Annotated in this window: 47 protein-coding genes (2 of these 47 cut by a window edge); 36 read left to right on the plus strand and 11 right to left on the minus strand. The window is 50.3% G+C overall.

Going from position 1 to position 57671, the window contains the following annotated elements; translation table 11 throughout:
* From AC0YNX_RS00215 to AC0YNX_RS00240, 6 genes are all read left to right on the plus strand, one after another.
* Nucleotides 1–682, plus strand: partial view of a rhamnulokinase gene (locus AC0YNX_RS00215; RefSeq protein WP_475813649.1) — the 3' end only. Its footprint begins 791 nt before the window's first position; the window shows 682 of its 1473 coding nt (coding positions 792–1473); its start codon lies off the left edge, out of view; it ends in the stop codon at nt 680–682.
* A 27-nt stretch (nt 683–709) separates the two neighbouring features.
* A complete protein-coding gene (locus AC0YNX_RS00220) occupies nt 710–1477 on the plus strand; it encodes a DeoR/GlpR family DNA-binding transcription regulator (RefSeq protein WP_475815140.1) in 768 nt (255 codons plus the stop codon).
* 159 nt (nt 1478–1636) lie between these two features.
* The gene (locus tag AC0YNX_RS00225) at nt 1637–2365 is read left to right on the plus strand and encodes a (Fe-S)-binding protein (protein ID WP_475813650.1); all 729 of its coding nucleotides are present in this window, start codon (nt 1637–1639) and stop codon (nt 2363–2365) included.
* Entirely contained in the window at nt 2362–3903 is a 1542-nt protein-coding gene (locus AC0YNX_RS00230) for a LutB/LldF family L-lactate oxidation iron-sulfur protein (protein WP_475813651.1), read from the plus strand. Before AC0YNX_RS00225 ends, AC0YNX_RS00230 begins: the two co-directional genes overlap by 4 nt.
* Nucleotides 3896–4627: a LutC/YkgG family protein gene (locus AC0YNX_RS00235; RefSeq protein WP_475815141.1), complete on the plus strand. Its 732-nt coding sequence runs from the start codon at nt 3896–3898 to the stop codon at nt 4625–4627. Before AC0YNX_RS00230 ends, AC0YNX_RS00235 begins: the two co-directional genes overlap by 8 nt.
* A 246-nt stretch (nt 4628–4873) precedes the next feature.
* On the plus strand, nt 4874–5581 hold the full coding sequence (locus tag AC0YNX_RS00240) for a FadR/GntR family transcriptional regulator (RefSeq protein WP_475813652.1): 708 nt from the start codon (nt 4874–4876) through the stop codon (nt 5579–5581).
* A gap of 87 nt (nt 5582–5668) precedes the next feature.
* Here the strand turns inward: AC0YNX_RS00240 and AC0YNX_RS00245 are convergent, their stop codons facing one another.
* Nucleotides 5669–5944: a DUF2277 domain-containing protein gene (locus AC0YNX_RS00245; protein ID WP_475813653.1), complete on the minus strand. Its 276-nt coding sequence runs from the start codon at nt 5942–5944 to the stop codon at nt 5669–5671.
* 327 nt (nt 5945–6271) lie between these two features.
* Here AC0YNX_RS00245 and AC0YNX_RS00250 point away from each other — a divergent pair, with 327 nt between their 5' ends.
* From AC0YNX_RS00250 to AC0YNX_RS00285, 8 genes are all read left to right on the plus strand, one after another.
* Nucleotides 6272–6946: a DNA-binding response regulator gene (locus AC0YNX_RS00250; protein WP_475813654.1), complete on the plus strand. Its 675-nt coding sequence runs from the start codon at nt 6272–6274 to the stop codon at nt 6944–6946.
* A gap of 953 nt (nt 6947–7899) precedes the next feature.
* Nucleotides 7900–9348: a cardiolipin synthase gene (gene cls, locus AC0YNX_RS00255; RefSeq protein ID WP_475813655.1), complete on the plus strand. Its 1449-nt coding sequence runs from the start codon at nt 7900–7902 to the stop codon at nt 9346–9348.
* 26 nt (nt 9349–9374) lie between these two features.
* Entirely contained in the window at nt 9375–10085 is a 711-nt protein-coding gene (locus AC0YNX_RS00260; RefSeq protein WP_475813656.1) for a GTP pyrophosphokinase, read from the plus strand.
* A 280-nt stretch (nt 10086–10365) separates the two neighbouring features.
* A complete protein-coding gene (locus AC0YNX_RS00265; protein ID WP_475813657.1) occupies nt 10366–12156 on the plus strand; it encodes a sensor histidine kinase in 1791 nt (596 codons plus the stop codon).
* A complete protein-coding gene (locus AC0YNX_RS00270; protein ID WP_475813658.1) occupies nt 12149–13705 on the plus strand; it encodes a response regulator in 1557 nt (518 codons plus the stop codon). The genes AC0YNX_RS00265 and AC0YNX_RS00270 overlap by 8 nt, the downstream gene beginning before the upstream one ends.
* A 126-nt stretch (nt 13706–13831) precedes the next feature.
* Nucleotides 13832–14797 (plus strand): ABC transporter permease, encoded by a 966-nt coding sequence (locus AC0YNX_RS00275; protein WP_475813659.1) that lies wholly within the window; start codon nt 13832–13834, stop codon nt 14795–14797.
* A gap of 11 nt (nt 14798–14808) precedes the next feature.
* Complete coding sequence (locus AC0YNX_RS00280) at nt 14809–15717, plus strand: carbohydrate ABC transporter permease (protein WP_475813660.1); 909 nt, start codon at nt 14809–14811, stop codon at nt 15715–15717.
* Nucleotides 15718–15804: 87 nt separating this feature from the next.
* Nucleotides 15805–17559: an ABC transporter substrate-binding protein gene (locus AC0YNX_RS00285; protein WP_475813661.1), complete on the plus strand. Its 1755-nt coding sequence runs from the start codon at nt 15805–15807 to the stop codon at nt 17557–17559.
* 87 nt (nt 17560–17646) lie between these two features.
* Here AC0YNX_RS00285 and AC0YNX_RS00290 read toward each other — a convergent pair whose 3' ends face one another.
* From AC0YNX_RS00290 to AC0YNX_RS00310, 5 genes are all read right to left on the minus strand, one after another.
* Nucleotides 17647–19359, minus strand: a complete 1713-nt coding sequence (locus AC0YNX_RS00290; RefSeq protein ID WP_475813662.1) for a PP2C family protein-serine/threonine phosphatase — start codon at nt 19357–19359, stop codon at nt 17647–17649.
* 288 nt (nt 19360–19647) lie between these two features.
* Entirely contained in the window at nt 19648–19947 is a 300-nt protein-coding gene (locus AC0YNX_RS00295; RefSeq protein WP_475813663.1) for an STAS domain-containing protein, read from the minus strand.
* A gap of 22 nt (nt 19948–19969) precedes the next feature.
* Nucleotides 19970–21694, minus strand: coding sequence for a methyl-accepting chemotaxis protein (locus AC0YNX_RS00300; RefSeq protein ID WP_475815142.1), 1725 nt, complete (start codon nt 21692–21694; stop codon nt 19970–19972).
* A gap of 40 nt (nt 21695–21734) precedes the next feature.
* Entirely contained in the window at nt 21735–22148 is a 414-nt protein-coding gene (locus tag AC0YNX_RS00305; protein WP_475813664.1) for an ATP-binding protein, read from the minus strand.
* Nucleotides 22149–22442: 294 nt separating this feature from the next.
* Nucleotides 22443–23306 carry a helix-turn-helix domain-containing protein gene (locus AC0YNX_RS00310; protein ID WP_475813665.1) on the minus strand — a complete coding sequence of 288 codons (864 nt, stop codon included), beginning with the start codon at nt 23304–23306 and terminating at the stop codon, nt 22443–22445.
* A 119-nt stretch (nt 23307–23425) separates the two neighbouring features.
* On the opposite strand from AC0YNX_RS00310, the gene AC0YNX_RS00315 reads away from it, so the two are divergent.
* On the plus strand, nt 23426–24205 hold the full coding sequence (locus AC0YNX_RS00315; RefSeq protein WP_475813666.1) for an arylamine N-acetyltransferase family protein: 780 nt from the start codon (nt 23426–23428) through the stop codon (nt 24203–24205).
* A gap of 3 nt (nt 24206–24208) precedes the next feature.
* On the opposite strand, the gene AC0YNX_RS00320 is transcribed toward AC0YNX_RS00315, so the two are convergent.
* Nucleotides 24209–24814 carry a DedA family protein gene (locus tag AC0YNX_RS00320; protein WP_475813667.1) on the minus strand — a complete coding sequence of 202 codons (606 nt, stop codon included), beginning with the start codon at nt 24812–24814 and terminating at the stop codon, nt 24209–24211.
* Between the two features lie 124 nt (nt 24815–24938).
* On the opposite strand from AC0YNX_RS00320, the gene AC0YNX_RS00325 reads away from it, so the two are divergent.
* Genes AC0YNX_RS00325 through AC0YNX_RS00340 form a run of 4 tightly spaced genes read left to right on the plus strand, consistent with a single transcriptional unit; the run spans nt 24939 to nt 28740 of the window.
* On the plus strand, nt 24939–25925 hold the full coding sequence (locus AC0YNX_RS00325) for a Gfo/Idh/MocA family protein (protein ID WP_475813668.1): 987 nt from the start codon (nt 24939–24941) through the stop codon (nt 25923–25925).
* 48 nt (nt 25926–25973) lie between these two features.
* Nucleotides 25974–26906: an aldo/keto reductase gene (locus AC0YNX_RS00330; protein WP_475813669.1), complete on the plus strand. Its 933-nt coding sequence runs from the start codon at nt 25974–25976 to the stop codon at nt 26904–26906.
* Nucleotides 26882–27700, plus strand: a complete 819-nt coding sequence (locus AC0YNX_RS00335; RefSeq protein ID WP_475813670.1) for an alpha/beta hydrolase — start codon at nt 26882–26884, stop codon at nt 27698–27700. Before AC0YNX_RS00330 ends, AC0YNX_RS00335 begins: the two co-directional genes overlap by 25 nt.
* Nucleotides 27701–27747: 47 nt before the next feature.
* Nucleotides 27748–28740 carry an aldose epimerase family protein gene (locus tag AC0YNX_RS00340; protein WP_475813671.1) on the plus strand — a complete coding sequence of 331 codons (993 nt, stop codon included), beginning with the start codon at nt 27748–27750 and terminating at the stop codon, nt 28738–28740.
* A gap of 294 nt (nt 28741–29034) precedes the next feature.
* Here the strand turns inward: AC0YNX_RS00340 and AC0YNX_RS00345 are convergent, their stop codons facing one another.
* Nucleotides 29035–29568 (minus strand): GNAT family N-acetyltransferase, encoded by a 534-nt coding sequence (locus AC0YNX_RS00345; RefSeq protein WP_475813672.1) that lies wholly within the window; start codon nt 29566–29568, stop codon nt 29035–29037.
* 17 nt (nt 29569–29585) lie between these two features.
* On the minus strand, nt 29586–30452 hold the full coding sequence (locus AC0YNX_RS00350) for a helix-turn-helix domain-containing protein (protein ID WP_475813673.1): 867 nt from the start codon (nt 30450–30452) through the stop codon (nt 29586–29588).
* 195 nt (nt 30453–30647) lie between these two features.
* Here AC0YNX_RS00350 and AC0YNX_RS00355 point away from each other — a divergent pair, with 195 nt between their 5' ends.
* From AC0YNX_RS00355 to AC0YNX_RS00370, 4 genes are all read left to right on the plus strand, one after another.
* Nucleotides 30648–31664 carry a Gfo/Idh/MocA family protein gene (locus AC0YNX_RS00355; protein WP_475813674.1) on the plus strand — a complete coding sequence of 339 codons (1017 nt, stop codon included), beginning with the start codon at nt 30648–30650 and terminating at the stop codon, nt 31662–31664.
* Between the two features lie 150 nt (nt 31665–31814).
* Entirely contained in the window at nt 31815–33242 is a 1428-nt protein-coding gene (locus tag AC0YNX_RS00360) for a spore germination protein (RefSeq protein WP_475813675.1), read from the plus strand.
* A gap of 8 nt (nt 33243–33250) precedes the next feature.
* Nucleotides 33251–34333: an endospore germination permease gene (locus AC0YNX_RS00365; protein WP_475813676.1), complete on the plus strand. Its 1083-nt coding sequence runs from the start codon at nt 33251–33253 to the stop codon at nt 34331–34333.
* A complete protein-coding gene (locus AC0YNX_RS00370) occupies nt 34330–35451 on the plus strand; it encodes a Ger(x)C family spore germination protein (protein ID WP_475813677.1) in 1122 nt (373 codons plus the stop codon). Before AC0YNX_RS00365 ends, AC0YNX_RS00370 begins: the two co-directional genes overlap by 4 nt.
* 59 nt (nt 35452–35510) lie before the next feature.
* Here AC0YNX_RS00370 and AC0YNX_RS00375 read toward each other — a convergent pair whose 3' ends face one another.
* Complete coding sequence (locus AC0YNX_RS00375) at nt 35511–36989, minus strand: DHA2 family efflux MFS transporter permease subunit (RefSeq protein ID WP_475813678.1); 1479 nt, start codon at nt 36987–36989, stop codon at nt 35511–35513.
* A 2-nt stretch (nt 36990–36991) separates the two neighbouring features.
* Entirely contained in the window at nt 36992–37441 is a 450-nt protein-coding gene (locus AC0YNX_RS00380; RefSeq protein ID WP_475813679.1) for a MarR family winged helix-turn-helix transcriptional regulator, read from the minus strand.
* Between the two features lie 313 nt (nt 37442–37754).
* Here AC0YNX_RS00380 and AC0YNX_RS00385 point away from each other — a divergent pair, with 313 nt between their 5' ends.
* From AC0YNX_RS00385 to uvrA, 13 genes are all read left to right on the plus strand, one after another.
* Nucleotides 37755–39419, plus strand: coding sequence for a response regulator transcription factor (locus AC0YNX_RS00385; RefSeq protein WP_475813680.1), 1665 nt, complete (start codon nt 37755–37757; stop codon nt 39417–39419).
* 87 nt (nt 39420–39506) lie between these two features.
* A complete protein-coding gene (locus AC0YNX_RS00390; protein WP_475813681.1) occupies nt 39507–41213 on the plus strand; it encodes a sensor histidine kinase in 1707 nt (568 codons plus the stop codon).
* Between the two features lie 30 nt (nt 41214–41243).
* Complete coding sequence (locus AC0YNX_RS00395) at nt 41244–42662, plus strand: ABC transporter substrate-binding protein (RefSeq protein ID WP_475813682.1); 1419 nt, start codon at nt 41244–41246, stop codon at nt 42660–42662.
* A 301-nt stretch (nt 42663–42963) separates the two neighbouring features.
* On the plus strand, nt 42964–45912 hold the full coding sequence (locus AC0YNX_RS00400; protein WP_475813683.1) for an extracellular solute-binding protein: 2949 nt from the start codon (nt 42964–42966) through the stop codon (nt 45910–45912).
* 12 nt (nt 45913–45924) lie between these two features.
* Nucleotides 45925–46875, plus strand: coding sequence for a carbohydrate ABC transporter permease (locus AC0YNX_RS00405; RefSeq protein ID WP_475813684.1), 951 nt, complete (start codon nt 45925–45927; stop codon nt 46873–46875).
* Between the two features lie 13 nt (nt 46876–46888).
* Entirely contained in the window at nt 46889–47752 is an 864-nt protein-coding gene (locus tag AC0YNX_RS00410; RefSeq protein WP_475813685.1) for a carbohydrate ABC transporter permease, read from the plus strand.
* Nucleotides 47753–47765: 13 nt separating this feature from the next.
* Entirely contained in the window at nt 47766–49187 is a 1422-nt protein-coding gene (locus tag AC0YNX_RS00415) for a hypothetical protein (RefSeq protein WP_475813686.1), read from the plus strand.
* Nucleotides 49184–49831 (plus strand): Yip1 family protein, encoded by a 648-nt coding sequence (locus AC0YNX_RS00420; RefSeq protein WP_475813687.1) that lies wholly within the window; start codon nt 49184–49186, stop codon nt 49829–49831. The genes AC0YNX_RS00415 and AC0YNX_RS00420 overlap by 4 nt, the downstream gene beginning before the upstream one ends.
* Nucleotides 49832–49840: 9 nt before the next feature.
* On the plus strand, nt 49841–52078 hold the full coding sequence (locus tag AC0YNX_RS00425; RefSeq protein WP_475813688.1) for a DUF5696 domain-containing protein: 2238 nt from the start codon (nt 49841–49843) through the stop codon (nt 52076–52078).
* Nucleotides 52079–52080: 2 nt separating this feature from the next.
* Nucleotides 52081–52950, plus strand: coding sequence for a carbohydrate ABC transporter permease (locus AC0YNX_RS00430; RefSeq protein ID WP_475813689.1), 870 nt, complete (start codon nt 52081–52083; stop codon nt 52948–52950).
* 30 nt (nt 52951–52980) lie between these two features.
* Complete coding sequence (locus AC0YNX_RS00435) at nt 52981–53970, plus strand: carbohydrate ABC transporter permease (protein WP_475813690.1); 990 nt, start codon at nt 52981–52983, stop codon at nt 53968–53970.
* A gap of 20 nt (nt 53971–53990) precedes the next feature.
* Nucleotides 53991–54923: a hypothetical protein gene (locus AC0YNX_RS00440; protein WP_475813691.1), complete on the plus strand. Its 933-nt coding sequence runs from the start codon at nt 53991–53993 to the stop codon at nt 54921–54923.
* 27 nt (nt 54924–54950) lie between these two features.
* Nucleotides 54951–57671 carry the 5' portion of an excinuclease ABC subunit UvrA gene (uvrA, locus tag AC0YNX_RS00445; RefSeq protein WP_475813692.1) on the plus strand. 198 nt of this gene lie beyond the right edge of the window, so only the first 2721 of its 2919 coding nucleotides appear in the window; it begins with the start codon at nt 54951–54953; its stop codon lies off the right edge, out of view.

Raw genomic sequence — 57671 nt, forward strand, 5'->3', positions numbered from 1 at the left:
GGGCACTGAGGTGGAGCGTCCGATCATTAATGATCTGGCGCAGGAGCTGAACTTCACGAATGAAGGCGGCGCGTACGGTACATACCGGCTGCTCAAGAACATCATGGGATTGTGGATTCTCCAAGAATGCCGCCGCGCTTGGGAACGGGCTGGCGAGTACTATAGCTTCCCTGAGCTGGTGAGCATGGCGGAGAAGGCTGATGCATTCAAGTCGTTCATTGATCCGGACGCTTCAATGTTCATCCATCCGGGCGATATGCCTTCGCGCGTGCGCAAGTTCTGCGCGGCAAGCAATCAGCCGGTACCTGAATCGCCGGGCGAGATCGTCCGCTGTATTCTCGAAAGCCTTGCACTCAAATACCGTTATGTGCTTGAATTAACTGAGCGGTTATCAGTCAAGTCGTTTAGCGGACTGCATATGGTTGGAGGCGGCATTCAGAATGTGCTGCTGTGCCAGTGGTCGGCGAATGCGATCGGCAAGCCGGTATGGGCTGGACCTGTTGAAGGCAGTGCGCTTGGCAATCTTGCTGTCCAATGGATTGCGCAAGGGGAGCTGTCCGATATTTGGGAAGCTCGCCAGGTCATTCGCGATTCGTTCCCGGTTACGGTCTATGAGCCGAAGGAGCAGGCGGAGTGGCAAGAGGCGTACGGAAAGTTCTGTGAACTCGCGGGACTCGCATAGATTATGGATTGAAAGTAGAGGATGACAATGCTTGTTGCAGAGCGCTATGAGAAGATTGTGGGACTTGTCAATGAACGCGGGAGCATACGTGTGACGGAGCTGAGCGAGCTGTGCCAAGTGACGGAGGAGACGATCCGCCGCGACTTGGATAGGCTCGAGCAGGCTGGCCGCTTGCGCCGTTCCCACGGGGGAGCGGTCAGCGTGAAGGAGCATCCGCAGCATCCGGAGATACCTTATGCGGAGCGGGAAATTACGCATGCCGAAGAGAAGCGGCGCATCGCGCAGGAAGCGGTGAAGCTGATCAAGCCGAAGGATCGGATTCTGCTCGATGCGAGCACGACGGCGTGGTATATGGCATCGTATTTGCCGGACTTTCCGCTGACGGTGCTGACCAACTCGATTAAAGTGGCGACGGAGCTGAGCAGCAAGGAGAAGATCGAGGTGATCTCGACCGGCGGCCTGCTGGCGCAGCGTTCGCTGTCCTATGTTGGCCCGCTCGCGGAGCGGTCACTTGACCTGTACCATGTCGACAAAGTGTTCTTCTCCTGCAAAGGAGTCCATCTGGACCGCGGCATCAGCGAGTCCAATGAGCTTCAAGCGCGCATCAAGCAGAAAATGATCGGCATGGCCGACAGTGTCATCCTGCTCGCCGATGCCAGCAAATTCGGCATCCAGGCGTTCACGCATGTAGCAGAGCTTAGCGAGATCGGCTCGATCATTACCGATCGGGGCATCCCGCAAGAGACGCTGCAGGCGCTGTCCGAACGGACGTCGATTGCGGTATCGACGGTTTAATCTATGGAAGAGAGGCAGTTCAGGACGGGGAAGTCGTCTTGGGCTGCTTTTTTAATATGAGGAAGATGACGAGCTAGACGTTTTTCTTATTGTCAACATGTCTGACAACCTGATAAAATGATAACTATAAAACGAGTTCAAGCGAGGTGCTCAGTGGGCGTGAAAGTGTCATTATTTATCACTTGTTTAAGTGATGCGTTATATCCGCGAGTCGGTGAAGCAATGGTTCGGCTATTGGCTAGGTATGGCGTGCAGGTGGAGTTCCCGAAGGTTCAAACCTGCTGCGGGCAGCCGGCGTTCAACAGCGGCTATTGGAAGGAAGCAAGAGAGACAGCGGGCACGATTCTGGAAGCGTTTGAGGATTGCGACTTTGTCATTTCCCCATCGGGCTCCTGCACAGGCATGATTCATCATTATCCGAAGCTGTTTGAGCATGATCCGGTCATGCTTGAGAAGGCTGTAAAGCTACAACAGAAGTCGTATGAGTTCACGCAATTCCTTGTGCAGGTGCTTGGCGTAACGGACGTCGGCGCAGCGTTCCCGCATAAAGTGACATACCACCCATCCTGCCACGGAAGCCGTCTGCTTGGCGTGAAGGAGGAGCCGCTTCTGTTGATGGAGCAGGTGAAGGGGATGGAGCTTGTGCCGCTTCCTTTTGCCAATGATTGCTGCGGGTTCGGGGGGACGTTCGCTGTGAAAATGTCCGATATTTCCGGCGCGATGGTGACGGAGAAGACGGATCACGTGCTGGAGACTGAGGCAGAGGTGCTTGTGGGTCTCGACTTGGCGTGCCTTATGAACATTGCGGGCAACCTGCGTTACCGCGACAAACCGGTGCGGGTTATGCACCTGGCAGAGCTGCTATATGAAGGAGTGAAGGGCGCATGAGCGGAGGGGCGACGGCGAACTTGGGAACGGTGAAGGAACGGGCGGATTTGGCGCTCAATAATGATTTTCTGCGCAAAGCAGTGAAGTTCACGACGGAGCGTCTGCGTTCGGGCAAGGAGAAGGCGGCGTCTGATCATGGTAATTGGGACGATTGGCGTGAGCGTGGGCGGCAGATTCGGCTGCATACGATTGCTCATCTGGACTACTACTTGAATTTATTCGTAGAGAATGCTCGGGCAAACGGTGTCCATGTTCATTTTGCAGAGACGGCTGCTGACGCCGTGGAGATATCGCTTGCCATTGCGAAGCAGGTCGAGGCGCGCAGCGTTGTGAAATCGAAGTCGATGGTTACTGAGGAGCTGCATCTCAACCACGCGCTGGATTCCATCGGAGTCGAGGCGATTGAGACGGACCTTGGCGAATATATTATTCAATTGGCGGGCGAGACACCGTCGCATATTATCATTCCGGCGATTCATAAGAACCGCTATCAAATTGCTGAGCTGCTCTCAGCCGATGCAGGCGAGACGCTCGCACCGGATACGCAGATTCTTGCCGGATTCGTGCGTCGCAAGCTGCGCGAGAAGTTCCTGGAAGCGGATATCGGCATGACGGGGTGTAACTTTGCGATAGCGGAGACAGGCTCGATGGTCTTGTTCGAGAACGAAGGGAACGCTCGCATGGTCACAACGGTGCCGAAGACACAAATTACGTTGATGGGCATGGAGCGGATTATTCCTTCCTTCGAGGATCTTGAGGTTATGGCGACGCTACTTCCGCGTTCAGCAACAGGGCAGAAGCTGACTGTCTATATGTCCGGCATTAGCGGACCTCGGCGTGCGGTAGATGCGGATGGTCCGGATGAGATGCACATCATCATCGTGGACAACGGACGTTCGCTGCAGCTTGGCGATCCGGAGTTCCAAGAGCTGCTGAACTGCATTCGCTGCGGCGCATGTCTGAACGCTTGCCCGGTTTACCGTCATATCGGCGGCCATGCCTACGGCGGCACATACAGCGGTCCGATCGGCGCGGTGCTAACGCCTGCACTGAAGAAAAATGTCGCCGAATGGGACGATATCGCCAACGCATCGAGCCTATGCGGCGCTTGTTATGAGGCTTGTCCGGTGAAGATCCCGCTGCATGAGATGCTCGTTTATCTGCGTCGGCGGAAGCTGGAAGCAGGTCGCGGCGATAAGCTGGAAGCGCTCGGGATGAAAGGTTTTGCCGCTGTAATGAAGAATTCGAAGCGCTTCGGTGCGGTGCTTAAGATCGGGAAGCTCGGGCAAAAGCTGGTCGTGCGTGACGGCGGCATCCGCATGAAGGTCGGTCCGTTGAAGGGCTGGAACTCGTATCGCGTCACGCCGAGCATGCCAAGCGAGTCGTTCCGCGAGAAGTGGCCGACGATGGAACAGGAAATTCGTCATGGCCTTACGGAGATGGATCCGGCGATGAAGAGCCGTATGGAAGAGATTCTCCGTGAGCGGCAGTCTGGCGGCAGCGGTAAAGGAAACGGGGGGCACGGGCATCATGGCTAATAAGGAAGCGCATCAGCAGTGGCTTGCGGAACAGACGGCCAAATCGAAAGAGAAGCAGGTCAGCTTTATTAACGGAATTTCAAGCAAGCTTGGTCGGGCGAGGTCGGTAGGAGCGCCTGCGCATCCTTTTCGCGGGGCGCCTGAGTTCTGGCGGGAGTTCGAGTGGCCGGTAGATGAGCGGGCGGAGAAGTTTATGGAGAACTTCCGCGCGGTCGGCGGGCATTCGCTACGGCTTGGCAGCATGGAGGAAGCAAAGCAGTTTGTGTTGGAGAAGGCTGCGGAGCTAAGCGCCAAGTATATCATTCGGCAAAATCAACCGGAGCTCGCGGAGATGGATCTCGAGTCTGCGCTTCCAGAGGCTGTCGTGTCGGTGTGGAACAGCGATCCGGAGGAATTGTGGAAGGCTCGTGCGGCTGAGGCGGATTTCGGCGTTGTTGTTGTCGATTATGCAGCAGCTTACACAGGCTCGATGACCGTGTTATCATCGAAGGATAAAGGGCGTTCGGTCAGCCTGCTGCCGACGGTGCTCATGGCGATTATTCCGATAGAGCGTCTGCGCACACGGCTTGGCGAAGTGCTGGTGGAATTCGACCGCGCTGGACGCGAGCAGCTGCCGGCGGGGATTCATTTTATATCGGGACCGAGTCGTTCGGCGGATATTGAGAATGACCTAACAATTGGCGTGCATGGACCGGGCGTCGTGTATGCGATTATTGTGGGTTAGAAGTGACTGGATGGGAAGGGAAGGAATGCAAGGAATTGCAAGGAATGCAAGGAATGCAAGGAATGCAAGGAATGCCAGGTATCGCTTTGTATGAGCTGCCCTTCTAGCGCTTAGAAGCCAATATCGGCACACGTACCCCACTTTGGCGAACATTGCCGTAATCCGGATATTGTCTCACTCGGATGCGCACATTACCCCTTTTTCGCGCGGCACGGCACGAGAAGGTTATAGAAGGGATATTATTCGATGGAAATTACGAAGCTATCGAAACGGAATCATTACGAGGAGATTGCGGAGCAGATCAAGCGGCTCATCGTGGATGGCAAGCTCAAGGTCGGCGACAAGCTGCCCTCGACGAAGGAGATGAGCGAGCAATTCGGCGTCGGGCGCTCAACGATGCGCGAGGCGCTAAGCGCGCTGAAGGCGATGGGCTACATTGAGATTCGCCAGGGTGGCGGCTGCCGCGTGATCGATGTCGCGCCGGTTGCAGTGGAGCTGCCTGAGCTGGTGTCGTTGCGAATGAATCGCGAAACGCTGCTGGAGCTGCTTGAGGCGAGGCAATCGCTTGAGGTTTCGAACGCTTCGATTGCGGCGGTGAAAGCAACGGACGCGGATATCGCCGCGCTTCGCTCTCTTGTAGCGGAGATGGAAGTGGCGATCGGCGATGATGCGGAGGGAGAGCGGACCGATCTTCTGTTTCATAAGACGCTCGCGGAGGCGACGCATAATTCGATTATGCTGCGGCTGTTCGAGTCGATCGTGAGCCAGCTTGAGCTCGCCATCCGCGAAATCCGCCGCGTTGAGATTTATGCGAACCGCTCCGTGGCGGAGCGGCTGTACCGCGAGCATCTCGCTGTCTTCGAGGCGATCGAGCTCCGTGACGCCGCTCTCGCCGGCGAGCGGATGAAGTTGCATCTCGAGCATGTGATGAGCAATTTGCTCAAGGTGTTGTAGGCGGTTTGCCGAAATGTATCGGCTTAGCAATTAAGAGAGGCTGTCCATACGGTTAGGCAATTCTGCCGGCGATGGTCAGCCTCTTCTCTATAGCTTGGGTCCGAAGCGCTTGATGTTTCTCACGCGGGCACGGACGATCTCGATCTCGCGATTGCGCGGCTCGGCGTTCGTCACAAGGGAGTCGAGCAGCTTCTTGGCGACGGCGGTCACGTCCTCGATGGCAGCATGGAACGCAGCTTCGTTCGCCTTCGATGGCGTATTGAAGCCGGACAGCTTGCGCACGAATTGAAGTGCAGCAGCATGAACCTCCTCATCCGTAGCAGGCGGGTCAAAATTAAACAGCGTTTTTATATTGCGGCACATGGTCAGCAGTCCCCTTTGCAAAATGAATTTGATTTCATCTTACTATATGGCTGGGGGACAAACCAGCTTGAGAGTGGTAATAAACGCGGCAACGCGTGAACGCCCGCACCCCGCACCCGCACCCGCACCCGCACCCGCACCCGCACCCGCACCTCGCACATACCAATACCTCAGCGCCTCTAACTAATACTAGCTCGTTCGCCAACTCATCGGTTATAATAGTCGCAGTATTGCTTTGTACCAACTAACTAATTAGTCCTGAAGCACAGGCTGTTTGTCCGGATCATCCGGGCAGGCAGCCTTATTTTATTTTTTGGAGGTATGAGGATGGAGAATGGGTTTGAACAAGCTTATGCATTGATGATGGAATCAGTTGCGAATAGGAGCAGTGAAGAACGCAAACGGAGGCTAACAGAACATGATCAAGCGGAGAAACTTTTCCTCAAGAATGTCTGGTGGCCAGCCGTGGGTAGCTTGGATTACTTGCATCCTGAGTATGAATTGCAGGATCTAAAGGGCGGAGCGAGGTTTGCGGATTTTGCATATTTGCCTCCGCTGCCATATCGGCTGCTCATCGAAGTCGATGGCTTTGGTCCGCACTGGCGCGATATTAGTAGATGGCGCTTCGCAGATGATCTCCAACGTCAAAATCATCTGCTCATCGACGGCTGGCATTTGCTCCGTTTCGCTTACGACGAAGTAACGGAGAAGCCTCGCCGCTGCCAGCAGACGTTGCTCATGGCGCTTGCCAAGTGGGGAGGCATTACGCGGGGGATCGAACATAACTTTGACGTTTACGAGCGTGCTCTCCTGCACCTGATGCAGCAGCACTGGGGCGAGATTAGTCCCATGGCTGCAATGGTGAAATTGGGAATTAGCAAAAGGAGAGCTATAGAAGGATTGAAGTCATTAGTAAGTAAAGGGATATTGAGCCACGTGACATCACCGAAGGGAAGGAGTATGAGGTATAGGTTTTCATCCTCCAATTGGATTAACAGCTAACGAATGTCTATCCACGTGTCATACACCTAGTGGAGACGCAGCCAAACCAAATCGGCGAAAGAGTGACCCGTAAGAAGTAGCTAAATCGGCGAAAGAGTGACCTTGAGGGATACACATCGGGTAAGAAGTAGCTAAATCGGCGAAAGAGTGACCCTGAGGGATACACATTGGATTAGAAGTAGCTAAATCGGCGAAAGAGTGACCCTGAGGGATACACATTGGGTTAGAAGTAGCTAAATCGGCGGAAGAGTGACCCTGAGGGATACACATTGGAGGAGAAGTAGCTAAATTAGCGAAAGAGTGACCCTGAGGGATACACATCGGGAAAGAAGTAGCTAAATCGGCGAAAGAGTGATCCCTAGGGATACACATTGGAGGAGAAGTAGCTAAATTTGCGAAAGAGTGCCCCTGAGGGATACACATCGGGTAAGAAGTAGCTAAATCGGCGAGAGAGTGACCCCTAGGGATACACATTGGAGGAGAAGTAGCTAAATTAGCGAAAGAGTGACCCTGAGGGATATACATCGGGTAAGAAGTAGCTAAATCGGCGAAAGAGTGACCCTGAGGGATACACATCGGGTAAGAAGTAGCTAAATCGGCGAGAGAGTGACCCTGAGGGATACACATTGGAGGAGAAGTAGCTAAATCGGCGAGAGAGTGACCCCTAGGGATACACATTGGAGGAGAAGTAGCTAAATCGGCGAGAGAGTGACCCTGAGGGATACACATCGGGAAAGAAGTAGCTAAATCGGCGAAAGAGTGCCCCTGAGGGATACACAATTGAGTTAAAAGTAACCAAATGGGCTAAAAGTGAACGTTAGGGATACACATTGAGTTAGGGGTAGCCAAATCAGCTACAATAACCCCAACCCTCCCCCCAACTTTGAACCCCTGCCCCCAAATGGTTTATACTGGAGTGGTATGCACCATCAGGGCGTCATGGGGGAAACAGAGTGGCTATTGATCTGAGTTTCTTAACGATATTGACGGTAGTTAATATACCGCTGGCGATTGTGGTCATGTTCATGGAGCGGCGGAACGTCGGGGTGACCTGGGCGTGGCTGATGGTGCTCTTGTTTCTGCCGGCGGTGGGGTTCGTTGTATACCTTGTATTCGGCCAGAATCTGAGCAAGAAGAAGCTGTACAAGCTAAACAAGCGCACACGCGAGACGATGGCGTCGCTCATCGAGAACCAGCGGCGCGAGTTCCGCGACAATCGGATCATCTTCAACGATGAAGCCGCGGCGAATCACGCGGACCTCATCTACATGAACCTCACGAGCGGCTTCGCGCTGTATACGCAGAACAACAAGGTAGATATCTTCACCGATGGCAACGCCAAATTCGAGTCCTTATTCGACGATATCGAACGAGCCGGCAATCATATTCATCTGATGTATTACATCGTGTCGAACGATTCACTCGGCAACAGGCTGCTAGATGCCCTCACCGTCAAAGCCCAACAAGGCGTCAAGGTGCGCTTCCTTGTCGATGATATCGGAAGTTCGCATCTGCCGCGCCATTTCTTCCGCCGCTTGAAGGAAGCGGGAGGCGAGGTCGCCTTCTTCTTCCCGTCGAAGATCCCGTACCTGAACATTCGCGTGAATTATCGCAACCATCGGAAACTTGTGATCATCGATGGTCAGATCGGCTATATCGGCGGTATCAACGTCGGCGACGAGTACCTAGGCCTTAACACGCGATACGGGTTCTGGCGCGATTCGCATCTTCGCATCACCGGCTATGCGGTCTCCCAGATGCAAGCGCATTTCATGATGGACTGGAATCTCGCTTCCACGGCCACCATCGGCAGAGATGTGCTCGCGCTGTTCCCGCCCGCAGGCGATACCGGCAAAGCAGGCGTGCAGATCGTTTCCAGCGGTCCGAATCAATCGCTCGAACAGATCAAGAATGCCTATATTAAGATGATAAATTCCGCGAAGGAAACGATTTATATCCAGACGCCATATTTTATCCCGGATGAAAGCTTGCTGACCGCTCTGAAGATGGCTGTCCTATCCGGCAAAGACGTGCGCATCATGCTTCCAAGCAAGCCCGACCACAAGATGGTTTATCTCGCATCCTACTCCTATCTGGGCGAGCTGCTGGAAGAGGGCATGAAGTGCTATCTCTATGAGAAAGGCTTCCTTCACGCCAAAATGATTGTCGTCGACGGTCAGATCGCCTCCGTTGGCACGGCAAATGTAGATATCCGAAGCTTTAAGCTGAATTTTGAAGTCAATGCGATTCTGTACGATACGGAAACGGCATGCAAGCTGCAGCGAATATTCGAAGATGACATGCAAGTGAGCCGCGAGCTTACCTATGAAGCCTATCAGCGGAGGTCGACTTATCAGCGATTCAAGGAATCCTGTGTACGGCTGCTCTCCCCAATACTATAAGCGAATCAGGCAGGAGTGAAACGAATATGATGGACAGGCAAATGGTGATGGAATGGGCCAAAATGTTAATGAGCTACAAATTTGCGCTAGATGAAATCAATACGAAGCTGACGATTCTGAACGAGGAACTGCAATTTGTTCATAACTATAATCCGATTGAACACGTGAAAACACGGATTAAATCGCCGGAGAGCATTGTAGAGAAACTGCAGCGCAAAGGGGTAGACGTCTCCAAGGAGAATGCGGCTTACCATATTCGCGATATCGCCGGAGTACGTGTCATTTGCTCATTCACTACTGATGTATACCGAGTATATGAAATGATCCAGAGACAAAGTGATGTCAAGGTTATCGAAGTAAAGGATTACATCAAGGATCCGAAGCCGAACGGGTATCAGAGCCTGCATTTGATTATCGAAATTCCGATCTTCCTCTCCGAAGGGATCGAATATGTCAATGTGGAAATCCAGCTCCGCACGATTGCGATGGATTTCTGGGCAAGCCTTGAGCACAAGATTTATTATCAATTCCATGACGATATGCCGGAGACGATTCGCGAGCAGTTGAAAGAAACCGCGGATATGATCGGCGTGCTGGACCGCCGCATGCTAGGTCTTAAGGAAGAGGTTCAGCGCTTCACGGAGCAAGCCGAAGCGAAGCAAGCCTCATCGCTTGCAATGGGACCCCCGTCCCCAGCTCTGCCTCCAGCACCGCAACCAGCACCGAGTATGAAATAACGCCATAAAATCAACTATTTTGCAATGTAATGATAAGAAAGCCGCACGAGTCAAGGAAAACGAAGCCGACAAGCTTCGTTTACGCGACGGAGGCGGCTTTTTGCATGTTTGTAAAATCACTAATTTTGACATGAAATTTCTTGAAATTACCGCATGTTCAGGTTATACTCAATGCTTTACAATGAAGCATAGACGATTCATCCGCCAGAAATGAAAACGCTTCCATAATTTAGTCGAAAATATCGCTTCATTTCAATATTGAGGGAAGGAACGTGAGGCCTTGTTCCAATCTGTAATTCGTATCATCAATGATTTGAAGCTCCGAACGAAGCTCATCTTGTCTTGTATCGTCGTGGTGTTCGTACCGGTCATGATCGTCGGTGCGTTCTTGACGAGCGAGCTGAGGCATATGGCGCTTCAGAACGCGCAAGAGCAGACCGTGACGAATGTGGATCGGGTGAAGAAGCGGACGAGTGAGATCATCAACGTCTCGACGGACATTTCGTACCGGATGACGTTCGACACCAGGCTTGAAGGGCTTGCCAACAATCAATATGAAACCGTTTACGATGTGGTCAAAGCGTACAAGGATTACCCGGACATTAAGGATTATATAAGACTGTACAAGGAGATATCGAACATTCGCCTCTATGTACATAATAAGACGCTGCTGAACAATTGGGAGCTTATCCAGCCAACTGAGACGATTTCGCAATCGAGCTGGTACCAAACTGCGCTGAAGAGCAGCGGGTTGATCGGTTGGTATTATATGGCAGATGAACGGGATGGCCATAACTATTTGAGCCTCGTGCGCAAGCTCGATTTCATTAATCGTCACACGAGCGGCGTGCTTGTCATCAATGTCAATGGTCGCATGCTGGATTCGATTCTCGGTCAGGAGTCATTCGATACGATGATCGTCGACGATCAGAATCAGATCGTATCCGCGAATCGCCCCGGACGAGTTGGCAAGACGCTCGCCGACATTAATTTCGATCCGCAGGTCATTAACAAGCAATATGGCAGCTTCCAAGCCGTTGTGGACGGACGCTCCTCACAAATTCAGATTGAGCCGATCATTCCGACTTCAAGCTTGAACGGGCTGCGCATAGTATCCGTCTTCTCGATTGAGAGCATCGTGAAGGACGCGAATCAAATTATTATTCTCGCATTGACGGTCATTTCTATTAGCCTCATCGTAGCGATCGGACTTATCTATGGCTTTGCAACGATGCTTTCCAAGCGTATGTTCCGGCTTAGCAAGTATATCTCGAAGGTTGCCACCGGCAACTTGGATGTCGTGCTCGAAATTGACGGCAAGGATGAGATCGGCCAGCTGTCCAGGCAGTTCAATTCGATGGTAGCGAGCATTAATGGGCTCATCGTCGAGGTGCAGGAATCACATGAGCAGAATGCGCAGATTCAATCGAAGCAGAATGAGATCAAGTTTAAGATGATGGCAAGCCAGATTAATCCTCACTTCCTGTTCAACGCGCTGGAGTCGATTCGGATGAAAGCACATCTGAAGGGCGAGAAGGAAATTTCCAACGTCGTCAGGCTGCTTGGCAAAATGATGCGTAAAAATCTCGAGGCAGGCAATCGCACCGTTATTTTGCGCCATGAGATCGAGGTGGTCCGCTGTTACCTGGATATTCAGAAATTCCGCTACGAAGATCGTCTGCGTTATGAGCTTCGCGTTGAGGAAGCGGCGGAACAAGTACCGATATTGCCGCTCATCATTCAGCCGCTTGTTGAGAATGCCGTAATCCACGGGCTTGAGAACCGGGAAGAAGGCGGCATTGTCCGCGTCATTGCGGAGCTGGTGGACGGCATGCTTCATGTCGAAGTCCTCGATAACGGTGAAGGCATGACTCGGGAGAAACTGCAGGCGCTTAATCAGACGTTTGACGATCAGGATGACGGTGAAGGGAGCCGTATTGGACTTCGCAATGTGCATATGCGTTTGAAGCTGTTGTATGGCAGTGAATCCGGACTTGTGATTTGGAGCGAGCCAGGTATCGGAACACGAGTGCAATTTACCATTCCGAAGGGAGAGCATGCTCATGTATAAGGTACTCATTACGGATGATGAACCGATGATTCGGGAAGGACTGCGCACGCTGATTGAATGGGAGGAGCTTGGTTTTCAGGTGGTGGATACGGCTGCGAACGGCAAGGAAGCACTCCAGAAGTATGAGCGCTATTCGCCGCACTTGATGATCGTGGACATTCGCATGCCTGGCATGAGCGGCCTTGAAGTCATTGAGACGCTGAGAGAGCGAGACGAGTCTGTACATGTGCTGATTCTTAGCGGCTATGCTGATTTCGATTACGCGAAGAAAGCCATTGCACTGAACATTGACGGCTACCTGCTGAAGCCGGTTGACGAGGATGAGCTGATCGAGTACTTGCATAAATTAAAGTCTGTCTTTGAGCGTGAGACGGAATTGCAGCAGCGGCAGAACGAGCGCGTGGAATGGGATATGGAGCGTGCGATTCAGACGATTCTGACGAACACGGATGAGCAGCTCACGCTGCAAGATAATGAGCTCGCAGATGCAGGTCTGATGTGGGACGGTTATAACGTCGCGCTCATCAGGCTGCAGCGCGAAGGGAAGGAAGCGGAGCCCGGCGATCGGGCAGCGTTCAAGAAGCGACTCTGCCAATCGTTCGATGAGAAGGGTAGAGGAACGATCTTTATTAGCGAGCTGCATATCGGCCTGCTTGTGAAGGAGAATATGCAGTTCGAGCAGGTCCGCAGAGACATCTACAAGGAGATTGAAGCGCTGGCTGCTGACTTTCAGCTGGAAGCTACGGTTACCGCTGGCGAGCGGGTGAAGAAGTTCTCAGAGATTAACCGTTCATATGAGGAAGCTCTGAGGCTTCTGAATCAGCGATTCTTCTATGAGGGCAATCAGCTTATAACGCAGGCAACAGAGCCAATCTGCAAAGCGGCTGCAGGTGAGCCTGCCCCAGTTGATCATGAGGATTGCGCGGAGATTATTGATAAATTATACTTTGCGCTTGATATCGGCAATGAGGCCGCGATTGACCAGCTGGTTGTAAGCACAGGCCATCACTTCATCGCACGCGGCTGCTCGGAGCAGGTGATTAAGTCGCTGTTCGTGCAGATTCTGACAGGTGTAGTAGGCAAAATGTCGCAGCATGATGCAGACGTATACGCAAGAAGCGGCCAGCTCTCGGTTGCGATTATGGAGATCTACCAGCTCTCGCATTACTCTGCGCTGGAGCAGCATGTCATTCAGCTGTTGAGAGGGCTGAGGGCCTCAGCTCCTCAGGGAGACAGCGCAGACAAGCTGATGCGCAAGATGATCGATCTCATTCAGCGCAACTACGATGAGAACTTGAAGCTGGAGTCGCTTGCCGAAGTGTTCAACTATAACAGCGCTTATCTTGGGAAGCTGTTCAAGAACACGACAGGCGAATATTTCAACACCTACCTCGACAAGGTACGGATTGAGAAGGCCAAAGAGTTCTTGGGTCAAGGAATGAAGGTGTATCAAGTGGCGGAGAAGGTCGGCTATGCCAATGTAGACTATTTCCATACGAAATTCCGCAAGTATGTAGGGAGCTCGCCGTCCGGATTTCGGAAGAAGTGAAATTGTTGCTGTGAAATATGTACCTGGTAATGTTCAATTTTCACATGATTTTGGTCTAAATTGTGATGGTATTGAAAACGCTTTATTTCCTTTATCATGGGTACATACAGCAAGGAGGTAATACGAATGAAAGCGGTAACAGCGGAAGTGGCCAATGCTAAGCGGCCCGTGAAGAAGAAGGCATCGCGGTTCTTTAGCACGATGCTTCAGCAGCGGTATTTGTACTTGATGAGCATTCCTTTTGTCATCTGGGTGTTCGTGTTCAGCTACTTGCCATTATGGGGATGGACGATGGCCTTCCAGAAGTTCAAGCCAGCCAAATCGTTCTTCGAGCAGGATTGGGTAGGGTTTGATTATTTCAAAGAATTGTTCCATGACGATTCGTTCTTCCAAGCGCTGCGCAACACGCTCGCGATGAGCGTAATGGGGCTAATCGCAGGCTTCACGATTCCGATCATCCTAGCCATTCTTCTTAATGAAGTCAGGCAGCAAATGTTCAAACGTGTTGTCCAAACGATCTCTTACTTGCCGCACTTCGTGTCCTGGGTAGTCGCAGCAGGTATCATTTCGAAGATGCTGTCCACCGATAACGGCGTGGTGAACGAGATACTCGTCGGATTGCATCTCATACACGAACCGATTCAGTTCATGGCGAAGGGCAATATGTTCTGGTCGATTGTAACGGCAGCCGATGTTTGGAAGGAAACCGGCTGGAATACGATCATCTACCTAGCGGCAATCGCAGGCATCGGTCCTGAATTGTACGAAGCATCAAGAGTCGATGGCGCGAGCAGGCTGCAGCAGGTGTGGCATATTACACTGCCTGGTATTCGCTCGACAATTATCATTTTGATCATTATCTCAATCGGTCACTTGATCAGTATCGGCTTCGAGAAACAGTTCCTGCTTGGCAACAATCTCGTAAGGGATTACTCACAGACCCTTGATTTGTATGCGCTTAACTACGGTCTAGGCATGGGACGATACTCCTTCGGTACGGCGATAAATATATTCAACTCGGTCGTCAGCGTCATTCTGCTCTTCACCGCTAACGGCATCTTCAAGAAGATTACGAAAGAAAGCATTATTTAGGGGGCGACAAGGTGGCTTCAAACAGAATAGCAGCAAGCGGCACGCCTTGGTCGGACCGCATCTTCGATATCGTGGTGTATGTCGCCATCACGATTGTAACAATCGTAACACTTTATCCGTTCCTGAACGTGCTGGCAATCTCGCTGAACGATTCGACGGATAGTGTGAAAGGCGGCATCACGATTTTTCCAAGACAGTTCACATTGAAGAATTATGATACGATCTTCGCTTTCTCCGGCCTGCTTCAAGGGCTCAAAATATCAATTCTGCGTACGGTAGTCGGTACGATACTCGGACTTATCAGCTCTTCCATGCTGGCTTTCACGCTAAGCCGAGTGGACTTCCAGGGTCGTAAATTCGTCTCAACCTTCCTGGCGCTGACGATGTATGTATCCGGCGGCTTGATCCCGTTCTACATTCTGATTAAGGATCTGCACATGATGGGCACGTTCGCCGTCTATGTTCTTCCAGGCCTGGTCAGCGCGTTCAACGTGTTCGTCATCCGCTCATTCATCGACGGTATCCCGTATGCACTGCAAGAATCGGCGAAGCTCGATGGCGCCAATGATTTCACGATCTACTGGCGAGTTATTCTGCCGCTGACGAAGCCGGCTCTTGCGACAATCGCGCTTTTCCTGGCGGTCGGGCAGTGGAACTCCTGGTTCGATACATTCCTTTATAACGCATCGAATGATAGTCTCACCACGCTGCAATACGAGCTGATGAAAGTCATTCAGAGCACGCAGACGAACGTCGATAACTTCCGCGGCCGCAACATGGTCGAAGTGATGGCATCCATTTCACCTGAATCTGTCAAAATGGCGATTACGATCATCGTTACCGTTCCCATTCTTGTGGTGTATCCGTTCCTCCAGCGTTATTTTGTCAAAGGGATGACGCTAGGTGCAGTAAAGAGCTAATGAACTTCAGCAACACGTAATCTCGGTATCCGCAGGGCAACCTGTTTATACAATATTCATTCATACATAATTAGGAGGGTTTGCAACATGCAAAGAAAGAAAACAACCGCTACGGTTCTGATGTCGGTAACGCTGCTTGCAGGACTGCTTGCAGGATGCGGCAGCAACGATACGTCGAACAGCGAAACAAACAAAAGCAACAATACGGCTACAGCAAATTCGGGAAATGCTACGGATGATGCGAATGCAAACAAAGACGCAGCTGCGGCAGATACTTCTCCGATTAATTTCTCATTCTTCGCGGAAGACCCGAATCCGAACTGGAATAACATGCAAGACGATGTGAGTAAAGAACTGACGAAGAAGACCGGCGTTACGCTGGATGCTGAGTTCGCAGTAGGTGATCCTGCCCAGAAGGTAGCACTTATGGCAACAAGCGGCGAATACCCGGATCTAATCTCTGCGAAAGGCGATATCGGCAAGCTTGTTGATGCAGGCGCTGTAATCGATCTGACTGAGCTGATTGACAAATATGCTCCGAATATTAAGCGCGTACTTGGCGACAACCTTGCTCGTGCCAAATATACGAATGCGGATCAATCCATCTATGCCATCCCGACTTGGGCGGCAGTTAATGAGCAGAAATTCGTTGCAGGCGGCGGCTTCGAGCTTCAACACCGCGTCGTGAAGGAAGCAGGCTACCCTGAAATCCGCACGGTTCAAGATTACGAGAACGTCATCAAAGCGTATCTCGAGAAGCATCCAACGGATGAGAACGGCAACAAAAACATCGGCGTATCCTTGAATGCAGATGACTGGCACATGTATATCTCTGTAACGAACCCTGCTGTATCGACAACAGGCGGCTCCGATGACGGCGAATATTATGTTGATCAAGCAACGAATGAAGCGATTTACCACTTCCGTCGTCCGGAAGAGAAAGAATATTTCCGCTGGCTGAACCATATGAACAATATCGGCCTTCTTGACCAAGAAAGCTTCGTTCAGAAGTATGACCAGTACAAATCGAAAGTAGCAACAGGCCGTGTGCTTGGTCTGATTGACCAAGACTGGGATTATAACGATGCACAGCAAGCGTTGAAAACAGCTGGCAAGTTCGATCAAACTTATGGTCACTACCCAGTAACAATGTCCAAAGACATTAAGCAAGCTGACTTCTGGCCAACAGGCTTCATGGGCGGCTATGGTATCTCCATCTCCAGCACTTGTAAAGATCCGGTTCGTGCAATCAAGTTCTTGGATTACCTGGCATCCGACGAGTTCCAAGTCCTCAACAACTGGGGTATTGAAGGCAAGCACTACAAGATTGAGAACGGCAAGCGCGTAGTCCCACAAGAAGTTCAAGACCGCATCAACAATGATAACACGGCATTCACGAAAGAATCCGGTATCGGCTTCTACTGGAACATGATGGTTCACTACGGCGATGGCGCGAAAGACGAGTCCGACAACTACTACACGAAGAACTTCCCTGAACAGCTCGTAAACGGCTACAGCAGCGCAGAGAAAGAAACGTTGGCGGCTTACAAAGCAACAACGTGGAAAGATCTGTTCCCGAAAGAGGATGAATTCAAGATTAAGGCATACGGCGCAGCATGGAACATTCAAATTCCAGGCGAAGACGAAGTATCCATCCTTGGCACGAAAATGAAAGACATCACTTGGAAACGCATCCCGCAAGCGATCTTGGCGAAACCAGCTGACTTCGATAAAATCTGGGATGAGTACATGGCTGAGCTTGATAAAGCAGGCGTGAAGAAAATGGAAGAGGGATACACAAAGTATGTTCAAGATCGTGTAGCACTCTGGAGCTCGAATTAATAAGAAAAAGCGGTGCAGAGAAATCTGCATCGCTTTTTTTGTGTGTATCGCAACCGCTGCCGCCGCTAACAAATCGTAATGACGTTATTAGCCCAGAAGCTCAACCGTCAGCACGGTTATGTCGTCAGTATTGTCTGTACAAGCATCCAGCAAACCGACTGCCCGTTGCCTTAGAGAAGCAAGTTTGCTAATCATGCCTTCTCTTTGCATGTACTCGTGCAAGGTATCTTCCGCTTCTTTGGGATCGGGAGCAATGGTATCCAAGAAACCGTCGGTATACAGTACGATTGCGGCAGGAACGGTATACGAGTAACATTTCTTCTCGACTGGCATTTCTGCATAGAGACCTACCGGAATGGATGTGGAATCAAGCAAGCGGAAACCATGTGTATCGAGCCACAATCCTGCATTATGCCCGGCATTGATATACTCGATGGTTTTCTTCTCCGAATCAATCAGGACATAGATCGCTGTGAAATAATGATGTAAACTGTCTTCCTCATCATTCTGAAAAAGTTCGATCATATGCTGATTCAACTCGCGTATCATATCTTCTGAACTTCGTTGCTTTAGAATCAAATCCTTGAGCAAAGCGCGAAGCGACATTCCAATAAGCGAAGAAGACACCCCATGCCCCATGACATCGATCAGCATAATTCCGTACCGATGCTCATTAATCTTGAACCAGCAATACATATCGCCCGATAGTACCGAGGATGGCTTATATAACGCTTGAATGGACACATGCTCATCCGAATAAGGTGGAGACAGGACACTATGCTGCACTCGACGGGCCATATCCAGATCATTCGACAATTGCATCTCAATCTCTCTTTGTAAGGTCGTGTCATGGAAGGTTCCGGAGAAACCTGCAATCCTTCCTTCTGTATCCTGCTGCCTCCGCAAGATGAGCTTAGCCCAACGAATTTCTTGATCTTTCCTAACAAAACGCAAATCAACGGAAATATTGTTCATACTGGATGTATGCAAGATATGGATGGACTCTAGCATCACAGACCAATCTTCTGCATGTACATATTGGATGAAGCGCTTGCCTATCGTTTCTTTAATCGAGAAGCCTGTATGTTCCCGCCACGCTTGGTTTAGGAAGTTAATATTCCCGGTCTGATCGATATGGAAAATAACTTCCGTAACCGTATCCACAACGTCACGATACTTCTCTCTGCTTGCTTGAACGATTGCAAAGAGGTTCCTGTTCTCCAAATACATAACAATTTGCCGAATGATAATCAAGCTGGTTGCAAGCAGAGCGCAGAAACGGGCAACCGGAGATGAATGCTCCAAGTTGAAGCTCAAATATAATTGGACCAGGATAAATGAATATTGAATAATCATGAAGAGCAATTGATTTTGTTGTCTGCTCCGATGTCTCTTCGTCGTTACACCGGTCTTCATTGGGTATCTAGACTCGATCAGCCCAGCAGCGCTATTAAGAAGGATCGCGATGATCCAGAACGCAATAATCGAGCTTGCAAAAGCGTTAAAAGGATTACCTGCACTCATTTCATGGAATTGAAGCGAGTCACCTAGAACTAGGAACAACGCCGACAATGCGTTAAGCAGATGCGGTTTATGTCCAATCGGAGCTTTGGGCAGGAAATAAAGCATAATCGTTCCGAATAATATCGAGAAATCGCAGCCGAGATTACCGAAAGCAAACCAAATGCCCGCTTGACCTAGTATATCAATGTTTTCGAGCGAGGAGTCGAAGATCCCATACCACAAAGCATAAATGGACATTTCAGAGAAAATGGCAATATCCAGCAAGATCAATCCCATTCGGGACCGTTTTCTGACGAAAGTAAATATCCTAAAGCAGACAGCAAAGAAATAGATAGACTTGCCTAGAAAATAGATGCCTTCCTCTACAAGCTGAGCAGAAGGAGAGTACACGCTTGTTTTAAGCAGGATGTACCATTTGAGCGGTATTACCGAACAAAGGAGAACTCCAATTAACGTGAGGACCCAGAATCGTCTCTCAGTGCCTTTCAGCTTTCGACAAGGCACGAGAAATCCAAATAAGGAAATGATGATAGCGGCGAGAAGAAGCAGAATATGCACCATTTGCTACTCTTCAATAGAGAGTACGCGATTTAGCCGTGTCATTTCGAATAGTTCTTTGACACTGCCATTCAAGTTTCTAATAGACAAGCGACCGTTCTTAGCAAGAACCCGTTTGTGAATGGCAACGACAACTCCGAGGCCGGAGCTATCAATGAAATTGACTTTCTTGAAGTCAATGACAACGGAGCTGCATTCTCCTTTTAAGGATTCAAATACTCTCTCGCGAAGCTGCGTTGCTTCTTCTACGTAAATCTTCCCCGATAATTGAACATGGACTGTTTGATCTTGAATGTGAATTTGCATAATTCTTCAGATCCTTCCCGCGCTATACTTTAAAGTTAGCCACTTGAGCTTCAAGCGCAATTGATACGATGTTCGTTTCCTCGCTTGTAGCGGATATGGTCTCCATAGCCGCCAGCATTTCTTCAGAAGATACTGCAACCTGCTGTGCTTTGACAGCCATATTCTCAATTGATTTACCGAAATAATCAATGATGGCTACAATTTTCTCCGAGCTTGCTACTTCGTCCTCGGTTACCTCGGCTATTCCGTTAATCTCGTGCACCGTTGAATGGATGACTGCGAGAATATTGCTGAGTGCCTCATCCGATTGATTGACAGTAATAACGCCTTTCTCTACTTCAAGGCTGCTTTGTTCTGTAGCAGCTACGACACTGGCGGTGCTAAGCAATATTTTCTTGACCAACTCTTCAACCACAGCCGTTTCTTTGGCCGATTGCTCGGCCAGATTTCTTACCTCATTGGCGACTACGGCAAATCCGCGACCTTGTTCACCGGCTCTAGCTGCTTCAATAGCCGCATTCAAAGCGAGCAAATTCGTTTGACTGGATAGATTCTTGATGGAGCCGGTTATATGACTAATTTCATTTAAATATTGACTGAGTGTTTCCATGCCTGATGTGACTTCCGATGTTTTCTGCTGGATGTGCCTCATGCTTGCAATGGTTTCAGAGATTCTCTCTCTGCCTGCAGCCGCAACATTCAGTGTTTCAACAGAGTTTTGAGCAGCGGACATTGCCTTGACCTTCGCTATTTGTATTAATGAAGACATCTCTAGTATGACCTGAGAGGATTCCACAATAGCTTCGTTTCCGTTCTGTGTATCTCGCGCGACTTCCTGTATTTCGCGAGAAACGAAATCGACCGAACTTACTGCGTCTTGAGTCGAAGCTGCTGCTTCGTGAGAATTAGCCGTTAATTCAACAGCGGATCTCCGAATCGCAGTTACCATTTCGCGCAAATTGTCTGTCATAATTCGGAATGAAGCTGCCAGCTCACCCACTTCATCCTTGCTTGTCACAATGATAGGCTCGACAACCAGATCGCCTGACGCCACTTTCCTTACATTTCTTGTAATAGCCATGATCGGAATACTAATTCGACGAACAAGATAAATGGCGAGCAAGCATCCAATAATCACAATGATAACCGCATAAATAATCGAATTTTTCATTTTACTGAGGTAGTAGTCGCGACTCTCTTGTGCCGCATTACTTGCGCCTTGTTCTTCTGATTTAATAAGCCTGCTCAAGGAGCTCTGCATGCTCTTGCCTTCATCGTCAACTTGACGCATCGTTGTTATCAAGATATCGGTGTACATCCCTGCTCCGCCACGCATTTGGAATTTATCAGCAAGCTGCAGGAAGGCTTCTCGTGAGGCTGTGAAACGTTGTAATGAACGATTGAATGCGTTGAAATTACCGCGTATTTCGTCTGATTCAATATTTTTCTCATAGCTACCGAGTTCCGTGTTCAATTGCTGCTCTGTCCGTTCAATGTCTTGTTTAATCGATTCGCCTACTTTAGGATCATCTTCAATCACATATTTGAAATCCAATCTCTGCAAGTGCTCGGTTAAGAATTGAATGCGATTGACTTGCTCGATGCCAGGTATCCATTTCTTCACGATGGCTTGCTGATGACTTTCCATCGTGTGCATTCTGAGGATTCCAAGCAGGACGGAGGCGCACAAGATGAGCAAGAGGAGCCCGAATCCCAAATATAACTTTGCCCTAACTGAAAATTTCATAGTTTTCACCCTATTCATTATTTTGATATCATGCACATCTTTAACGATCAGGAATTTCCTTCATTAATAGAATCTCGGTTCCTTGTTTGTTGTAGACTACCGTATCGAACACACTGCACATAATCTGGATCCCCCTTCCAGATTCCCTCAGTTCATCCTCGTCCCAGTTCTGCCCCGCAGCCCTTTGCAAATAGGCGGCTGCAGAGAAGCCCGGTCCTGCATTAGCGATCCGAACGATGAAACGATGATTGTTCATAATCATGACCCTCACGGTTACCTTCGTATCTCTCTCCCTATAGTTCATGGCATTTTGAAGCGCTTCGTTAAGTGCAACTTCGACTAGTAATCCTCTCTCGGTAAACGCGTTATGCGCGAGAGCGCCGAGCGCTTCCCTAACAGAAGGCAAGTCCTCGGCGCTGTTGAAAGCTCGATCATATAACTGCTTTACTGGCATTCAAACACCTCATTAGCGTGTTGGTTATTTCGATTGCATCACAAGAATCAGCAAATAGAACAAAGAAAATGGGAAGTTTGGGAAGGAGAGTGCCATTCAAACACTATAAAATAAGAAGTTTAAATGAAGTCGAACTGCTCATTGCGCTATTATTTATTTTTCAAATGCTTGATTAATACTTCTCATTTCATAGATAAACCATCATCAATTTCAGCCAAATAAAAAGACCGTTTCCCAGTGGATTACTGAGAAACGGCCGCAGCCTAAAGATGTCTTAATCGAATTTATCTATTACTATTCTTGCTTATGCCGATACTCCCGAGGTGTCACGCCGGTATGCTTGCGGAACATCCGGTTGAAGAAGCTGATGTCGCCGAAACCGACCTCAAGCGCGATGTCGAGCACCTTCTTGTCGGTTGTCTGCAACAGATTCGCGGCATGGCGCACTTGAACGGTATGTTTGTAATCGACGAGGCTGAGTCCTGTCGCTTCTTTGAACTTCGAAGTAAACGAGGAGACGCTCATTCCGCATAGCTGACTGAGCTGCTGCAGCGTGAACGGCTGGTAATAGTGAAGCTCCACATAGTTGACGATGGACTCCATCCACGCTTGATCGCTGATGACGGAGGGCTTCTGCGAATTGCGATTCTCCTGGTGATAGCGGCTTAGCCAGACAAGGCATTCAATCCAGCGCGTCTTGATCATGAGCTGATAGCCTTCGCGCCGCTGGCGGAATTCATCTTCAATCGTCTGCAGATGGGACTGGATTTGCAGCCTCTGCGAGGGTTGAAGCGGGTGGTACGGGATGAAGGATTGGCTTTTGCGCAGAAAAGGAACGAGATAGAAGAAGCCCACGAACGACGGCATCTGCTGCAGCACTTCCATCTCCTGCTGAAGGAAGGAGGCATCGAAGAGCACGTTATACACGGTTGTCTCCTTGTCCGGCGAACAGGTGTAGCTGTGATACACGTTCGGCTCTACAACGAAGACATCTCCGGCTGCAAGCTGGTAAGTATGGCCGGACATTTCGTGGATGGCGGTTCCTTCGACGACGAACACAAGCTCGACGAACTCATGGGTGTGCGTTGGGATATGCTCTCCCCGAGCAATCGTATATCGATGGATATGGAACGGAAAATCATCCTGCTGAAAAAACATGTCCCCTCTATAAACAGTCACTCGTTTCTCGCATCCTTTTACACACGGTTTAGTGTTGATTATACGCAGTTCTACGCTATAATGAAACGCAAACAACGATAAAAGGAGTTGCACATAAGATGGAGCAACAGCAACAGCTATCACCGGAAGTTAAAGCTTATCTGGACCGAATCGGCTACTCAGGACCGCTCGATGGAAGCGCAGCTGTGCTTGCGAAGCTGCAGTATTGCCATCTCCATGCGGTTCCCTATGAGAACCTTGATATTTTGCGAGGAATCCCGCTGTCGCTGAACATCACGAACCTCCATGACAAAATTGTCACGCGCCATAGAGGCGGCTACTGCTTCGAGTTGAATGCACTGTTCGGCTGGTTGCTGCGTGAGCTAGGGTATGATGTTACCGATCTCGTCTCGAGATTCTGGCGTGATTCCACGGATACGCCGCCGAAGCGCCGTCATCAGGTATTGAAAGTTATTGTAGACGGTCAGCCGTATCTATGCGATGTCGGTGTTGGCGGAATCGTTCCGAGAGAGCCAATTACGATGAATGCTTATGAGGAACAGCAGCAGGGAGAAGAGATCTACAGGTTGGAGCCGGATGCGCAGTATGGTTGGTTCTTGACAGAGCTGAAGCGGGGCGAGTGGCACCGGATCTACTCCTTTACGGAGGAACCGCAGCTTGCGGGGGATTATGAGTTTGCAACCTTCTGGTGCGAGAATGCGCCGGATTCGATCTTTAGACAGACTCCGATTCTTGCGATTCGGACTAGCGATGGGCGCAATACGGTATTCGGCAACGAGGTTCGTATATTTAAAGACGCAGATGTAGAACTGGTTGCGCCGGAGAACGACGCGGAGTTCGACGCTGTGCTGCTGAAGTATTTTGGCATCCAGCGTTAGCTGTCAGGCTTTCACTTTCCTCATACCGAACAATAGTTTCAGGCTGATGAGAGCAAGAGCGGCAATGGCCCCGTATAGGATAAAAGCAGAGCCGTAATGATGGACGTAATGCTTAACGGTGAGCCACTGCTCCCCAAGCATGTAGCCGACATAGATGAAGACAGAGCTCCAGATGAACGCACCTGAGTAGGCATACAGCATGAACGTGCGAAGTTTCAACCGCGACATTCCTGCCATATAGGCAGTTATATGTCTAAGACCAGGAACGAAGAAGCCAGCAAACAGTAGGAAATTGCCGTATTTGTTCATCCAGCCTTGAGCCCGTTCAATCTTGGCGGGGGACATATGCAGCTTCGGTCCATACTTAAGTAGGAAAGGCAGACCGAACCGGATGCCGATGCCGTAGCTGGCCGTAATGCCGATTGCAGCGCCGAGAAAGGCGCAGAGCATCACCCATATCATATGCAGCGTTCCGTTGTTTACGAGGAAGCCGGAATAGGTGAGCAGCGCTTCATCCGGGACCGGAATTCCTACGATGCCAAGGGCGAGCGCGAGCATAAGTCCTACATAACCATAGCGAAAAATAAGCAGCTCCAAGAGGTGTTCCAAGCGATTTCCTACTTTCGTGAAGACGTGATTGTTATATGAAAATGTAGTTGTTTTATATTTCTTCCCACATCAATATGGACTATACTAGGGACGAATCTAAATTCTTAAAAAGGTGGCAATAACTGTGACTCGTAAATTGCGTTGGGGCGTTATTGGCTGTGCCAGCATCGCCGTAAATTCCGTTATTCCAGGTATTAAAGCTTCTGAAACGGGCGAAGTGAAAGCGATTGCAAGCCGTGGCCTTGCGAAAGCGGAAGAAACGGCTGCGAAGCTCGGTATTCCTAAAGCATACGGCAGCTATGAAGAGATTTTGGCAGATTCGGAGATTGATGCGATCTATATCCCGCTTCCGAATCACTTACATATGGAATGGTCCATCCGGGCTATGGAAGCCGGCAAGCATGTGCTTTGCGAGAAGCCGATCGCGATGAATGCGCAGGAAGCACAGCGTATGGCAGATGCGGCGAAGAAGAATGGCGTGCATCTGGCAGAAGCGTTCATGTATCGCCAGCACCCGCGCTACAAGGCGATTGCTGAGATTATCGCATCCGGCGAAATCGGCGAGCTGCGTGGCCTTCATGGCGCATTCACGTTTAACAATGCGGGCGATTCGAAGAACGTTCGTTACCGCAGAGAATGGGGCGGCGGCTCGATCTATGACGTCGGCTGTTACCCGCTCAGCGCAGCAAGACTCATTCTTGGCACGGAGCCGGAAGCGGCAACCGTTCATGCGCTGCTCTCCCCTGAACATGACAACGTCGATATGATGGCATCCGGCATCGTCGAATTCCCGAACAATATCGCGCTGACATTCGACTGCGGCATGTGGGCAGCATTCCGGAATACGTTTGAAATCCTCGGCACAGAAGGCCGTATTGAAGTGCCGGAAGCTTTTGTCGGGAATCCGAATTTTATCGTTCATTCCAAAGGCGGCAAGCGTGAAGTCGAGCAGCCAGCCCTTAACCAATATGCTCTTCAAGCCGATACGTTCGCAAGAATCGTATGGGGTGAGCAAGAGGTGGACTTTGCGGGTGAAGATGCTGTTGCCAATTTGAAGGTGATTGACGCTTGTCTCGAATCAGCTTATTCCCGTAAACGGGTAAGCATCTAGTCGAACTTATCTATCTTATACGAGAACATAGAAGAGGAGCAACTTATAATGAAACAGATTCAATTGCCAGGTGTAAAGCAAGGAGTTTCTCAGCTGATTATGGGTTCGGATTATTTCAGCCCAGCAATCATTGAGACTGTAAGCGAGGTCTTGGATAATTATGTAGCAATCGGCGGCAACACGATCGACAGCGCGTTTATCTACAGCGGCGGCGAGAGCGAGAAGGCGATCGGCATCTGGATGGAGGAGCGCAAGAACCGCGAACAGATTAACGTCTGGACGAAGGGCGGCCATCCGAACCAGAATGGCCCGCAAGTGAATAAGAACGCGATCTATAATGAGCTGATGACCAGCCTTGAGCGTCTGCGCACGGATTATATTGACCTCTACGCGCTGCACCGCGACGATACGAACGTACCCGTTGGCGAAATCGTAGATTGCCTGAACGAGCATATCGAAGCAGGACGTATCCGTACGTTCGGCGGCTCGAACTGGACGACGGCTCGTCTGCAGGAAGCGAATGAGTATGCAGCGAAGAACGGTCTTCGCGGCTTCGAATTCAACAGTCCGAACCTTAGCCTTGCTAAAGCAAAAGAGCCGTTCTGGGCAGATTGCATTAGCGTGGACGATGAGATTCTGGCATGGCACGAGCAATCGAACCTGCCGCTGCTGTCGTGGTCTTCGCAAGCGCGCGGTTTCTTCACAGGCCGCTTCACGCCTGAAGATCGGACAGATGCAGATTTGGTTCGCGTGTTCTATAATGACGATAACTGGGAACGTTATTACCGCGCAGAGAAGCTGGGCAAAGAGAAGGGCGTATCGACGATTCAGATCGCGCTTGCTTACGTCTTGAACCAGTCGTTCCCTACTGGAGCGATCATTGGCGCTCGCAACGAAGCAGAGATGAAATCATGTCTCGATGCAACTAACCTTGAATTGTCTGCGGAGGAAATCAGATGGCTGGATCTTCGCAGCAAGTAATCGAGCTATGGCCTCAAGGCGCTCCACTCGCAGCCGGAGTGACGGATGAAGATCGTCCAGCGCTGACGCCATACTTGGTAGAGGGCGATGGCAGCAGCATTAACAAAGGCGCTGTCATCGTCTGCCCGGGAGGCGGCTACGGCATGCGCGCCGATCATGAAGGCGAGCCGATTGCGCTGTGGCTGAACAGCATCGGCATCTCCGCCTTCGTGCTTCGCTATCGCGTCGCGCCGTATCAATACCCGGCAGCGCTGCTGGATGTGCAGCGGGCGATCCGCTATGTGCGCCTGCATGCGGCAGAATGGGGCATCGCAGGCAACAAGATCGGCGTGCTCGGCTTCTCCGCAGGCGGCCATCTCGTGTCGACGGCAGGGACGCACTACGATGCCGGGAAGCCGGAGGCGGCTGATCCGATCGAGCGCATCTCGTGCCGACCGGATCAGCTCATCCTCTGTTATCCTGTCATTACGCTGCTTGATCCGTATACGCATGAAGGCTCGCGAATCAATCTGCTTGGCGATCAGCCGGATCCGGCGATGATCGAGCAGCTGAGCGGCGAGCTTCAAGTGACGACGGATACGCCGCCGACTTTCCTCTGGCACACGTCGGATGACGGCCCCGTGCCGGTGGAGAACAGCCTGAACTTTGCGCTGGCGCTGCGCCGCGCAGGCGTTCCGTTCGACCTGCATGTGTATGAGCATGGGCAGCATGGCCTTGGCCTTGCCGAGAGCGATCCGCATGTGGCGAACTGGACGAGCGTCTGCGGGCTATGGCTGAAGCGGTACCAGTATTAGCCGCGAGGCGTCTGCTTTGACGAAGCAAAAGGAGAGTAGAATTGACGATGAGCGATAACCAAGCATTTCAAGGCACGTATCAAGGCGAGCCTGCCGTATGGCTGAAGTTCGGCCGCTACGAAGCAGCGCTGCTGCCGGAGGTAGGCGGCAACTTGATCGCATTCCGCGATACATCGAAGGGCTGGCAGCTGCTGCATGAGCCGACGATGGACGAGATGGAATCGTTCAAGGCGCGTCCATTCATTCACGGCATTCCGGTGCTCATTCCGCCGAACCGGTTCGAGGACGGCAAGTTCCCATGGAACGGCCGCACGTACCAGTTCCCGGTCAATGAAGCCGCTACGGGCAACCACTTGCACGGCTTCGTGCATAGCGAGACGTGGACTGTCGATGATTTCGGCACGACGGCAACGGAAAGCTATGTTGTTGTTTCGCTGAAAGTGGACGAGCAAAGCGCGGTTTACACATATTTACCGCATAAGTTTACGGTTAAGCTGCGCTATGCGATCAGTGAAGACGGCTTGCATCAGCATGTGCTTGTCCGCAATGACGGCGATGATGTGATGCCTTGCCTGTTCGCGTTCCATACGGCCGTGAACGCTCCGTTCATTCCGGGAAGCTCGGCGAAGGATTATCGCCTGAAGCTGACCATCGGCGATCGCTGGAAGATGAGCGAGCGGATGCTGCCAACGGGCGAATATCAGCCGCTGACGGCGAGCGAAGAGCTGATGAAGGGCGAAGGCGTCTATCCGTTCTTCGAGTCGCTCGACAACCACTACACGGCTGTCGCTCAGAATGGCCGCAACCGGATGGAGCTGACCGACACGCAGCATGGCGCAACACTCGTGTACGATGTTGGAACATCGTACAAGCAGTGGATGATCTGGAACAACGGCGCGACAGAAGGATTCTTCTGCCCAGAGCCGCAAGTGAACCTGGTCAATGCGCCGTTCAGTGATCTGCCAGCGGATCAAATCGGCTTATTCAGCTTGGCGCCGGGCGAGATCTGGGAAGAAACCGGCCGCATTTACGTGAAATAATAATACGTTGCATATAAAAAGTGTCGAGAAAGCCCTAGGTGCTAGGGTTAACTCGACACTTTTTATTAGGTAACGGAACTCAGAAGCGCTATTCAGCTCAAATCGCGTTGTTCCATATTCTAACGGAACCTGGAGACGTTATTTCGTCTCTATTGGCCCTAAGTAATCGCATATGCAGTCAATAGCGCGGCTGTGTTCCGTTAGCTTTGGAAAAACGCCTTTTTCGGTCGAATAGTGACTATACGTTCCGTTAGCAGGATAACTTCGTATCTGGCTGCATCTGACTAATGCTGGCTAGCGACCTGACCTCAGCAGCGAATACACATTCGTACTGTACGAACGCCCATCCTGCATCATATAGTCGCGCAGCACGCCTTCGTGCTGGAAGCCGAGCTTCGTGAGCAGCGTGTTCGATGCGGTATTCTCCGGGAAGACGACTGCGCCGATTCGCGCGAGCTCAAGCTCCTCGAATCCGTATGTAATGACCCGCTTCACCGCTTCGGAAGCATATCCGCTGCCCCAATATTCAGGGTGGAGCTCATAACCGATTTCTGCTCTGCGGTGGGGGAGGACGAGCGCATTAAACCCGATGGTACCGATCAATCCCGGTTCCTCCTTGCATTCAATGCCCCATCGCATCCCACGCTTATTCTCGTAGTTAGCTGCGAATAAAGTAATCAGCTTCACAGCTTGATCGACCGACTCAAAAGGTGTTTGCCCGTAATAACGAGTTACTTGGGCGTTAGAGAAACATGCGAACACATCCGCCGCATCAGCCTCTGTTATTTCTCTCAGTCGCAACCGCTCCGTCTCAAGTATCGGAAACATAGGCCTTGCCACCTCCACTATTCGTACAATTGGTGTCCCTTGCGAATTTCCGTAGGCGTAGAGCTGCGCATCTTCTTGAACACGCGGCCGAAATACGTCATATTGGAGAACCCGACGCGGTCTGCTATTTCCGTGACGGGATAATTCGTGTCAAGCAGCAATCGCTCGGCTTCCTGCACGCGCAGCAAGTGAATATATTCAATGAGCGTCTTGCCGGTGACCTGCTTGAATACTTTGCAGAAATGCGCCTTGCTCAGGTTCACCATCCTCGCTGCTTCATCAACACTGATCGACTCCTGGAAGCGTTCGCGCAGCGTGTGCAGCAATTGCGTGAAGTCATACGGCTTCTGCTTGGGTACACGCGACAAAGCCTGGTCCGCGCTTCGCTCGGCATAGCGGAAGTAGAGGCCGAAGATTCGCAGCAGCTCCGCCTTCACCAGCAGCTCATAGCCCGGCGTCTTGCTCTGAAACTCGGCGACGAGCCGAGCGAAGGAGGCGTTCATCTCTTCGATGGAAGGCTCGTCTTCCAGCATCCAGCTTGGCCACTTCAGCTGCTGCTGCAAGTAAGGCACGAAGTAATGATGCTCCGTAATATCGAGCCCGCTGCCCCGAACGAGCGCTTCATTGAAGACGATGGAGATCATCTCCGTTCCCGGCTCAACTGCGGCGGCGCTATGAAGCTGCTTCGTATTGACGAAGGCGAGCTCGCCTTTCTGCAGCAGCTGGAACGAAGCATCAATTTGCACGCGTGCACGGCCTTCTTTCACATAGATCCATTCGATATGATCATGCCAATGCAGATGAATGCTTGAGACGAGAAATACATTGATCGGAAACGTACGGTCAGGCATGCGCGTATTCTCTTTCAACGGACTTACTGTCATCAGAACTCAGTCTCCTCTTCGCATCCATACGATTTTATCGGGAATGATGAATGTATCGGTGATGATACCGCTTTATTCTATCAAATAATCGGAAGATTGTACGAATACTTCACAATTTCGTGGCTAGCCTCGCCGAATCTCTTTCGGTACGATTAGATTAGTTTGCATATTGCGTAAATAGGGAGAGAAATGATGATGGCGAAGCATCGAATCGTAGTTGCCGGCTGCGGCGGAATGTCGAATACGTGGATCGATTATGCCATGCAGCGGGAAAATGCTGAAATTGTTGGTTTGGTCGATATTTTTGAGGAAAGCGCGAAGGCGATGGCAGCGAGGAAAGGGCTTGAAGTGCCAACATTCACCGATTTGGCTACGGCCCTGGAAGCGACAGGCGCGAATCTCGTCTTCGATGTAACGATTCCGGCAAGCCATAAGCAGATCGCAATTACAGCGATGCGCGCTGGCTGCAATGTATTCGGTGAGAAGCCGATGGCCGAGTCGTATGAGGATGCGAAGGATATTGTGGTTGTCAGCAATGAAACCGGCAAGCGCTATTCGGTTATGCAGAACCGCCGCTATTTGCCGCAAATCCGCTCTTTCCGCGACTTGCTTCGGGCAGATACGATCGGCACGGTCGGCTCCATTCATGCCGACTTCTTCCTTGGTGCTCATTTTGGCGGCTTCCGTGACGCGATGGATAACCCGCTCATTATCGACATGGCGATTCATACGTTCGATCAGGCGCGATTCATCATTGATGCAGATCCGGTATCCGTCTACTGTCACGAATTCAACCCTCCGGGATCATGGTATCAAGGCAATGCCTCAGCCATCTGTATCTTCGAGATGAGCGACGGCTCGGTATTCAGCTATCGCGGCTCGTGGTGCGCTGATGGACTTAACACCTCGTGGGAATCGGATTGGCGCGTGACCGGCAGCAAGGGCGGCGCGCGATGGGACGGAGCGGGGTTGCCGTACGGCGAATATGTCGATACATCGAAGCCGGAGAGCTTCATCCGCGAGATGGCTCGCTTCGAGGGTTCGAACGATTGGGACGGGCAGCAAGGTCATTTCGGCTGCTTCGATGAGATGTTCGCAGCACTCGAGGAAGGCCGACCGGCAGAGACGGATTGCCTCGATAATATCAAGAGTGTGGCGATGGTGTTCGGCGCTGTCGAGAGCGCACGCACCGGCAAGAAAGTTATGCTATAAACGATTGGTATAAGCCAAGAGACGTTAGGCACCGTGCCTGACGTCTCTTGGTTTTTATTTTGACATCCGCGCAATTTCGACAGGTTTAGAGCTTTTCTATCTGATGCATAATGAGTGGTAGTAGTTAAACAGGACATCTAAGGGGCAGCTATGTCAAAGAGCCAGAAAGAATCGACATTACCAACGCTTGAACATACGCTCGATCAATTCGATGACTGCATGGATATGGTCCATCGTGAGCTTCCTCACCTTGGTGTCCACGCCCTCTATTTAGATACGTTGATTGACGGGATGCTGCTGCATCAAGAAGTTTTGAAGCCGCTGAATGATCTTGAACGGAGCCAGCTAGATGCATTATTCGAACAGTCACAGTTTGTAAAGCAGACAGATGACAAAGAGCTAATCTTAGGAATCCTATCCGGACAAGCAGCTATCTTCGTCAACGAAAAGGTATATTTGGTCGATGTAGCCAGCGTTAAAGGAAGAACGGTATCCCAGTCGGAGTTGGAAACGACGATAACCGGACCGCATGATGGGCTGACAGAGCAAGCCAGCTTAAGCCTGGCACTTATTCGAATACGTTTAAAAAGCTCGCATCTGAAGATCATCAAGCTAGGTGTCGGCGAGATGGCGAAGAGCGATGTCTACATTCTCTATGTCAAAGATATCGCGAACATGGAAAATGTCCGTGAGGTGACACAGCGGATCAAAGATATCGAGGTGGACGCAGTTCACGATACGAATATGCTGATTCAGATGATTGACGATCAGCCTTACGCCGTCTTCCCGCAAATTCTAACGACTGAGCGGCCGGATGCGGTTGTCTCGAAGCTTGTTGCAGGCCGTATCGTTGGCATTATGGAAGGCAGCCCATCTGCGTTCAGCATCCCGACGACCTTCTATGAATTTTTCATTTCGTCAGACGATTATTACCAGCGCTGGATGATTGGGACAGCTACAAGGATGCTCAGATTCTTTGCGCTGATTATTACTGTGTCATTCACCGCACTCTATGTGTCGGTGACAACCTATCACTACGAGATGATTCCCGAGAACCTGCTGACAACACTCGTGGAATCCCGCGGAAGAGTACCCTTCCCACCGCTTTACGAAGCGCTCCTGATGGAGGTTACAATCGAGCTGCTGCGCGAAGCCGGAGCACGTCTGCCAACGAAGATTGGCCAAACCATCGGTATCGTAGGTGGTATTGTCATAGGACAAGCAGCCGTACAGGCAGGCTTCACGAGTAATATTCTCATCATTGCTGTGGCCTTGTCGACGATTGCTTCGTTCGTTATCCCGAATTATACGATGAGCGCATCCATTCGGCTGCTCCGGTTTGGATTTATATTACTTGCGGGACTATGGGGAAACCTCGGCATCGCAATCGGTATTACAGCAACAACAATCCATCTGTGCAGTCTGACAAGTATCAAAACATCTTATGTGACGCCTGTTGCTCCAAGTATGCCTTATGAGTGGAGAGATGTGTTCATCCGAGCACCGTTTAAACTGCTTACGAAGCGTCCGAGTCAGGTGGGTACAAGCAATATGACTCGCGTCAAGCCGAAGAGGTGAGCCGCCCGGTGCAAAATTCAGAGAAGCTGTCCTCTTTCCACATCGTCATTCTCGTTTATATGACCCAGCTTGGCATCATTATCTTCTCACTTCCGCAGCTCCTCGGCACAGCATACGGCACGAACGGATGGAGTATGAATCTCGTATTCGGTCTCATCGTGCTGCTCAATATATTGCTGATTGGTGCTGTCTATAGGCTTGGTAAAGGCCAGTCCATCTTCGTGATTCTGCAAAAAGTGCCAAAGATTATCCTGTACCCACTGTACCTAGCCCAAATGTTCGTATGGGCGATGCTCGGTTGTCTGGTTGCCAAGGAATATGTGCTCATCTTCCAAATGATCGCATTCCCGACGACACACCCGATGTTATTTAAACTTGCGCTTGATGTACTCGTCTTCTGGCTTATGATTCAAGGCATCTATATTATCTCGAAATCCATCACGATGTTCTTCTATTTGACGGTGTGGATGATTCCGGTTGTTTTCTTCTTCTACGCGGATTTCAGCTGGGCGAGGCTGACGCCTTTTCTCTTTCGCGGGGGAAATTCATCTGTCAATGACTTTGTCAATATCTATGCCTCTTTTCTCGGTTTTGAGCTTATTCTGCTGTTGTTTCCTTATACCGATAAGAAATCGAAGCTGATTAAATCCTCCATTATCGGATCGTTGCTTACCGTGTTGCTATACACGTACCTCTGCTTCATTACCTTCGGCTTTTTCAGCTTGAAGCAATTGCAAAGGTTGGCTTTCCCGCTGCTTGATCTGATGGCGTATATCAAGTTTCCCTTCGTTGAGCGAGTGGAGAATTTGTTCTTCGGCGCTTTCCTGTTTACGACAATCGTCACCGTCGTAATGTATCTATGGGCCGCGCAGGAAACGGCGCTTCAAATATTTAAAAGTGCGAATGTCAAGGTAGTCGCCGCAATATTGGTCACCATAGCTTATATTGTTGCGTTCTTCGCAGACACTTTAAGCGAGGTACAGCAGTGGTTAAGCTTCTTCGCGCAGCTCGAGATGGGGACGGCTTTCCTACTGCCGCTCCTTCTGCTCCTCGTGCTTGCCTTGACGAAGAAGAAAGGGGCGGGTGCATGAAACAGGGATGGGTGAATCATATCATTTGCCTGGTTACTGTGCTGATACTGCTCCTCATGACAGGGTGCGGCGATCAGCGGATTCTGGAGAAGCTTGGCTTCATGCAAGCGAACAGCTTCGACCTGGCAGAAAACGGTTTACTTGAAGTTGCGATTACAATGCCTAAAGCAGAGGAGAAGGCAGGTACACGTCGTGAAGTGCTAAGCGCGATAGCCAGAACAGGGAAGGAAGCACGCATCAAGCTAACTCGGGAAAGTAATCTGCTGATCGTGAGCGGTCAATTGCGCAACTCGCTGTTCGGCATGCCGCTTGCGCGAAATGGCTTGCTGAAGCATTTGGACACGTTTCAGCGTGATCCTTCGATCTCGCCGCGGGTTAAGCTCTCAATCGTGCACGGGAGTGCCAAATCAATGCTTGAGCGCAATTACGTCCAGCATCCGGTTATAAGCCGTTATATTGAAGGATTGCTGCAGAAGGAATCTGCCGGTCAGAATATACCGGTATCTACCGTATATACATTTATTCGGGATTATTATGAAGACGGCATTGATCCGGTGATGCCTATTCTAATTAACAAGAATGATAACATTATCATTGACGGCGTTGCGTTATTCCATGGTGACCGTTACGTCGCGCAAATTCCGGCAGATGACGGACTCGTATTCTCGTTCCTGCGAGGCTCGTTCAAACAAGGTGATATAAGCATTCATCTCACCGAAGGCGAAGCGGGAGGTGGGGATACCATAATGCTAACCTCGCTCATAGCCAAGCGAATAGTGAAAGTTAGCAGGAGCGCCGATGGAAAGCCGGCATTAACCATCCAGGTTAAACTGAAGGGGATTGTTATTGAGTATACCGGTGGGCTCTCGTTAAGCCAGCCTACGGATAAACGTAAGTTAGAGAAGGAGATGGAGAATACACTGAACGAGAGGGGCAATCGAATGATTACTTTCATGCAGAAGAACAACGCCGACGGTCTCGGCCTTGGCATCTCGGTTCGCAGCCATTCCAGCTACAGAGAGTGGATGAAGCTGAAGTGGCCAGAGATTTACCCTTCAGTGAAAGCGAAATGCTCATTCTCCATTGAGATCACGAACGCAGGCAAGGTTGTGGAATAATAACGAAAGCCGGTTGCACCCATACGGGACAACCGGCTTTTAGTATTATATAAACGTGATTATGAAGCTTTCTGTTCTTGCACAACCTTCTCTTCCTGCGGCTTCGTCTTCCTGATGAAGAACGCAAGAACAAGCGCTGCCGCCGTCATCCAAGTTGCAATGGTGAAGGAATGGTTGATACCCGTTACCGTAGCATGCTGAACGATATCGGCCATTTTCACTTGATCATTCGGATCAACCTTGCCGGCAATTGCCAGGTCTTTCGCAATGGATGTTGCTTTGTTCGACATTATCGTTACAAGCAGCGCTGTGCCTAGTGCACCGGCTACGTTACGAAGCGTCTGCGACATCGCCGAACCATGTGCGTTCAGGCGCTGAGGCAGTTGGTTCAAGCCTGCGGTCTGAATCGGCATCATGAGCATGGACATCCCGAACATACGCAGCGTGTAGTTGATAATGAGGTGCCAGTAGCTTGTATCTACAGTGAGCGTGCTGAATTCGTACGTTGTCACCGCCGAGATGGTCAAGCCTGCGACAGCAAGCCAGCGTGCGCCGATCTTATCGAATATCATGCCCGTTATCGGCGACATAATACCCATTAAGATTGCGCCAGGGAGCAGCAGCAAGCCGGAATCGACCGGCGAGAAGCCGCGGATATTCTGCAAGTAAATCGGAAGCAGAACCATACCGGAATACATGGACATCGTAATGATGATGTTAATGATCGTTGTCAGCGAGAACATGCCGTATTTGAAGACGTTCAGCTCTAGGAGCGGTTTCTCTGCCGTCAGCTCACGCCAAACGAAGAGCACAAGCGCCAAGGCGCCTACGATAAGACAGGCAATAACAGTTGAGCTGTGCCAGCCATCCGCGCCGGCATCGCTGAAGCCATACAATACGCCGCCGAAACCGATCGTGGATAGGATGACGCCAAGCGTATCGAGCTTCGGAGTGGACGTCTTCACGACGTTCTTCATAGAATATGCGCCATAGACAAAGGCAAACAGCGATAGTGGCAGAATAATATAAAAGAGAACATGCCACGAATAGTGCTCAACTACATAACCGGACAGTGTTGGACCGATTGCTGGTGCGCAAATCATGGCAATCCCCATCATGCCCATCGCTTTGCCGCGTTCGGCAACCGGGAAGATGGTGAGGATAACGATGGTCATAAGCGGCATTAGAATACCGGCACCTGCGGCTTGAATGAGACGGCCGGAGAGCAGGAATCCAAAGTTCGGCGAGAAGGCGCATATGACCGTACCAACCGCGAACAAGCCGGCTGCAACTAGAAACAGCTTGCGAGTGGTAAAACGGGAAATAAGGAATGCGCTGATCGGCACAAGAACGCCGTTGACGAGCATGTAACCATTGATCAGCCATTGAATGGTGTTCTCATTGACGTTCAAGTCCTTCATCATGCTCGGCAGCGCTACGTTAAGCAGTGTCTGTGCGAGCAGCGCGACGAATGCGGCGATGAGAAGCGACGCAACGATGGGGCCTCTCCGAAGAGTGGTTGAAGTAGCGGTTGTCACAATTAATCTTCCTTTCGATATTGCGCTAAGATGTGTACGATCTGTTTGTGGATGCGAAGCAAATCCAGCTGATCCTCAGCTGTAAGCTGCATGAACGGCATAACCCAGTCCATCTTGTTCTCTACCAATTTGCTCCAGATGCACTCGCCTTTCTCCGTTAGCCGAAGCGTAACCGAACGACGATCTGTAAGCGAACGTTCACGGCAGATAAGCTCTGCTTCTACCATGCGGTCAACAATTCCGCTTGTTGTACTGTTGCCAAGGTGCAGCTCATCAGATAAATCAGCCAGTTTCATCTCTGGACTGCAAGCCAGCGATCTCAGCACGAGAAATTGCTGCGGCGTAATGCCGTGCTGATGGGCGATCTTCGAGAGGAGCTGATAATGGTGTTGATGAATTTCCCGAAATGAGTGAAGGAGCTGCACGGTTCGTTCATAGTGCTGTTCATCCATAAACATCAACCGTCCTTGCCAAAATCGTTCTTATCCAAATAGTTCGCATGCGAAGTATTATAAAACGGTTCGATCTTATATGTCAATAACGACATATTAGGCGATTATGAAAGTAATCTGATTATCCTGTCCAACATTGTTGATGATCGCGGCAAATTCTCTAAAATTACGACAAATGACCAATTTTGTGTCAGATTATTGTATAATCTCCCAAATGGATAATTCTCTCATATCAGGGGTTTGCAAGACTCGAAGCCTGCTTTTATAGAGTTGGAATAAGAATTTATAGAGTTGGAATAAGGAGTGAACGTTGTTGATAAAGCTCATGATCATCGATGATGAACACTGGATTCGAGAAGGATTGAAACAAACGATAGACTGGGAATCCTACGGCATTCAATTTCTTTGCGATGCTGAAGACGGCATCGAGGCGCTTAGGCTAATCGAAGAGAATCCGCCGGAAATCATCATATCCGATATTAGAATGCCCTCAATGGATGGCATGGAGTTGTTCAATGAGCTGAAGAACCGTGAACTAGACGTAAAGGTCATCTTTATTAGCGGCTTCGATGATTTCGCCTATGCCCAGAAAGCAATCAAGCTCGGGGCGAGCGATTATATTCTGAAGCCGATTGAAGAGAACGATCTAATTGCGGTTATCAAGCGCTGCGTGGGCGAAATCAAGCAGAAGAAAGAAATGAGCAACAAGATGGAGGAGCTGTCCGGCCGTGTGAGGGAAAGCGTTCCCCTTGCTAAACAAAAGCATCTGGAAATGTGTTTGTCCCGTCCGATGTCGGAACAAGAATTGCATGCCAAGTGGGAGACGCTCCAAATTGATTTAAATCCGAACCGGCTGATGGTGTTGTCGGCGGTTGTTCACGAGTGGGGAGGGCGGCATCTCGATGAAACCGGGTGCTCACTCTTGCGATATGCAATTGGCAATCTTATTGAGGAGATATTCAAGGGAGCTGGATTGAGGGCTTTGGCATGCCCCTTGCATGATAACGAGTATTCCGATGTGGCGCTCATCGTCTCGTCGTCCTGCAATCAGGATGAGAGCTGTCAATATCACGAAGTGCTTGACTGCGCGAATCGCGCCATTGAAGAAGCAGCTGAAGTTCTTGGCATTCAGATAAGCATTGGAGTCAGCAATATTGGCGATCGGCGAAAGCTATTATTCACTTTTAAGGAAGCGCTTACAAACAGTGTGGAATATGTAGCCCATGGGACTGGGCGAATCTTCGGACCGATGGGTATGGACAACGGAGCACCAAGCGTACTAACTGTCCATGCCGTAGACGAGCCCGGCTCTGGCGCGAAAGTCGAGGCGCTTGATACGGCTTGGCTCAATCGCATATTCCATGCGATCAAGCTGAAGGATGAAGGCAAACTGTCAGATCTTCTCGATCAGCAGGTCAAACTTCTGCAGGATTTGGTCAAGCAGAGTTCTGCGCTTACCGTCAGGCGGGAGATGAATACGTATATCGGCACCCTGATCACCAGATGGCAGGACATGTGCCAAGCACGCGACGGCTCCGAATCGTGCATGCTTATGGATCATCAGAAGCTTCAGCTATATCGCAGTCCGCTTGATAATTGGAAGCAGGCCGTGATGGGCGTATTCCTTATGAAAGACAGCAGCGCGCCTGGCTATGGACAGAAATATACGATCGAACTTGCGCTTCAATTCATACAAGACAACTATCACTTAGGAATTGGCCTCAATCAAGTCGCGAAACGGATCTATTTGAATCCTTCGTATTTAAGCCGAGTCTTCCATGCCGAGGTGGGAGAAACGCTTAGCCGTTATCTGATCCGCATCCGGATCGCCAAGGCGAAGGAGCTTCTCGAACAAACCCCGCTCAAAGTGTATGAAGTGGCCGAACAGGTGGGCTACAGAGACTTCCGATATTTTGTGAAAAACTTCAAGGAGCTGGAAGGGATAACCCCTTCCCAATATCGCAATTATGGCGCATAGGAGGGAGACTCATTCATGTGGTGGTTCACCAGAAACTCAAAACTCCCGGCAGTAGGCGTAAAGGTGTTTCTCATATACGTAGCCAGCATGCTGATTATCATTACAGTGATGGGCAGCCTCTTCTACTATAAATCTACGAAGATGATGGAAGACAAGTTCGGCGGCATGGCCCTCCAGAACGCGCAGCAAGTGGGCAAGAGGCTCGACAATCTATTGCAAGACTATGAAGACCGTTCGCTGCTCATCGTCGGCAACAAGGAGATTCAGAAGCAGCTGAGCGGAAAGGTTCAATCTGAGCTTGAACGGATTCAGCTCACTGATGCGAATACTGCCTTCTTATCGAATTGGGTCAATTCGAGAAATGACGTTTCTAATATCTATTTACTAGGCGAGAAAGGGTTCTCCTACCGTTATTCGCCTAAGGATTCTTTCCCCGTCTACAATACATACTCCAATGAATATGAGGACGAAGACTGGTATAAGCAAATTCGGGAGGCGAACGGTCAGGTGATTTACTTTGGCATTCGGCCTTCCTTCATTAATTGGAGCTCCAAGCTGGTATTCTGCTTCGGCCGCGTAGAGAAGAACTTCAGCAAGCGCGGTGAAATTCTAGGCGTGCTGCTCTATGAGATCGATCCGGCTGAGATCAAGGGGATGCTGTCGGAGATTGATTACAACGGGTCAGGCGCGAATGTCATCGTCGATCGCAAAGGACAGATCGTTGGCGATCAGGATGGCATGCGCCTCTCAAGCAGTCTCGGCTTTAAGCTTGAGGGGACGGATCAAGGAATTATTAGGAAGTCGATGAACGGAGAACGCATGCTGGTTGTCTATAACAAGCTGGAGACGAACAATTGGTCGCTGGTTGGCATGCTTCGCCGTCAGGATCTAATGAAGGAAACCGCAGACATCAAGTGGTTCATGCTGACGCTTGGCTTGCTGTTCTCCGCCATCGGTATAGTATTTGCCGTTATTATCGCTTCGACGGTCCATCGGCCGCTCAAGAAGATGATTCAAGCGATGAACAAAGCGAAGACCGGTAATTTCGACGTGCAAATTGAGGACAAGCGCAAAGACGAATTCGGCTACATGTATATTCATTTCAACGAAATGGTATCCCGCATCAAGGAACTCATTAATCAGCTTTATGTACAGAAATTGCTAGAGCAGGGCTTGCAGCTCAAGATACTAGGTTCGCAGATTAATGCCCATTTTCTGTACAACACCCTCGACTCTATCCACTGGCTTGCACGTATCCACAAGGTGAACGATATCAGCACGATGATATTCGGGTTGTCGAAGTATTTCCGGCTTAGCTTGAGCGAAGGCAGGGATGAAGTGGATATCAGCCAAATCGTTCAGCTTCTCGATAGCTACATGACGATTCAGAAGGTTCGTTATCGGGATAAATTTGCGCTTCATATGCATGTTGATCCGTCGCTCGAGAACTATAAAGTGCTCAAATATATTTTTCAGCCGCTTGTGGAGAATGCGATTTATCACGGACTTGAGAAGAAAAGGGGCAAAGGCAGGCTCGATGTCGCTTTTACCCGGGAGGGCGACAGTCTCAAGTTTATCGTCACGGACGATGGTGCCGGGATTGGTCCGGACAAGCTGTCCGAGCTTCGGCTTCTCTTATGCGGCGAGGGAGCGAAGGAGCATCATCGACATTTTGGCCTGCGTAATATTCATTCGCAAATTCAAATCGCTTACGGCATGAAGTACGGCATTGAAATAAATAGTCATGTAGGGCAAGGGACCGAGGTTGCGATGACGATCCCGCTCATGGCGTGAAGTGAGTATGTTTAAGGAGATGTATCTTTGATGAAAAAGCTTGTGCATCGAGGTAAAGCTTCAATTGTGTACCTGGTAGTCCTCCTATGCTTCATCTTCGTATTCATCTATGGCTGTTCCGACAGCGGAATAAGCGCGGGCCAGTCAGCAGGCACCGGGCATGCTGCGATTGATCCGGACATGGCGAGCGATGTGCATGGGAGCAAAGATCCGGTAACGATCAGCTTCTGGTTTCCTTGGGGCGGCGGATTTCAGAATGAATTCTATGAGACGGTTGTGAGGCCATTCGAGGAGGCGAATCCGGATATTCGCGTCCAATTGACCTTTGTCGAGAATTCCGATAACTCGCAAGTATCGGATAAATTGTTGACGGCAATCGCTGGTGGGCAGGCGCCGGATGTCGCGATGTTCGATCGGTTTGCAGTCGGCGAATGGGCGGCCATGGGCGCTTTAGAGGATTTGTCGGATGAAGTGAGCCGAGACGGCATGGCCTCGATTTATTACCCGAACGTGTGGGAAGAAACGCAGTTTAACGGCAGAACGTACGCCCTCCCTTGGAATGTAGACACTCGGGCGATGTACTATAACAAAACGCTCATGGAGGAAGCGGGCTTAGATCCGAATAAGCCTCCGCGAACGATAGCCGAGTTAGATGAGATGGCGGAGAGAATGTACAAGCTTAATAAGCAAGGCTTATACAGTCAAGTCGGCTTTATCCCCTGGCAGGCGCAAGGCTTCCTCTATACGCATGGGTGGAATTTCGGCGGCGAGTGGGAGAAGGATGGGCAGCTCACGCCTAACGATCCCCATATTGTGAAAGCGCTGGAATGGATGCAAGGCTACGCAAGAAAATATGGAGTGAAGCAGCTGGACAGCTTTATCGACGAGCTGAGAGAAACGGGGCGCAATCCGTTTGTAAGCGGCAGAGTCGGATTTATGTTTGAGGGCAATTGGCTGCTGGATAGCTTGGCTGCTGTGAATTTCGATTGGGGCATTGCACCAATGCCAACGGCTGATGGAAACGGGAATGTGACATGGTCAGGCGGCTGGTCGTTTGTCATGCCTAAGGGCGCGCAGCACCAAGAGCAAGCTTGGCGATTCATTAAATTCGTCGCGGGCAAAGAAGGTTCGGCGCTCTGGACGGGACGAAGAGGCGGTACTAACGATCTGGCGAGTATACCGGAAGTGAACGAGCAGCTTGGTCAGAATAAGAAGAAGCATTTGGACGTATTCGTCCGGCTGCTTGAGCATGCCCATATCCGCCCGGTTTCACCGATCGGCGGGTTCATGTGGGAAGAAATGTACAAGGTGCAGAATCTCGCCGTTAAGCTGCAGGGCAGTCCGAAAGCACTGCTCGATGAGATGAAACAGCACATCGATACCGAACTGAAGGATGAGAATCTGGATGGTCAAAGCAAGGCAGAGAGTTCGTCGCAGGGTACTCTATAAAGTCTGGCAAAGGCATTTATTGTCAGCGTTAGTGTGTGCTTTCTTTACTAACAGCCAGATCAAGTAAAAAGACTACACAAAACGCAAACTTAGTCACATTAACCTTTCTTATAAAAGCGTTTACAATTGAAGAGATTAAGATCAATGCCAGAAAACAAATCAGGTATAGGAGGAGCAGAGGAGAACCGAAGAATCGAAACATCTTGATGAAATGAAGAAGAATGTGGATAAGAGCTACCCGGATGAAATGGACGGAAAGACGAAGAGGTGATGTCTCCTGAAACGGCAATGGACAGTTGCATTGAAGTGGAAAAAAGTCATGCTTGTATCGATCACTTTAGTAGTCCTATCGACCGCGATCGCAGGCAGTCCGCAATCTTACGCCAGCGAGCGGCTGCGGGACCGCAATCAGAATCAAGGCATTGCTCAATCGGATCTGTCACTGCTTTCGAATGATGAGATTTTGGAGCCGACGTACGGAAAGACGCTTGCTGCTTATAAGCAGAAGGGCTACAAGCCTGCCGAGAATGCAGAGATTGTATTGCAAGCGAGTAATTATTCGGCATTCGAAGGCGCCAAACCTAGCTTGAAGTCGATCGAAGGTCAGGACAACACTCTCGTATGGGACAAGGATACGAAATGGTTGGAATGGACGGTCGATGTGAAGTCTGACGGCCTATACAATCTGGCGCTCAATTACTACCCGATTGAAGGCAAACGTCTCCCGATTCAGCGCGAGCTGCTCATTGACGGAAAGAGCCCTTTCCGCGAGGCGCAGCGTATTTACTTCATGCGCAGCTGGAAGGATCTCGGTGATCCGGTTCAGAACAATCAAGGCGACGATGTCAGGCCGAAGCAGATCGAGAAGCCGCAATGGATGAGTCTTCCGATTGCGGACGGTAACGGACAATATGCAGAACCTTTTCAGTACTACCTGACTGCAGGCAAACATGTCATCCGTTTCTCTTATTTGGAAGAGGCGGTTGCACTCAGTGAGATCAAGCTTACAGCCCCAGAGCAAATACCGACCTATAAAGACGTTGAGCAGACTTATCAAGCCAAAGGCTACAAGCCGGTTGATGAGGTCAACGTGAAAGTGCAGGCGGAGAACAACCCGCTTAAATCCGACCCGACCATTCGCAGGGAATCCAATGGCGATCCGTTAATGGAGCCGGCGGGGGACGGAAGGATCAAGCTGAATGCATTCGGCGACTGGCGCTGGAGAAAAGGCGGCCAGAAGGCATCATGGACATTCTCGGTTCCGAAGGACGGGTTGTACAAAATCGGTCTGAAATTTGGACAATGGTGGGGCGATGGGTTGCCTTCCTATCGTCAAATTCTCATAGACGGAAAAGTACCTTTCAAAGAGCTGGAAGAGTATCCGTTCTCTTATTCTCGCAACTGGAGAATCGAAACGCTTCATGATCGAAGCGACAGCAAGGAACCTTTGCTGTTCTACTTGCCGCAAGGTGAACATACGATCACGATGGTCGCTGAGGTTGGTCCTTACCAAGGGATTGTCGAGGCGCTGACGGCGGATACGCAGAAGCTCTCCGATCTGTATAGACGCATCATTATGATTACGGGCCCGACGCCAGATCCGAACTTCGAATATGAGCTCGATAAGAAGGCGCCGGAGCTGATTGATAATTTAAAGATAATCGCAGACGACCTTCTGGTGCAGATGAATGCACTCAATGCCATATCCGAGGAGGAACCGAGCACGGTAAACAGCTTGCGGATGATTAACGCGACTTTCGAGAAGATGATCCGCAAACCCGATTCGATTCCAAGGCAGCTATCAGAGCTCGCCAACAGTCAGACCAATCTAAGCACGCTGCTGATGGGACTGCAAAATGTGCCGCTCGTGCTGGACTATCTGCTCGTTAGCGCGCCGGATACTCATTATCCGAAGGTGAAGTCGAACTTCTGGCAGAAGTCGGTTAGTACGATCAAGAACTTCTTCGCTTCCTTTACGAAGGACTACACAGGCGTCGGCAGTGTATACGGCGACGACAAAGCAGCTACTGCCAAGGAAGATGAACCGGTTATCAATGTATGGGTTTCCAGAGGTAAAGAGTGGGCGGAGATTATGAAGGAGATGGCGGAAGAGGACTTTACGCCGAACACCGGTATCCGCATCAATGTCAATACGCTGCCTGCTGGCCAATTGAACTCAGGCTCAGTCAATACGCTGCTCCTAGCCGCGAGCTCAGGGAATGCGCCGGATGTCGCTACCGGCGTCGAAGCGCACTTACCTGTAGAATTCGCGATTCGGGATGCTTCGGTCGATCTGTCGCAATTCCCGGATTATAAGGAAGTCAGCAAACGGTTCCTGCCGGGAGCGTTGATACCATTCGAGTATGGCGGAGGCGATTATGCCCTTCCGGAGAATCAGGATTTCAACGTGCTCGTGTATCGCAAGGACATATTGAAGGAACTCGGCGTAAGCATTCCGCAAACTTGGGAAGATGTATATGCGCTACTGCCTATCCTGCAGCAGAACGGGATGCAGATGTACTATCCAATTACATCGCTAGGCTTCATGCCGTTCTTGTATCAGAATGGCGGAGAGTTCTACAAGGATAACGGCAAGAAGTCGGCGCTGGATACGCCGAATGCATTCCAAGCCTTTACCGAGTGGACGGAGCTCTACACCAACTACAAGTTCCCGGTTCAGGCGAACTTCTTCAACCGCTTCCGTACAGGTGAAATGCCAATCGGTATTTGTGATTACCAGACTTATGTTCTCCTATCGACGGCTGCTCCTGAGCTTGTCGGCCGCTGGGGTGTAGCGCCTGCTCCTGGGCATAAGAAGCAGGACGGATCGGTAGACCGCACGAACGGCGGCGCCGCTCAATCGGTCGCGATCTTCAAGCAGTCAACGCATCAGAAGGAAGCATGGGAGTTTCTGAAATGGTGGACGAGCAAGAATAGCCAGGTGCAGTTCGGTCAAGAGCTGGAGGCACTGCTAGGCGTTGAGGCTCGTTGGAATACCGCGAACGTAGAAGCTTTCTCGGACTTGCCTTGGCCGGATGACGACCTCAAGGCATTAACGGATCAATGGAAGTACTATAAGGAACAGCCTTACGTGCTTGGCGGCTATTTCACAGGACGTAACGTTGACAACGCCTGGAACCGCGTCGTTCTCGGTGGAGAGAACACACGGGAATCCTTTGAGAAGGCGATCAAGGATATCAATAAAGAGCTGGAAGCTAAGCAGAAAGAGTTCGGGGTTGGACCGGATTAGAGGAGGAGCGTTATGCAGAGCAGTTTGGAAGTGAACAATCCGATTCCACTGCCGGCGCAGAAAGTCAGCCGGTTCAAATTATCGAGTTTGATGAAGAAGAGTATGCTCGGCTATTTATTCTTGAGCCCATTCCTCATTCTGTTCATCGTTTTCACAGTCATTCCGGTCGTCCAATCCGTTTACCTAAGCTTTACCTACTACAACATGCTGCAACCGGCTAAATGGATTGGACTGTCGAATTACAGCGTCTTGTTTCTGGAAGATGACATCTTCATTAAGTCGCTTAAGAACACATTTGTCTTCGCAGTCATTGCAGGACCGCTCAGCTATTGCTTATCGTTCCTGCTTGCGTGGGTCATCAATTCGCTGCGTGCCAAGATGCTCTTCTCGCTTGCCTTTTATGTGCCGTCCATAACAAGCGGTATCGCGTTATCGATCGTCTGGCTCTATATTTTCTCCGGCGACCGATATGGCCTCTTGAACAACCTGATGCTCAGCTGGGGAATGATCTCCGAGCCGATTCTATGGACAACGGATCCGGACACGATTATGCCTGTCATTATTATCGTTTCCTTATGGATGAGTATGGGGACGGGCTTCCTCGTCTTCCTCGCCGGCTTGCAGAATGTGTCGCCTGAGCTATATGAAGCAGGTTCCATTGACGGCATTACAAGCAAGTTCCAGGAGCTCTGGTATATTACGCTTCCTCTGATGAAGCCCCAGCTGCTGTTCGGCGCGGTCAACTCGATCGTCGCGGCCTTCGGGGTGTTCGATATCGCGGTCGCACTTGCTGGTATGCCAAGCCCGAACTATGCGGGACATACCATTATCTCGCATCTCTTCGACTACGCGTTTATTCGTTTCGAACTCGGTTATGCTTCAGCCATCGCGGTGTTCCTGTTCTTCGTCACCTTGGGCTTGGGGCGTATCGTAATGAGACTGTTATCATCCAAAGATCAATAGGGGGCCAAAGGACGTGACGATAAGCTATGCGAAATTTGCAGCCCGCTTCAGCAGGGGATTGCTATACCTGTTCATGATTGCACTGGTCGGCTTTACGGCTCTGCCTATCATTTACATGGTGTCTACGGCGTTTAAGCCGCTCGACGAGCTGTTCTTGTACCCGCCGAGATTTCTCGTGCAAAAGCCGACTATGCGCAACTTCTTTGATTTGTTAACGGCGACTGACAGTTCGGTCGTTCCTTTCTCTCGCTACATTTTCAACAGCGTATTTGTCTCAGGCGCAATCGTGGGGATAAGCTTGGTCGTGTGCAGCCTTGGCGCATACGTACTGTCCAAGCTCAAACCTCCTGGCGCCAGATTCATCTTTGCCGTTATTCTATCGGCGCTTATGTTCGCGCCTCAAGTCACGCAAATTCCGACGTACCTGATCGTGTCGGGACTTGGACTTGTAAATACGTATTGGGCATTAATATTGCCGAAGGTCGCTGTTGCGTTCAACATCTTCCTCATGAAGCAGTTCTTCGATCAGATTCCGGATGCGCTCATTGAAGCAGCGCATATCGACGGAGCATCGGAATGGAGAATTTTCTGGAAAGTCATTATGGCTGTCAGCAAGCCGGCTTGGGCGACGTTAATCATCTTCTCGTTCATCGGGAACTGGAATGATTACTTCTCGGCTCTCGTATTCACGACAAGCGAGACGATGAAGACGCTGCCACTTGCGATCCAGACGCTTGCTGGGGGACCTGGCGTCGTTGCGCGATCTGGCGCTCTTGCAGCCGGCACATTCCTGATTACCCTTCCACCGATTATTATCTTTCTTCTGTTCCAAAAGCTGGTCATGAATACGATGGTGTATTCAGGGATTAAATCCTAGGGGGGCGGATGCAATGATAAAACGGATAGCGGTGGGCCTTATCAGCTGTCTGCTGTTTCTTGTCGGCACTTTGCCCGCCTACGCTCTTCCGCAAATGTCATATACGTTTGATCCGCTGCACGGCTATCGAATTCCGATTCCGCTTACCTACACGGTGGAGAAGGTCATTCTCGATATCGACGCGCTGGGATTCAACAAACCGGGCGATTTGTTCATTGACGATAAGGGGCTTCTCTATGTAGCCGATACAGGTAACAATCGGATCGTCAAATTAAGCGGAGACGGCAAAGTACTTGGCATCTTCGGCAAGGACCAAGGCGTGAAATTAAACTCGCCGAGCGGTATCTTCGTCGATCAGTACGGCGATATGTTCGTAGCGGATACGGGCAGCAAGAAGGTCATTCACCTTTCGAAGGAAGGGAAATTCGTAGAGGAATTCGGCAAGCCGGAATCGAGCCTGCTCCGTAAGGACTTGGAGTTCGCTCCAGATAAAGTCCTAATGGACCGACGCGGCTACTTATACGTGCTGAACAAGAATGATTACGGCGGATTTATGATGATCGATGCGATGAACCGGTTTCGCGGTTATATCGGGGCCAATCGTGTCCCGTTCGAATGGACGAGACTGCTGGTTCGATTGCTCGCCACGCCTGAGCAGAGGGAACAGCTGAACAATGCGGTCCCTGCGCAGAACTCGAACTTAACCATCGATAACAAAGGCTTTATCTATACGCCTACCGTTCTGATCGACAAGGATCAGATCAAGAAGTTCAACGCGATGGGCGAGAACATTTACAAGAAGAAGACTTTCGGCGAATCGTCCATCGAAAGCGGAGCACTGGAGCAGCCGTATTTTGTCGACTTGGCTATCGATCAATACGGCATTGTGAACGCGCTTGATGCGATGTCCCGCAAAATTTATCAGTATGATCAAGAAGGCAACCTGCTTGCCGTATTCGGCGGACAAGGGGATACGAAGAGCCGCTTTGAGTACCCATCGAGTATCGTTGTCGATAAGGTAGGCAATATTTACGTGCTTGACCGTGACCGCAACAATATTCAAATTTTCCACCCGACGCGTTTCTCGGAGCTAGTTCATCAAGCCAGCCAGCTTTATTTCAACGGACGTTATCAGGATGCGCTTGGTCCATGGAATGAAGTGTTGAAGATCGATGAGAACTTCCCGCTAGCCCATCGTGGCGTAGCGAAGGCGCTGATGAAAGAAGAGAAATGGAAAGAGGCTATGAAGGAATTCAAGCTGGGCGGAGATCAAGACGGTTACTCGAAGGCATTTGCTGAATACCGGCATGACATCATGCGTAAGTACCTTGGCTGGATCCTCATTGCCGCGGCCATTATCGTGTATGTCATCTATCTGATCGTGAAATACATGATCCGCATCACCAATACCGTCATTAGGAGGTATGGCTTTTGAACAGATCAGAGGTAATTAAACAATCGGGCTTTCGCTCGCTGCGGCTCGGAGTAGCGGTATTGTTCCATCCGGCAGACGGCTTTGAAGAAATTCAGAAAAATAAAAGTCTGATGACAGCCCTCGTGCTCATTCTGATGACCTTATGCGTCAGAGTCATCACCATCTACATGACAAGCTTCCATATTACATCACTTCAGCCCGAAGACGCTGATTTGAATCTGGAATTAATCCGCTTCGTAGCACCGCTGATTTCCGGGGTAGTCGCTTGTTATTTGATAACGACGATTATGGATGGCGAATCTCACTTCAGTCAGATTCTAACGGCGATGTCTTATGCATTGATTCCCTATATTGTCTTCGCGATACCGCTTGCAGCGCTCTCATTAATCCTGTCCAGAGGCGAACTTGGCCTATATAACAGTATTAATTCGATCATCTGGATTTGGGTGGCGCTGCTGATCTTCATCCAGTTGAAGGTGCTTAATGACTATACCTTCAAAAAGGCAGTCGGCGTCTTGCTGCTAATCCTGTTTGCGTTCATTACCTTCTGGGGGACGATCGGACTTACGTTCGCGCTTACAAACCATGTCATTCAGTTCGCGCGGGAAATCATCGTTGAAATTCGATACTTGGCGAACAATTAAGGGGGACCCATGAATACGAGAACAGCCAAACGAAGCATCTATTACGGAGTCGTTGGCATGATCATTGCGGCGCTTGTGTTCTTGGCATTACCCTCGCTGAGAAGCGCCATTGACCGTGCGAATCAGGAACTGAAGCCGAGGGGCGATGTGGTGCAAGCCGCAGCGGATGACGAGGCGACTTCAGAGGCGCAGGATCCTACTGGCAGCTTTGAGAAGATTGCAGAGACGGACCGTCTAGAGCTGTTTTTCCGGTCATCCGACTCTGCTATTCAAGTGAAAGACAAGAGCAACGGGCATGTATGGAATTCGGCGGTTCAGCATAAGCAGGCCGTCGAGGACGGCAATGAGCTGTGGGCAGCGAGCAGTCAGTCGATCTTTCACTTAACGTATACGGATCCGAATCGACCGGCGTTCGAATCGCTCGAAACCAACTCGGTTATTGAACAGCCGGTTATCAAGACGAAACCGCTGGATAACGGAATTTCCGTACACTATGATCTAGCAAGCTTGAAGATCAGCTTCGATATGGAGTTTACATTGAAAGGCAATGCCCTGGAGGTTAAAGTGCCAGGAAACTCCGTTCAAGAATCGAAGAACAATTGGGTCATGAAGATTGCCCCGCTTCCGTTCTTCGGAGCGGGATCGGACCAAGATCAGGGCTATGCCGTTTATCCGGATGGACCTGGTGCGTTGTCGACTTTTAAAGAACATCACTCCAGCTATTTGGATCCATACCGCGCTAGCGTATATGGACCGGATACGATTACGTTCAACAACTTCAAGAGGCAACAGAATGCCATGCTGCCCATATTCGGCCTGAAAGTGAACAACAATGCGTTTCTCGGCATGATTACCGAAGGCGAATACGATGCGAATATTCTTTACTCCCCGAGCGGTTATCTGATTAATCTTAATCGGGTATCCTCGGAGCTTGTCTACAGGCGTGATTATGAAGCGGTTAAGAAAGACGGGAACTTGGCCAGAAAGCCGGAGAAGCAGCTGCTGCGGGAAGATCACACGATCCGTTATGTCTTCTTTAGCGACAAGGAAGCGGATTACGGCCATATGGCCAGCGCTTACCGGGACTTTCTGATCAAAGAGCAGGGGATTGCTCCGGTTATCAAGAAAGGCGACCAAATCCCGTTTGGACTTGATTTGCTTATGGGGATTAAGAAGAATCAAATTCTGTTCGACCATTTCATTCCTACGACGACCTATGATGACGCCAAGGACATTATGGTCGATATGCAGAAGCGTGGCGTAAACAATATCTCTGCCAATCTGCTGGGCTGGACCGGGCGTGGATATTTGGCTTATCCATCCGGTTATAAGCCATCCACCAAGCTTGGGGGAACAGACGGATTGAAGAAATTAAGCGACTATACCAAAGAGAAGAACATTCAACTCTTCTTGCAAGACGACTATGTTGATGCTTGGAGTGAGTTCGACGGATTCTCGAAGCGTACTGACGTCGTTGTCGGTGCCAACCAGTTTGCCGTCACAGATCGTTACAACTATGAGTTCTTCCTGAATGCGGGTAAGCAAAATGCGGGGTTTGAAAACAGGGTGATTGACCCGCTGCGCAAGCTGAATATCTCCGGCATCAACTTCGACGGGATCGGATATATCAACTATTTTGACTATAACAAGGATTATCCGCTCACACGTGAAGGAACAGCCCAGCAATGGGGAGAGATGATGCAGAAGTCGGCCAAGCAGTTCGGCAGTGCTGCCTCGATCGGGGGGAATGGGTACACGCTCAAAAATTCGTCGCGCCTATTCGGCATTCCGATGGATGACAGTGGATTCTTCTTTACCGACGAGACGATTCCATTCTATCAAATGGTCGTCCATGGCTTGATCCCTTACTCGGGGGATGCGCAGAATTTGTTCTATGATCCTCAGATGCAATATCTCAAGATGGTGGAATATGGCTACATGCCTTACTATCAATTCACGAAGAATTATGCAGAGGATCTGAAAGACACTTATTACAGCGATCTGTTCAGTTCGGATTATGGCAACTGGGTGAAGCAAGCGACCACCCAATATAAAGAAATGAACGAGAAGCTGCAGCCTGTTTGGTCGCAGGCCATGACCGAACATCGCAAGCTGCAAGAGGATGTATACGAGACCGAGTATGAGGACGGAACGAAGGTTATCGTCAATTATTCGCCTCGTGAGGTAAAAGTCGGGGATTCGGTCGTGCCGGATAAAAACTTCATCGTCGTGAAGAAAGGGGGATAACCATGAGAGGGCGCAGATTAAGCCTGGAACGAAAGAAGATGCTTGCAGGGTACGTATATATCGCTCCTTGGATAATTGGTTTCGCACTGTTCATGTTATATCCGCTCGCTTACTCCCTCTATCTCGGTTTTCACGAGGTGGTGGGGGTCGGCAACTTCCAGCTTAGGAGTGTCGGGTGGGAGAATTTCAACAAGGCATTCGTGCTCGATACGAATTTCGTCCCGCTGTTCATATCGGTTGTACAGGATGCGGTCATCAATACGCCGCTGATCATTGTATTCTCGCTGATCATTGCCATTATGTTGAATCATAACATCCGGGGACGCGCTTTCTTCAGGGCGGCATTCTTCCTTCCCGTCCTGATCGGCTCCGGTCTTGCGATGCAGCAGCTGCTGTACGCAGGGGTCGGCAAGGACACATTGGTCAATGGTATCGGTGTGCCGGATGAAGTGTTCCTGTATATGGGACCGACATTCTCTCAGATCGTCTTCGATATGCTTAGCAGGCTGACGGTCATTTTCTGGAAGACCGGCGTACAGATTCTGCTGTTCCTGGCAGGACTTCAAGGTATTCCTATATCTCTCTATGAATCGTCAAGATGTGATGGCGCAACGGAATGGGAGATGTTCTGGAAGATTACGCTTCCGCTCATGACACCGATCATTCTGCTCAATTTGGTTTACACCTGTGTCGATTCCTTCACGGATATTAACAACCGCATGATGGTGTATATCAAGGATATGGCCTTTACGAAGATTGAGATGGGCTATTCATCGGCTTTGGGATGGATCTACTTCCTGTTTATATTCGTGCTTCTCGTTATCGTGTTTGCTTCGACTAGACGTCTGGTTGTATACACAGGAGAAAAATAAAGTGTAGCAAAAACTGTTAGGAGGTGCAGCGTGAAGTCGATTCCGATATCAAAGTCCAAGCAGCGCACGGCTGCCATTGATCGCGCCAAGGTCGAGAGCAAAGTAAAAGCGATTCGCAACAATACCTTGGTAAGCCGATTTGGGAGCAAGAGCCGATGGATCTCGCTGATCTACCACATCTTTGTCTATGTCATTCTCATCGATTTGGCCTTCGTATTTCTGTATCCGTTCATTTATATGATTACGACTACTCTTAAGCAGCCTGAAGATTTGCTCGATTTCACGATTAAGTGGATTCCGCAAAGTATGGCCTGGGAGAATTTCTATTACGGCATGCAAGGTCTTCAATTCATGCGGCATTTGAAATACTCGGTCCTGATCTCCGGTCTTAGCGTGGTCGGTCAGCTGCTGTCATGCTCGTTCATCGCATACGGCTTTGCCCGCATCAAGTTTCCCGGACGTGAGCTGTTATTCGTTCTTTGTATGTTCACCATGATCGTACCGCCGCAAACCATTATTGTACCTCTCTTCATGCAGTACAAATCCCTCGGTTGGACGGATAGCATACTGCCGATGGTCGTACCTTCCTTCTTCGGAGGAGGCTTGCGGGGAGCACTGTTTATCTTCATCTTCCGTCAATTGTTCCGGGGGCTTCCTTGGGAGCTTGAGGATGCAGCAAGGGTGGATGGATGCGGCAGCTTCAGAGTATACTGGCGCATCATTCTGCCGCTGACTCCACCGGCTATCGTCGTTACGGCGCTGCTGTCGCTTGTATGGCATTGGAATGACTTCTTCGAGCCGTCTATCTACCTGACCTCTGAAGAGAAATTCACGATACCGATGATGCTTCCGCGTCTCTATCAATCGCTGACGACGATTACAGGCAGTAACTTTGAAGTGTTCAGCTTGCCTGTCGTTATGGGCGCGACATTCGTTTGTTTGCTGCCGATGCTCATTGTTTATCTGTTCCTGCAGCGTTACTTCATTCAAGGCGTTGCGCGTTCAGGTCTTGTTGAATAGTTCAGCGAGGTGACTGTTAGATGACAAGGGATAGCTCCACAACTAGCGCCATGTACCAAGAAGCCTTGCAAGCCTTCGTGGAGAAGACAAGAAACGATGATCAAGTCATCGCGGCGGTGTTGCTTGGTAGTCTGTCCTATGATCAAGTGTGGGAGAAATCCGACATTGATATCAAGCTAATCGTTCGTGATCAGAAGCTAACCAAACACGGGATGTGCTTTGTTGAGAATGGAATTGCCATTAACGCAAGCATACAAACCCGCGATGAATTCAAGCGGTGGATAGAGAAATCTCTATCCACTTCTTTCGTTCATTCCTACATGCTGAGGGGAACGCTGCTGTTCACGAAGGATAAGTCCTTGGAAGACTATTTTGCGAATATTCGCTATATCGGCGAACGTGATCGGCAGCTCCAGCTCTTGCAGCTGGGCTGCTTCGTGCTTGGCGGACTTGCTAAAGCGGAGAAATGGCTATACGTGAAGGATGATGAGCTGTACAGCGCATTTTGGATGATTAAGATGATCGATACGCTGGCGCAAATCGAAGTGATACGTAACGATGAGGTACCTATGCGTGAAGCAGTGCTGCAGGCGATGAAGTTTAATCCGGCTTTCTTTCAGCAGATTTATATCGGGCTCGTTGGCGGTGCCGTCGATAAAGCTAAAGTGAAGGCCGCACTCGATCAAATTGTCCGGTACATTCAAGAAAGGGAGCAGGAGTTATTCACTCCGATTCTCGAATACCTCATGCAGGAGCAAGATGTTCGCTCCATCTCGGAAATGGCGGACAAGCTGGGAATGGTGATCCGGATTGACACGGGCACGCTCGAGCTCGCTTGCAGCTGGCTCGTTGACCGCGGGTATCTGTCGCTGTTTCCATCTGAAGTGAAAGCTACGCCGAAGAGCAGAGTTTACTTGGAGGAACCGGCCTACCTGCTTGAGGAGGAAGATTAAGATTACCTAAGGGAGTCGTTGCTGCCGATGAAGAAAAGTATCGAGGTACGAGGCGCCAGACAAAACAATTTGAAGAATATTGACGTCATGATCCCCCGGGAACAATTGACGGTCATTACGGGAGTAAGCGGGTCCGGTAAGTCCTCGCTTGCATTCGAAGTGATTTACGGCGAAGGCCAGCGCCGATTCCTCGAATCTCTGTCTACGTTCGCCAAGAGCCGGATGAGTCAGCTGAAGAAGCCGGATGTCGATTTTGTATTTGGCTTGTCTCCGGTCATTGCCATCGAGCAGAAGAAAGGAAACTCGAATCCGCGTTCTACCGTGGGCACGATGACGGACATGTACGACTTTATGAGACTGTTGTTTGCGTCTTCGGGTGAAGCATGCTGTCCGTTCTGCCAGCATCCGATTGCAACCAAATCGGTCAATCAGATGATCGATCATGTGCAGGCATTGCCTAAGGGAACCGAGCTTGAGGTGCTCGCTCCAATCTTTAAGCTATATGATGAAGACTACCAGACGTTGTTTGATGAGATTCGGAGCAAAGGCTTCCGCTCGGTCAAGATCGACGGGCGGATTCATAACCTGAGCGATCCGCTCGAGCTCGATGATGAAACGGAGTACCTTATGGAGGTTATCGTCGATAAGGTGATCGTCATGCCGGGCCTATTCAAATCGCTCGCCAAGACGATCGAGAACAGTCTGGAGCTGGTCGGCGAAGGCTTTATCCGATTCGAAGTTGTGAGCTCGGGCGGTGAACCAGTCGATATGGACGCATTTTACAGCAACTTCGGCTGCCCGGAGCATCATCTCGTTATCGGTGAGCTGCATCCCTCGTATTTCTCCTTCAACGATCCAAGCAGCGCATGCCGGACTTGCGGCGGCATCGGTACCTACTTGCGTACAGAGAAGCGCTTCTTAATCAAGAACCCGGAGAAAAGCGTCAGCAAAGGCGCGCTCGACCATAACATCTATGGTCCCAGCACGAAGAAATCCTATCGAGGAATGCTGTTTCACAGCATATTTGCCCACTACGGGTTCAGCCTTGACACCCCGTTTCACGAATTGCCGGATGACTTCGTTGACCGACTATTTCACGGAACGAGAGGCGAGCAGTTCCCGATCTTGGTTACGGATGATCATCCTCGTCATGCGAAGAGTCAGGAAGGCAAGCTGAGAAAATACGGCGGACTCGTCAATGAAGTCAACCGTTGGTACAAGTGGCATATCAAACGAAGAGGCGAGAACGGCATCGGAGATAATGATTTCTTCAAACGGGTCATGGTGGAGCATGCTTGTCCGGACTGCGAGGGCAAGAAGCTCAAAGCCCAAAGGTTCTGCGTACGTCTCGAGGATCAAGATATTCATGAGCTCTGCAGCATGCCTCTGAAGGAATTGCACTCATTCCTCGGTAACGTTGCATTCTCGGAAGAGAAGAAGCATGCGGCCGGGCAAATCGTTAGCGAAATCATGTCGAGGCTGAATCTGCTGATCGACATTGGGCTCGAGTATTTGCATCTAGGCCGAAGATCGGATACGATCTCGGGCGGAGAGGCGCAGCGTATTCGGCTATCCACTCAGATCAGCACAGGACTGATGGGCATGCTCTATGTATTGGATGAGCCGAGCATCGGACTGCATGCCAGAGACAGCATGCGAATCGTGGAGACCTTGAAGAAGCTACGCGATATTGGGAATACCATTATCGTCGTCGAGCATGATCTTGATACGATTCGCAGCGCGGACTATATTATCGAGATCGGCCCAGGACCTGGCGAGCATGGAGGTCAAATTATCGCGCAGGGGACGGCACTAGAGCTACTGAAGCAGAAGGACTCATTGACGGGTGCTTTTCTAACTGGTGCTAGAAGGATTGAGGTACCTTCCAAACGAAGGGCTCATTCGGGTTTATACCTCCGTATCAACGGTGCCAGAGCGAACAATCTGCGTAATGTCAGCGTGGAGATTCCCCTCGGCGTCATGACATGCGTCACCGGCGTATCCGGTTCCGGCAAGAGTACGCTTATTAACGAAGTCATGTATAAGCAGCTGTATGCTCACTTCCATGACCAGCGTATCGTGCCGGGCGAGCATGATTCGATCGAAGGGATCGAGCATCTGACCGGCATCATCAATATCGACCAATCGCCGATCGGTCGCAGTACGCGCTCTAATCCAGCGACGTATGTGGGATTCTTCGACCGGATTCGCGAGCTGTTCGCGGATACAGAAGAGGCCAAAGCACGCGGAATTGGCAAGAACGAATTCAGCTTCAATCAGAAGACCGGACGCTGCGAGCATTGCCAGGGCGAAGGGATAGTCACGACGCAGCTTCAGTTTATGCCTGATGTGGAATCCGTCTGTCCTTCTTGCAAAGGAGCGCGGTTCAACAACGATGTGCTCGAGGTGATGCTGAAGGGGAAGAACATTGCACAAGTGCTCGATATGAGCATTGAAGAGGCAGTTACATTCTTCAGCGATCAATCGTACGTTCTCCATAAATTAAATGTGTTGAATCAATTGGGCTTAGGCTACCTGAAGCTCGGCCAATCTTCGACCACCCTCTCCGGAGGCGAGGCGCAGCGAATTAAACTGGCGACCGAGATCAGCAAGCTGAAACGCGGCTCGCACAATCTGTATATTCTGGACGAGCCGACGACAGGTCTTCATCTGCACGATATTCAGAAGCTGATCGATTGCATGAATCAGTTGGTTGATAATGGGCACTCCGTGCTTGTCATCGAACAT

Source organism: Paenibacillus sp. J31R98, from assembly GCF_056269245.1.

Bases quoted from the DNA above. Each gene is read 5' to 3' on its own strand.
- AC0YNX_RS00220 (WP_475815140.1), top strand. From the start codon at position 710: ATGCTTGTTGCAGAGCGCTATGAGAAGATTGTGGGACTTGTCAATGAA.
- AC0YNX_RS00230 (WP_475813651.1), top strand. From the start codon at position 2,362: ATGAGCGGAGGGGCGACGGCGAACTTGGGAACGGTGAAGGAACGGGCG.
- AC0YNX_RS00235 (WP_475815141.1), top strand. From the start codon at position 3,896: ATGGCTAATAAGGAAGCGCATCAGCAGTGGCTTGCGGAACAGACGGCC.
- AC0YNX_RS00240 (WP_475813652.1), top strand. From the start codon at position 4,874: ATGGAAATTACGAAGCTATCGAAACGGAATCATTACGAGGAGATTGCG.
- AC0YNX_RS00245 (WP_475813653.1), bottom strand. From the start codon at position 5,944: ATGTGCCGCAATATAAAAACGCTGTTTAATTTTGACCCGCCTGCTACG.
- AC0YNX_RS00250 (WP_475813654.1), top strand. From the start codon at position 6,272: ATGGAGAATGGGTTTGAACAAGCTTATGCATTGATGATGGAATCAGTT.
- AC0YNX_RS00260 (WP_475813656.1), top strand. From the start codon at position 9,375: ATGATGGACAGGCAAATGGTGATGGAATGGGCCAAAATGTTAATGAGC.
- AC0YNX_RS00270 (WP_475813658.1), top strand. From the start codon at position 12,149: ATGTATAAGGTACTCATTACGGATGATGAACCGATGATTCGGGAAGGA.
- AC0YNX_RS00275 (WP_475813659.1), top strand. From the start codon at position 13,832: ATGAAAGCGGTAACAGCGGAAGTGGCCAATGCTAAGCGGCCCGTGAAG.
- AC0YNX_RS00285 (WP_475813661.1), top strand. From the start codon at position 15,805: ATGCAAAGAAAGAAAACAACCGCTACGGTTCTGATGTCGGTAACGCTG.
- AC0YNX_RS00290 (WP_475813662.1), bottom strand. From the start codon at position 19,359: ATGGGATTGATCTTGCTGGATATTGCCATTTTCTCTGAAATGTCCATT.
- AC0YNX_RS00295 (WP_475813663.1), bottom strand. From the start codon at position 19,947: ATGCAAATTCACATTCAAGATCAAACAGTCCATGTTCAATTATCGGGG.
- AC0YNX_RS00300 (WP_475815142.1), bottom strand. From the start codon at position 21,694: ATGAAATTTTCAGTTAGGGCAAAGTTATATTTGGGATTCGGGCTCCTC.
- AC0YNX_RS00305 (WP_475813664.1), bottom strand. From the start codon at position 22,148: ATGCCAGTAAAGCAGTTATATGATCGAGCTTTCAACAGCGCCGAGGAC.
- AC0YNX_RS00310 (WP_475813665.1), bottom strand. From the start codon at position 23,306: ATGTTTTTTCAGCAGGATGATTTTCCGTTCCATATCCATCGATATACG.
- AC0YNX_RS00315 (WP_475813666.1), top strand. From the start codon at position 23,426: ATGGAGCAACAGCAACAGCTATCACCGGAAGTTAAAGCTTATCTGGAC.
- AC0YNX_RS00330 (WP_475813669.1), top strand. From the start codon at position 25,974: ATGAAACAGATTCAATTGCCAGGTGTAAAGCAAGGAGTTTCTCAGCTG.
- AC0YNX_RS00335 (WP_475813670.1), top strand. From the start codon at position 26,882: ATGGCTGGATCTTCGCAGCAAGTAATCGAGCTATGGCCTCAAGGCGCT.
- AC0YNX_RS00340 (WP_475813671.1), top strand. From the start codon at position 27,748: ATGAGCGATAACCAAGCATTTCAAGGCACGTATCAAGGCGAGCCTGCC.
- AC0YNX_RS00345 (WP_475813672.1), bottom strand. From the start codon at position 29,568: ATGTTTCCGATACTTGAGACGGAGCGGTTGCGACTGAGAGAAATAACA.
- AC0YNX_RS00350 (WP_475813673.1), bottom strand. From the start codon at position 30,452: ATGACAGTAAGTCCGTTGAAAGAGAATACGCGCATGCCTGACCGTACG.
- AC0YNX_RS00355 (WP_475813674.1), top strand. From the start codon at position 30,648: ATGGCGAAGCATCGAATCGTAGTTGCCGGCTGCGGCGGAATGTCGAAT.
- AC0YNX_RS00360 (WP_475813675.1), top strand. From the start codon at position 31,815: ATGTCAAAGAGCCAGAAAGAATCGACATTACCAACGCTTGAACATACG.
- AC0YNX_RS00370 (WP_475813677.1), top strand. From the start codon at position 34,330: ATGAAACAGGGATGGGTGAATCATATCATTTGCCTGGTTACTGTGCTG.
- AC0YNX_RS00380 (WP_475813679.1), bottom strand. From the start codon at position 37,441: ATGGATGAACAGCACTATGAACGAACCGTGCAGCTCCTTCACTCATTT.
- AC0YNX_RS00390 (WP_475813681.1), top strand. From the start codon at position 39,507: ATGCTGATTATCATTACAGTGATGGGCAGCCTCTTCTACTATAAATCT.
- AC0YNX_RS00395 (WP_475813682.1), top strand. From the start codon at position 41,244: ATGAAAAAGCTTGTGCATCGAGGTAAAGCTTCAATTGTGTACCTGGTA.
- AC0YNX_RS00405 (WP_475813684.1), top strand. From the start codon at position 45,925: ATGCAGAGCAGTTTGGAAGTGAACAATCCGATTCCACTGCCGGCGCAG.
- AC0YNX_RS00415 (WP_475813686.1), top strand. From the start codon at position 47,766: ATGATAAAACGGATAGCGGTGGGCCTTATCAGCTGTCTGCTGTTTCTT.
- AC0YNX_RS00425 (WP_475813688.1), top strand. From the start codon at position 49,841: ATGAATACGAGAACAGCCAAACGAAGCATCTATTACGGAGTCGTTGGC.
- AC0YNX_RS00430 (WP_475813689.1), top strand. From the start codon at position 52,081: ATGAGAGGGCGCAGATTAAGCCTGGAACGAAAGAAGATGCTTGCAGGG.
- AC0YNX_RS00440 (WP_475813691.1), top strand. From the start codon at position 53,991: ATGACAAGGGATAGCTCCACAACTAGCGCCATGTACCAAGAAGCCTTG.